50 protein-coding genes (2 of these 50 only partly in view) are annotated in these 56,805 nt (G+C 72.3%); 29 read left to right on the forward strand and 21 right to left on the reverse strand.

The window, feature by feature from the left end; all coding sequences use genetic code 11:
• The 6 genes from BM064_RS19770 to BM064_RS19795 form a co-directional block, all read left to right on the forward strand.
• A protein-coding gene (locus BM064_RS19770) for an ABC transporter substrate-binding protein (protein WP_092862619.1) crosses the window boundary here: on the forward strand, nt 1-1,201 show its 3' portion. It extends 398 nt beyond the left edge of the window; only the last 1,201 of its 1,599 coding nucleotides appear in the window; the start codon falls outside the window, past its left edge; its stop codon occupies nt 1,199-1,201.
• A gap of 131 nt (nt 1,202-1,332) precedes the next feature.
• Nucleotides 1,333-2,343, forward strand: a complete 1,011-nt coding sequence (locus tag BM064_RS19775) for an ABC transporter permease (protein ID WP_092862623.1) — start codon at nt 1,333-1,335, stop codon at nt 2,341-2,343.
• A 10-nt stretch (nt 2,344-2,353) separates the two neighbouring features.
• Nucleotides 2,354-3,250, forward strand: a complete 897-nt coding sequence (locus tag BM064_RS19780) for an ABC transporter permease (protein ID WP_092862626.1) — start codon at nt 2,354-2,356, stop codon at nt 3,248-3,250.
• A gap of 5 nt (nt 3,251-3,255) precedes the next feature.
• A complete protein-coding gene (locus tag BM064_RS19785) occupies nt 3,256-4,275 on the forward strand; it encodes an ABC transporter ATP-binding protein (protein WP_092862629.1) in 1,020 nt (339 codons plus the stop codon).
• Entirely contained in the window at nt 4,275-5,249 is a 975-nt protein-coding gene (locus tag BM064_RS19790) for an ABC transporter ATP-binding protein (RefSeq protein WP_092862631.1), read from the forward strand. Before BM064_RS19785 ends, BM064_RS19790 begins: the two co-directional genes overlap by 1 nt.
• A complete protein-coding gene (locus BM064_RS19795; protein ID WP_092862634.1) occupies nt 5,246-6,196 on the forward strand; it encodes a LysR family transcriptional regulator in 951 nt (316 codons plus the stop codon). Before BM064_RS19790 ends, BM064_RS19795 begins: the two co-directional genes overlap by 4 nt.
• 233 nt (nt 6,197-6,429) lie before the next feature.
• Here the strand turns inward: BM064_RS19795 and BM064_RS19800 are convergent, their stop codons facing one another.
• Together BM064_RS19800 and BM064_RS19805 are read right to left on the reverse strand one after the other, a co-directional pair.
• Nucleotides 6,430-7,827 (reverse strand): aspartate aminotransferase family protein, encoded by a 1,398-nt coding sequence (locus tag BM064_RS19800; protein WP_092862637.1) that lies wholly within the window; start codon nt 7,825-7,827, stop codon nt 6,430-6,432.
• A gap of 104 nt (nt 7,828-7,931) precedes the next feature.
• Nucleotides 7,932-8,666 (reverse strand): GntR family transcriptional regulator, encoded by a 735-nt coding sequence (locus BM064_RS19805; RefSeq protein WP_092862640.1) that lies wholly within the window; start codon nt 8,664-8,666, stop codon nt 7,932-7,934.
• Nucleotides 8,667-8,716: 50 nt separating this feature from the next.
• Here BM064_RS19805 and speB point away from each other — a divergent pair, with 50 nt between their 5' ends.
• From speB to BM064_RS19865, 12 genes are all read left to right on the forward strand, one after another.
• A complete protein-coding gene (gene speB / locus BM064_RS19810; RefSeq protein WP_092862643.1) occupies nt 8,717-9,691 on the forward strand; it encodes an agmatinase in 975 nt (324 codons plus the stop codon).
• 122 nt (nt 9,692-9,813) lie between these two features.
• Nucleotides 9,814-10,269, forward strand: a complete 456-nt coding sequence (locus BM064_RS19815) for a universal stress protein (RefSeq protein WP_092862646.1) — start codon at nt 9,814-9,816, stop codon at nt 10,267-10,269.
• Nucleotides 10,270-10,832: 563 nt separating this feature from the next.
• Nucleotides 10,833-11,405 (forward strand): NifU family protein, encoded by a 573-nt coding sequence (locus tag BM064_RS19820; protein WP_092862649.1) that lies wholly within the window; start codon nt 10,833-10,835, stop codon nt 11,403-11,405.
• A gap of 40 nt (nt 11,406-11,445) precedes the next feature.
• Entirely contained in the window at nt 11,446-12,153 is a 708-nt protein-coding gene (gene tsaB / locus BM064_RS28125) for a tRNA (adenosine(37)-N6)-threonylcarbamoyltransferase complex dimerization subunit type 1 TsaB (protein ID WP_342741384.1), read from the forward strand.
• Nucleotides 12,150-12,668, forward strand: coding sequence for a GNAT family N-acetyltransferase (locus tag BM064_RS28130; protein WP_177236334.1), 519 nt, complete (start codon nt 12,150-12,152; stop codon nt 12,666-12,668). The genes tsaB and BM064_RS28130 overlap by 4 nt, the downstream gene beginning before the upstream one ends.
• A gap of 203 nt (nt 12,669-12,871) precedes the next feature.
• Entirely contained in the window at nt 12,872-13,288 is a 417-nt protein-coding gene (locus tag BM064_RS19835; protein WP_092862654.1) for a Ros/MucR family transcriptional regulator, read from the forward strand.
• 168 nt (nt 13,289-13,456) lie between these two features.
• A complete protein-coding gene (gene miaB / locus BM064_RS19840; protein WP_092862657.1) occupies nt 13,457-14,761 on the forward strand; it encodes a tRNA (N6-isopentenyl adenosine(37)-C2)-methylthiotransferase MiaB in 1,305 nt (434 codons plus the stop codon).
• Between the two features lie 408 nt (nt 14,762-15,169).
• On the forward strand, nt 15,170-15,541 hold the full coding sequence (locus BM064_RS19845; RefSeq protein WP_092862660.1) for a hypothetical protein: 372 nt from the start codon (nt 15,170-15,172) through the stop codon (nt 15,539-15,541).
• A 259-nt stretch (nt 15,542-15,800) separates the two neighbouring features.
• A complete protein-coding gene (locus BM064_RS19850) occupies nt 15,801-17,096 on the forward strand; it encodes an amidohydrolase (RefSeq protein WP_092862663.1) in 1,296 nt (431 codons plus the stop codon).
• Complete coding sequence (locus BM064_RS19855) at nt 17,093-17,932, forward strand: purine-nucleoside phosphorylase (protein ID WP_092862666.1); 840 nt, start codon at nt 17,093-17,095, stop codon at nt 17,930-17,932. The genes BM064_RS19850 and BM064_RS19855 overlap by 4 nt, the downstream gene beginning before the upstream one ends.
• A gap of 167 nt (nt 17,933-18,099) precedes the next feature.
• Complete coding sequence (locus BM064_RS19860; RefSeq protein WP_092862669.1) at nt 18,100-18,870, forward strand: SDR family NAD(P)-dependent oxidoreductase; 771 nt, start codon at nt 18,100-18,102, stop codon at nt 18,868-18,870.
• A 237-nt stretch (nt 18,871-19,107) separates the two neighbouring features.
• Nucleotides 19,108-21,027: a lytic transglycosylase domain-containing protein gene (locus BM064_RS19865; protein ID WP_092862672.1), complete on the forward strand. Its 1,920-nt coding sequence runs from the start codon at nt 19,108-19,110 to the stop codon at nt 21,025-21,027.
• 391 nt (nt 21,028-21,418) lie between these two features.
• Here BM064_RS19865 and BM064_RS19870 read toward each other — a convergent pair whose 3' ends face one another.
• The 7 genes from BM064_RS19870 to BM064_RS19900 all read right to left on the reverse strand — a co-directional run bounded on the left by BM064_RS19870 (nt 21,419) and on the right by BM064_RS19900 (nt 29,508).
• The gene (locus BM064_RS19870; RefSeq protein ID WP_092862675.1) at nt 21,419-22,837 is read right to left on the reverse strand and encodes a pilus assembly protein TadG-related protein; all 1,419 of its coding nucleotides are present in this window, start codon (nt 22,835-22,837) and stop codon (nt 21,419-21,421) included.
• A gap of 11 nt (nt 22,838-22,848) precedes the next feature.
• Nucleotides 22,849-23,244, reverse strand: coding sequence for a TadE/TadG family type IV pilus assembly protein (locus BM064_RS19875; RefSeq protein ID WP_092862678.1), 396 nt, complete (start codon nt 23,242-23,244; stop codon nt 22,849-22,851).
• Nucleotides 23,245-23,564: 320 nt separating this feature from the next.
• On the reverse strand, nt 23,565-24,302 hold the full coding sequence (locus tag BM064_RS19880) for a proteasome-type protease (protein ID WP_092862680.1): 738 nt from the start codon (nt 24,300-24,302) through the stop codon (nt 23,565-23,567).
• A 103-nt stretch (nt 24,303-24,405) separates the two neighbouring features.
• Nucleotides 24,406-25,902 (reverse strand): pilus assembly protein TadG-related protein, encoded by a 1,497-nt coding sequence (locus BM064_RS19885; RefSeq protein WP_092862683.1) that lies wholly within the window; start codon nt 25,900-25,902, stop codon nt 24,406-24,408.
• A 316-nt stretch (nt 25,903-26,218) separates the two neighbouring features.
• Nucleotides 26,219-27,073: a transglutaminase domain-containing protein gene (locus tag BM064_RS19890; RefSeq protein WP_092862686.1), complete on the reverse strand. Its 855-nt coding sequence runs from the start codon at nt 27,071-27,073 to the stop codon at nt 26,219-26,221.
• Nucleotides 27,074-27,086: 13 nt separating this feature from the next.
• The gene (locus BM064_RS19895; protein ID WP_092862689.1) at nt 27,087-28,022 is read right to left on the reverse strand and encodes an alpha-E domain-containing protein; all 936 of its coding nucleotides are present in this window, start codon (nt 28,020-28,022) and stop codon (nt 27,087-27,089) included.
• 91 nt (nt 28,023-28,113) lie between these two features.
• Entirely contained in the window at nt 28,114-29,508 is a 1,395-nt protein-coding gene (locus tag BM064_RS19900) for a circularly permuted type 2 ATP-grasp protein (protein ID WP_092862989.1), read from the reverse strand.
• Between the two features lie 432 nt (nt 29,509-29,940).
• Between BM064_RS19900 and pyk the strand changes: the two genes are divergently transcribed.
• The 3 genes from pyk (at nt 29,941) to rplT (ending at nt 32,418) form a co-directional block, all read left to right on the forward strand.
• Nucleotides 29,941-31,386: a pyruvate kinase gene (pyk, locus tag BM064_RS19905; protein ID WP_092862692.1), complete on the forward strand. Its 1,446-nt coding sequence runs from the start codon at nt 29,941-29,943 to the stop codon at nt 31,384-31,386.
• A 456-nt stretch (nt 31,387-31,842) separates the two neighbouring features.
• Nucleotides 31,843-32,043, forward strand: a complete 201-nt coding sequence (rpmI, locus tag BM064_RS19910) for a 50S ribosomal protein L35 (RefSeq protein WP_092862695.1) — start codon at nt 31,843-31,845, stop codon at nt 32,041-32,043.
• A 12-nt stretch (nt 32,044-32,055) separates the two neighbouring features.
• Nucleotides 32,056-32,418 (forward strand): 50S ribosomal protein L20, encoded by a 363-nt coding sequence (rplT, locus tag BM064_RS19915; RefSeq protein ID WP_092862698.1) that lies wholly within the window; start codon nt 32,056-32,058, stop codon nt 32,416-32,418.
• 184 nt (nt 32,419-32,602) lie between these two features.
• Here the strand turns inward: rplT and BM064_RS19920 are convergent, their stop codons facing one another.
• Entirely contained in the window at nt 32,603-33,826 is a 1,224-nt protein-coding gene (locus BM064_RS19920; RefSeq protein ID WP_092862701.1) for a phospholipase D-like domain-containing protein, read from the reverse strand.
• Nucleotides 33,827-34,152: 326 nt separating this feature from the next.
• Here BM064_RS19920 and BM064_RS28135 point away from each other — a divergent pair, with 326 nt between their 5' ends.
• Both BM064_RS28135 and BM064_RS19930 read left to right on the forward strand, forming a co-directional pair.
• Nucleotides 34,153-35,430 carry a THUMP domain-containing class I SAM-dependent RNA methyltransferase gene (locus BM064_RS28135; protein ID WP_092862704.1) on the forward strand — a complete coding sequence of 426 codons (1,278 nt, stop codon included), beginning with the start codon at nt 34,153-34,155 and terminating at the stop codon, nt 35,428-35,430.
• A 122-nt stretch (nt 35,431-35,552) separates the two neighbouring features.
• The gene (locus tag BM064_RS19930) at nt 35,553-37,052 is read left to right on the forward strand and encodes an aldehyde dehydrogenase (protein WP_092862707.1); all 1,500 of its coding nucleotides are present in this window, start codon (nt 35,553-35,555) and stop codon (nt 37,050-37,052) included.
• A gap of 385 nt (nt 37,053-37,437) precedes the next feature.
• On the opposite strand, the gene BM064_RS19935 is transcribed toward BM064_RS19930, so the two are convergent.
• The 3 genes from BM064_RS19935 to hemF form a co-directional block, all read right to left on the reverse strand.
• Nucleotides 37,438-37,845 carry a metallopeptidase family protein gene (locus BM064_RS19935; RefSeq protein ID WP_245779225.1) on the reverse strand — a complete coding sequence of 136 codons (408 nt, stop codon included), beginning with the start codon at nt 37,843-37,845 and terminating at the stop codon, nt 37,438-37,440.
• 332 nt (nt 37,846-38,177) lie between these two features.
• Nucleotides 38,178-38,714: a DUF1697 domain-containing protein gene (locus BM064_RS19940; protein WP_177236335.1), complete on the reverse strand. Its 537-nt coding sequence runs from the start codon at nt 38,712-38,714 to the stop codon at nt 38,178-38,180.
• Nucleotides 38,705-39,622: an oxygen-dependent coproporphyrinogen oxidase gene (gene hemF / locus BM064_RS19945; RefSeq protein WP_245779226.1), complete on the reverse strand. Its 918-nt coding sequence runs from the start codon at nt 39,620-39,622 to the stop codon at nt 38,705-38,707. Before hemF ends, BM064_RS19940 begins: the two co-directional genes overlap by 10 nt.
• A 225-nt stretch (nt 39,623-39,847) precedes the next feature.
• Between hemF and BM064_RS19950 the strand changes: the two genes are divergently transcribed.
• Nucleotides 39,848-41,710, forward strand: coding sequence for an ABC transporter ATP-binding protein (locus BM064_RS19950; protein ID WP_092862719.1), 1,863 nt, complete (start codon nt 39,848-39,850; stop codon nt 41,708-41,710).
• Nucleotides 41,711-41,790: 80 nt separating this feature from the next.
• Here the strand turns inward: BM064_RS19950 and BM064_RS19955 are convergent, their stop codons facing one another.
• The 8 genes from BM064_RS19955 to BM064_RS19990 form a co-directional block, all read right to left on the reverse strand.
• Entirely contained in the window at nt 41,791-43,101 is a 1,311-nt protein-coding gene (locus BM064_RS19955; protein WP_092862722.1) for a TRAP transporter large permease, read from the reverse strand.
• Nucleotides 43,094-43,624, reverse strand: coding sequence for a TRAP transporter small permease (locus BM064_RS19960; protein ID WP_092862725.1), 531 nt, complete (start codon nt 43,622-43,624; stop codon nt 43,094-43,096). Before BM064_RS19960 ends, BM064_RS19955 begins: the two co-directional genes overlap by 8 nt.
• A gap of 77 nt (nt 43,625-43,701) precedes the next feature.
• Nucleotides 43,702-44,862: a C4-dicarboxylate TRAP transporter substrate-binding protein gene (locus BM064_RS19965; protein WP_092862728.1), complete on the reverse strand. Its 1,161-nt coding sequence runs from the start codon at nt 44,860-44,862 to the stop codon at nt 43,702-43,704.
• A 111-nt stretch (nt 44,863-44,973) separates the two neighbouring features.
• On the reverse strand, nt 44,974-46,128 hold the full coding sequence (locus tag BM064_RS19970) for a C4-dicarboxylate TRAP transporter substrate-binding protein (protein WP_092862815.1): 1,155 nt from the start codon (nt 46,126-46,128) through the stop codon (nt 44,974-44,976).
• 69 nt (nt 46,129-46,197) lie between these two features.
• A complete protein-coding gene (locus BM064_RS19975; RefSeq protein WP_092862818.1) occupies nt 46,198-47,358 on the reverse strand; it encodes a C4-dicarboxylate TRAP transporter substrate-binding protein in 1,161 nt (386 codons plus the stop codon).
• A gap of 169 nt (nt 47,359-47,527) precedes the next feature.
• Nucleotides 47,528-48,871, reverse strand: a complete 1,344-nt coding sequence (locus tag BM064_RS19980; RefSeq protein ID WP_092862821.1) for an acyl-CoA dehydrogenase family protein — start codon at nt 48,869-48,871, stop codon at nt 47,528-47,530.
• 17 nt (nt 48,872-48,888) lie between these two features.
• Nucleotides 48,889-49,263 carry a DUF6285 domain-containing protein gene (locus tag BM064_RS19985; protein ID WP_092862824.1) on the reverse strand — a complete coding sequence of 125 codons (375 nt, stop codon included), beginning with the start codon at nt 49,261-49,263 and terminating at the stop codon, nt 48,889-48,891.
• A complete protein-coding gene (locus BM064_RS19990; protein WP_245779227.1) occupies nt 49,263-50,294 on the reverse strand; it encodes a phosphotransferase family protein in 1,032 nt (343 codons plus the stop codon). Before BM064_RS19990 ends, BM064_RS19985 begins: the two co-directional genes overlap by 1 nt.
• Nucleotides 50,295-50,608: 314 nt before the next feature.
• Here BM064_RS19990 and BM064_RS19995 point away from each other — a divergent pair, with 314 nt between their 5' ends.
• From BM064_RS19995 to BM064_RS20015, 5 genes are all read left to right on the forward strand, one after another.
• Entirely contained in the window at nt 50,609-52,003 is a 1,395-nt protein-coding gene (locus tag BM064_RS19995) for an amidase family protein (protein ID WP_092862827.1), read from the forward strand.
• A 317-nt stretch (nt 52,004-52,320) separates the two neighbouring features.
• A complete protein-coding gene (locus BM064_RS20000; protein ID WP_092862830.1) occupies nt 52,321-53,949 on the forward strand; it encodes an AMP-binding protein in 1,629 nt (542 codons plus the stop codon).
• 86 nt (nt 53,950-54,035) lie between these two features.
• Entirely contained in the window at nt 54,036-55,550 is a 1,515-nt protein-coding gene (locus BM064_RS20005) for a flavin-containing monooxygenase (RefSeq protein WP_092862833.1), read from the forward strand.
• Entirely contained in the window at nt 55,537-56,322 is a 786-nt protein-coding gene (locus BM064_RS20010) for an SDR family NAD(P)-dependent oxidoreductase (RefSeq protein ID WP_218161085.1), read from the forward strand. Before BM064_RS20005 ends, BM064_RS20010 begins: the two co-directional genes overlap by 14 nt.
• A gap of 10 nt (nt 56,323-56,332) precedes the next feature.
• Nucleotides 56,333-56,805: the 5' portion of an enoyl-CoA hydratase/isomerase family protein gene (locus BM064_RS20015; protein WP_092862839.1), read on the forward strand. Its footprint extends 328 nt past the window's final position; the window shows 473 of its 801 coding nt (coding positions 1-473); the start codon lies at nt 56,333-56,335; its stop codon lies beyond the right edge, outside the window.

Here is a 56,805-nt window from a genome sequence, read left to right on the forward strand (position 1 = left end):
CGCCTGGATGCTCTCGGACGTGCTGAAGCCCGAGAACATCAAGGCCGTGGACGCCCACACCGTCGAATTCACGCTCGATCGTCCCTACGCGCCGTTCCTGTCGTTCCTGCCCTGGTGGTTCGTGGTGAACCCCGCCCAGGTCGAGGCGAACGTCGTCGACGGCGACTTCGGCAAGGCCTGGCTGGCGACCAACGAGGCGGGCTCGGGCCCCTACACGCTCGAGAAATTCGACCAGGGCACGGCCTACTGGCTGAAGCGCAACCCCGACTACTGGAAGGGGTTCCCCTATGAGGACGACGCGATGGGCGGGATCATCTACCGCCTGATCCGCGAGAGCTCCTCGCAGCGCGCCTCCCTGCTGAAGGGCGAGGCGGACCTGGTGACCGACCTGACGCCGGAGGAGCTCGACGCCGTCGGCGCCCGCAACGAGATCGAGATCACCTCGACCCCCGCGCTGACCTCCTTCGGGTTCAAGATGAACACCCAAGGGCAGCACATGTCGGACGTCAACCTGCGCAAGGCGGTGGCCTACGCGTTCGACTACGACAGCCTGATCAAGATCTACAACGGCCAGGCCAAGCTCCAGGACAGCCCCTTCACCGACGCCATCCGCGGCCATGTCGACGTCGAGGGCATTCCGCGCCAGGACCTCGAGAAGGCGAAAGAATATCTCGCCAAGTCCGCCTGGCCCGAGGGCGGGATCACGCTGGAATTCGTCTACGTCCAGGGTCTGGAGCAGCAGCGCCAGATGGGCCTCGCGCTCCTCGACAGCCTCAAGGCGCTGAACATCGAGCTGGAGATGGTCCCCCTGACCTGGCCCAACATGGTCGCCCGCGCCGCCGATCCCGCGCAGTCGCCCGACCTGATGTGCATCTTCGCGACCCCGGTCTCGACCGACCCCGACGCGGTGGCGATCCAGTATCACCCGTCCTCGCACGGGAAATACTACGGCTCGCACTTCCTCGACGACGCGGAGCTGAACGCGATGATCATGGAGGCCCGCAGCCTGTCGGAGTGGTCCGAGCGCGAGCCGATCTACGCGCAGATCCAGGCCCGGATCGTCGAGCTGCAGCCCGAGGTCTTCGGGATGATGCGCAACCGCTCCTTCGCCCATCGCGACTGGGTGAAGGGCTATGCCGACAGCCCGATCCGCATGACCGGCGAGGTGGACCTCTACCCGCTGCACATCCAGGCGCCCTGATCCCCCCTCGGGCGCCTGACCGGCGAAGCGGCGTCCCCCCTGACGCGTGCCGCTTCGCCCCGGCGGCGGGGCTCCCTCCCTGGCCCCGCCGCCCCATCCCTTCCCCCCGTCCGTTCCGGAGCGCCGCCTCGATGAGCCGACTGATCCTCAAGCGCCTGGCGCTGACGGCGCTGATGCTGCTGGGACTGGCCGTGGTGACCTTCACCGTCGCCAACATCGCCCCCGGCGATCCCGCGCGCCTCGCCGCCGGCCCCGACGCGACGCAGGAGATGGTCGAGCGGATCCGGGTCGAGCGGGGCCTCGACCAGCCCCTGCCCCTGCGCTTCGCCTACTACGTCTCCGACCTGCTGACCGGGGACCTGGGGACCTCCGTCTACACCGGCCGCCCGGTGGCCGAGGACATGGCGACCTTCCTGCCCGCCACGCTCGAGCTGGTGCTGTTCGCCATCACGCTCGCGATCGTCTTCGGCATTCCGCTGGGGGTGGCGGCCGCGGTGCGGCAGAACAAGGCCTCCGACCACCTGATCCGGCTGATCGCGGTCTCGGGCGTGGCGCTGCCGATGTTCTGGCTGGGCCTGATGCTGCAATGGTATCTGGCGCTGGAGCTGGACCTGTTTCCGCTGAGGGGGCGCCTGGGCGTCTTCTCCGACGTGCCGCCGACGATCACCGGCATGTATACCGTCGACGCGCTGCTCGCCGGCCGGCTCGACACCTTCGCCGAGGCGCTGAGGCACATGCTGCTGCCGGCGCTGGCGCTGTCGCTGCCCGCGCTGGCGGCGATCATCCGCGTGAACCGGGCCGAGATGCTTGAGGTGCTGGGCCGCGACTACGTGGTCAACGCCCGCGCCCAGGGGATCGGGCCCGGGCGGATCATCGGCGCCTATGCGCTGAAGAACGCGATCCTGCCGACGCTGGCGATGATCGGCCTGCGCTTCGGCTGGATGCTGGGCGGCACCGTGCTGGTCGAGGGGGTCTTCGACTTCCCCGGCATCGGCCTCTACGCCGCCAAGGCGGCCGTCTCCTCCGACTTCGAGCCGATCATGGCCGTGACCCTGGCTCTCGGCGCCGCCTTCATGCTGACCAACCTGGTCATCGACCTGCTCTACGCCGCGCTCGATCCGCGCGTGCGGGCCCAGATCTGAGGTCGCCGAGATGTCCGACGCCGCGCTCTCCGCCGCCCCCGCCGCCCGCCGCCCGATGCGCTTCCGCGAGACGCGCCGCATGGCCGCGACCTACTCCCGCTCGATCTCGGCGATGCTGGGCCTCGCGCTGGTGGTGCTGTTCCTCGCCACCGCCGCCTTCGGCCCGATGGTCGCCCCCTTCCCCGAGGACGCCGTGGGCGCGGTGAACTTCGAGGCCAAGCTCCTCCCCCCCTCGGCCGAGCACCCGTTCGGCACCGACCAGGTCGGCAACGACATCTTCTCGCGGGTCCTGTTCGGCGCGCGCACGACCCTGCAGATCGGCCTGACGGTCACCGGCATCGCCATCCTGATCGGCGTGCCGCTGGGCCTGATCGCCGGCATGACCGGCGGCTGGGTCGCCGAGACGATCATGCGCGTCACCGACATCTTCCTCTCGATCCCCGGCCTGATCCTCGCCATCGCCATCGTCGGCGCGCTGGGCCCGGGGATCCTGAACGCGATGGTGGCGCTGAGCCTCGTGTGGTGGCCCGGCTACGTGCGCCTCGTGCAGGCCAAGACCCTGTCCCTGCGCAACGAGGTCTACGTCGACGCCGCCCGCGCGCTGGGCGCGGGGCCGTTCCGCATCCTCTTCGTGCATGTCCTGCCGAACTGCCTGTCGCCCATCGTGGTGAAGGCCTCGATGGACATGGGAATGGCGATCCTCGGGGCCGCCTCGCTGGGCTTTCTCGGCCTCGGCGCGCAGCCGCCGTTCCCCGAGTGGGGGGCGATGATCGCGCAGGGACGCTCGTACCTGCCCGACTGGTGGTGGTGCGCCTTCTTCCCCGGCCTCGCGATCTACCTGACCGTGCTGGGCTTCAACCTGATGGGCGACGGCTTGCGCGACGTGCTCGACCCGCGGCAGAGGTGAGGACCATGACCGACCCGCTTCTCTCCATCCGCGGCCTCGAGCTCGCGTTCGACACGTTCGACGGCCCCTACCACGCCATCGGCGGCGTGACCCTCGACCTGCGCCCCGGCGAGGCGCTGGGGCTGGTCGGCGAGACCGGCTGCGGCAAGTCGGTCCTGACCCGCGCCGCCTTCGGCCTGCTGCCCTCGCCGCCCGCGCGGATCGTCGCCGGTTCGGTCAAGCTCGCGGGGCGCGAGCTGGTCGGCCTGCCCGAGCGCGACCTGCGCTCGATCCGCGGGGCCGAGGTCGCGATGATCTTCCAGGACCCGATGACCTACCTGAACCCGGTCTTTCGGGTCGGGACCCAGCTGGTGGACGCCATCCGCGCCCAGTCCAAGGGCAGGATCCGCAAGGCCGAGGCGAAGGACATCGCGCTGGCCATGCTCGAAAAAGTGCACCTGCCCAACCCCGAGCGGCAGTTCCGCGCCTACCCCCACGAGCTCTCCGGCGGCATGCGCCAGCGCGTGCTGATCGCCATGGCGCTGGCCGCCAAGCCCCGCCTGCTGATCGCCGACGAGCCGACCACCGCGCTCGACGTCACCATCCAGGCCCAGATCCTGCGGCTGATGGGCGAGCTGGTCGAGGACATGGGCCTGACGATGATCATGATCTCCCACGACCTCGGCGTCGTGGCGCAGGTCTGCTCGCGCGTGGCCGTCATGTACGCCGGCCAGATCGTCGAGGACGCGCCGGTGGAGCGCATCTTCGACGCTCCCTCGCACCCCTACACCCGCGGCCTCCTCAAGGCCCTGCCCCACCCGTTCAAGCCGGCCGACAGCCTCGCCTCGATCCCCGGCTCGCTGCCCGACCTGCTCCACCCGCCGACCGGCTGCCGCTTCGCCCCGCGCTGCCCCCACGCGGGCCCGGCCTGCGTGAGCGGCCCCGTGCCCTTCGCCGACCTCGCCCCCGGCCACCGCGCCGCCTGCCGCCTGCACCTGGAGGGTGGCGTTCTTGGCGGCACCGGCGCCCTAGCGGAGACCGCCTGATGCTCGAGCTCGACGACCTGCGCATCCACTTCCCCCTCGCCTCGGGCGAGGTGGTGAAGGCCGTGGACGGCGTCACCCTGAAGCTCGCGGCCGGCGAGACGGTGGGGCTGGTGGGCGAGAGCGGCTCCGGCAAGTCCACCATCGGCAAGGCGGCGCTGGGGCTGATCCCGGCCACCTCCGGCGCGATCCGGGCGGGGGGCGAGGACGTGGTGGGCGCCTCGGCGGCCACGCTCCGCCGGCTGCGCTCTCGCGCGCAGATCATCTTCCAGGACCCGCACGCCTCGCTGAACCCGCGGATGACGATCTCCCGCTCGGTGGCGGAGGGGCTGATCCTGAACACGCCCCTGCGCGGCCGCGCCCTGCGCGAGCGGGTGGCCGAGCTGCTGGCCCGCGTCGGCCTGCCGGAACAATTCCTCAACCGCTTCCCGCACGAGCTCTCCGGCGGCCAGAAGCAGCGCGCCTGCATAGCCCGCGCGCTGGCGCTGGACCCCGAGGTGCTGGTGCTGGACGAGCCGACCTCGGCGCTGGACGTCTCGGTGCAGGCGCAGATCCTGACCTTCCTCAAGGAGCTTCAGGCGGCGCGGCCGTCGATGACCTCCCTCTTCATCTCCCACAACCTCGCAGTGGTGCGTTTCCTTTGCCAGCGCGTCGCGGTGATGTATCTGGGCCGGATCGTCGAGGAGGGGCCCGTGGCCGAGGTCTTCGAAAACCCCCGTCATCCCTACACCCGCGCCCTGCTGGCCGCGGCGCCGGCGCCCGAGGCCAACCCGCGCGCCAAGGGCCCGCGCGTGGACTACGTGGAGCTGACCGGCGACATCCCCTCGCCCGTCAACACGCCCCCCGGCTGCGCCTTCCACACCCGCTGCCCCGTGGCCCGCAAGGGGATCTGCGACGTCGACCGCCCGGCGGACCTGGACGTCGGCCCCCGCCACCGCGCCGCCTGCCACTTCGCGCGGGACCTGGAGGCCGCATGAGCTTCCCGCTCGACCGTCTCGCGGTTCAGCTCGACTGGAACCTGCTGCGCACCTTCATGGTGATCGTGCAGGAGCGGTCGATCACCGGGGCGGCCCAGCGTCTGAACATCTCGCAGCCCTCGGTCTCCTCCGCCCTTCGCCGGCTGGAGGAGCGCCTCGAGCTGCGCCTGGTCGAGCGCGGCGCCGGCCAGACCTTCGTCGTCACCCGCGCCGGCGAAGCGGTCTACCGCGAGGCGCTGGAGATCTACGGCGGCGTCGTCCGCCTCAACGACGTCGGCGAGGAGGGCGGCCGGGCCCTGTCGGGCGCGGTGGTGGTGTTCCGCTCCTCCCACCTCGACATGGATTTCGCCATGCCGGTGCTGGAGTCGTTCCGCGCCCTGCACCCCGGCGTGACCCTCTCGATCCGCTCGACGCCCTGCCATGACGTGGCCCAGGGCCTGCTGCAGCGCATCGCCTCGGTCGGCTTCTGCACCCGCGTCGACCCGGTGCAGCGCCTGCGCGCCCAGCCGCTGGAGCCGCAGCGCTTCGGCATCTTCTGCGGTCCCGCGCACCCGTTGTATCGTCGCCACGAGGTCGACCCCGAGGTCCTCTCCGCCTCCGACGTCGTGGGGTTCGAGGAGGACGCCATGGCCGGCGCCCTCTCCGCCCTCACCCGCTACCGGGTGCGCCACGGCATCGGCGGGCGGATGATCGCGGCGGCGTCCGGCATCGTGGACCTGGTGGAGCTGATCGAGCACGGCGCCGCGCTCGGCTGCCTCTCCGAAGGCCACGCCGCCCGCTACGGCGCCCGCCTCTGGCGCATCCCGGTGGCGGCCCCGGCGCCGACGGTGGAGGTCTTCTCGCTGGTCGACCTCGAGCGCCACATGACCCCGGTCGAGACCGCCCTGATCGCGCACCTCGAAGAGGCGGGGCTGGCGGCCCAGCCCCGCCCGCGCTCGCAGGTCTGAGAGACCCGCTTCTCCGACGACGTATCGCGAGGGGTTAGATGCGGGCGGCCCTTCAAATACTTTCAAATATTTCAGTAAAGTAAGATCGAAATCAGGTGGGATGGCGCCCGCCCGCCCATTTCGGGCGGGCGCGCACGGTCCGGCGAGGCCGGCGCCATCTCAGCGCCCGCCCGGAACGCAAACGGCCCCGGCGAGGCGCCGGGGCCGGTCCCGATCTCAAGGCCGCGAAGCTCTCAGAGGCGCCCCTCGCGGGTCAGCTTGTCGGCGAGGTCGTCGAGCGTGGCGCGAGCCCGGGCGGCCATCTCGTCGAGCTCCTCCTCGGTCATCACGTAGGGGGGCGAGGCGATCATCGTGTCGCCCACCGCGCGCATCACCAGCCCGTGCTTGCCCACCGACAGGTCCCGCGCCATGCCGCCGACGCCGAGATCGCCGTCGAAGCGCTCGCCGGTCTCCTTGTTCTTCACCAGCTCTATGGCGCCCAGGAACCCCCTGGTGCGGGTCTCGCCCACCAGCGGGTGATCGGCGAGGCCGGCCCAGAGCTTCGCCATCCGGGGCGCCAGCACGTCGCGCACCCGCTCGACCAGCTTCTCCTCCTGCAGGATGCGCAGGGAGGCGAGGCCGGCGGCGCAGGCGGCGGGGTGACCGGAGTAGGTGTAGCCGTGGTAGAACTCGCCGGCCTTCTCCATCACCGGGCCCGCGACCTTGTCGGAGATAAAGACGCCGCCCATCGGCTGGTAGCCCGAGGTCATGCCCTTGGCGATCGGCATCAGGTCGGGGGTCACGCCATAGGTCTCGGCGCCCCACCAGCTGCCGGTGCGGCCGAAGCCGCAGATGACCTCGTCGGTGATCAGCAGGATCTCGCGCTCGTTGCAGATGCGCTGGATCTCGGGCCAGTAGCTCTCGGGCGGGATGATCACGCCGCCGGCGCCCTGGATCGGCTCGGCGATGAAGGCGCAGACGTTTTCCTCGCCCAGCTCGTCGATCTTGGCCTCCAGCTGCTTCGCGCGCAGCTTGCCGAACTCTTCCGGCGAAAGCCCCTCCGGCCGGCCCTCGCCATACCAGTAGGGCTGGTCGATATGCGCGAACCCGTTGAAGGGCAGGCCCGACTGGCCGTGCATCGCCGCCATGCCGCCCATCGACGTCGCGGTCGCGGTGGAGCCGTGGTAGCCGTTCTTCCGCCCGATGAAGATCTTCTTGGAAGGCTTGCCGAGGCAATCCCAGTAGACCCGCGCCAGCCGGAACACCGTGTCGTTCGATTCCGAGCCGGAGTTGGTGAAGAACACCCGGTTCATCTGCGGGGGCGCCACGTTCGCCAGCGCCTCGGCGAACTCGGCCGCCGCGGGGTGGGTGCACTGGAAGAAGGTGTTGTAGTAGGGCAGGTCGCGCAGCTGGCGGGCGACGGCCTCGACGATCTCCTCGCGCCCGTAGCCCACGTTCACGCACCACAGGCCGGACATGCCGTCGATGAAGCGGTTCCCGTCGGTGTCGGTCAGCCACACCCCCTGCGCCGAGGAGATCACCCGCGATCCCTTCCGGTTCAGGTCCGCCATGTCGGAGAACGGGTGCCAGTGGTGCGCGGCGTCCATCGCCTGGTAGTCGGCGGTGGAGCGGATGTTGGTCTGCTGGTTCATCGGTCCGGTTCCTGGTGGCGAGCCTCGCCCCCGCGCCCTTGCACGCCTCCCGCCCCCCGCCCCGGCGCGCAAGGGCGCGGGGGCGAGTCGGCGCGGGTCGCGCCTCAGGCCGAGTCGAGGCCCTCGTTAGACAGCATGGTCAGGCCCTGGCGCACGTCGGCGCGGATGGCGAGGCGCAGGCCCGCCTCGTCCCCCGCCGCCAGCGCCGCGATGGCCTTGGCGTGATAGTCGGCGACCCGCCCCATCCCGATCCGCGCATAAAGCGCGCGCATCGAGGGGCCGGTCTGCAGCCACACCGTCTCGGCCAGCGCGAGCATCGCAGGCGCATGCGCGCGCAGGTAGAGGGTGCGGTGGAACTCCAGGTTGCCGCGCACATAGGCGGCGGCGTCGCCGGAGGCGAGATGCTTGTCGATCTCGTCGTTCATGCGCTTGAGGCGCTCGATCAGGCTGAAATGGGCGCGGGGAAGCGCCCGCGCGGCCAGTTCGGGCTCCAGCAGCGCCCGGATCGAGGCCAGTTCCTCGATCCGCTGCGGCGTCAGAACGGGCGCGGAGACGCGGCCCGAGGCGGAGATCGCCAGCGCCCCCTCCGCCGCCAGCCGGCGCACGGCTTCGCGGGCCGGGGTCATGGACACCCCCAGCTCCCCCGCCACGCCCCGCAGGGTCAGGTGGTCGCCCGGCGCCATCTCTCCGTGCAGGATCCGGCGGCGGAGGTGCTTGTAGACCCGCTCATGGGCCGTCGCCCCGCCCTCATCCGTGATCACACGGCGGACGGAGGCGGCGTCGGGAGGGTCCTGCGGAGCCTCCGCCCGCTGGGATCGGGTTGCGTCGGCGAGGGTCATGCGGGTAATGTGATCACAAATCGACACCCTGTCAATCGAGGCCCCTCCCGATGACCGACTCCCACGATCCTCACCGCCGCGACTACGCGTTCCTGGCGCAGGATTCGAAGGCCGTGACCCATGACGAGCCGATGTGGTCCGGCGCGCTCAGCTTCTGCCGCCGCCGCTACGGGCGGGACCTGGCGGGCGCCGACGTGGCGGTGGTGGGCGTGCCCTACGACCAGTCGGTGACCAACCGCCCCGGCACGCGCTTCGGCCCCCGCGCGGTGCGGGCGGCCTCGGCCCAGCTCGGGTGGAGCCGCGCCTGGCCCTCGCCCTTCGACCCGTTCGAGGCGCTGGACGTGATCGACTGGGGCGACGTGCTGATCCCCCACGGCCACCCCACCCAGGTGCCGGCGGCGATCGAGGCGGCCATGGCCCATATCCTCGACGCCGGCGTCACGCCGCTGGCGATCGGGGGCGACCACTTCACCACCTACCCGGCGATGAAGGCGCTGGCGGCGAAGCTCGGCCAGCCGCTGGCGATGGTGCAGTTCGACGCCCACACCGACACCTGGGAGGCGCCGGGCGACTGGATCGACCACGGCACCATGTTCGCCCGCGGCGTCTCGGAAGGCGTCATCGACCCCGCGAAGTCCATCCAGGTCGGCATCCGCACCACCAACGACGATCCCATGGGCATCGAGGTCTGGGACGCGATCAGGTGCCATGAGCAGGGCGTCGCCGCGACCGTCGACGCGATCCGCAAACGGGTGGGGGAGGCGCCGGTCTACGTGACCTTCGACATCGACTGCCTCGACCCCGCCTTCGCGCCGGGGACCGGCACGCCGGTGTGCGGGGGGCTCGCTTCGTGGCAGGCGCTGGCGATGCTGCGCGGGCTCGCGGGGCTCGACGTGCGAGGGATGGACGTGGTCGAGGTCTCGCCCGCCTACGACGTGGGAGAGATCACCGCGCTCGCCGGCGCCACCATCGCCCTGCAGCTCCTGTGCCTGCACGCCCTGCGCCCGGGCGGCCCGGCGACCTGAGCGACGGCGGGCGGGGGGCCCTCGCGCCCCCCGCCTGCAACCGGCGCTTGAACCCCGGCGGCATCGGCGCGAGGATGCGCCCTCCCGCCGCGGCGCGCCGCGGCCCTGCGGAGCCTGTCGCCTTGCGGAAATTCCTGGTGGTCGTCGACGAGACGCCCGAGTGCATGAACGCCATCCGCTTCGCCGCCCGCCGCGCCAAGAAGACCGGCGGCGGGCTGCAGATGCTGTTCGTGATCCGCCCCGAGGAGTTCCAGCACTGGCTGGGCGTCGGCGACCTGATGCGCCACGAGGCGCGCGAGGCCGCCGAGAAGCGCTTCCACGAGGTCGCGGGCCCCGTGCAGGAGAACGTCGGCATCGTGCCTGAGTTCGTGATCCGCGAGGGCGAGGCCGTCGAGCAGGTGCTCGCCCAGATCAAGGAGGACCCCGAGGTCGGCGTCCTGGTCCTCGGCGCCGGCGTCGACAACGGCCCCGGCCCGCTGGTGAGCTACCTGGTGGGCAAGATGGCGGGCTCGATGCCGGTCCCGGTGACGGTGGTCCCGGGCGCCCTGTCGCGCGAGCAGGTCATCGCCCTCTGCTGACCCCGGGCGCGGCCGCCCTGCCCCGCAGCCGCCCCGCGCCGTCCCCCGCATGGATCGCGCGCCCCCCCGGCCCCACGGGCGCCCCGGGCTTGACCCGGGGCCTCTCGCCGCTCGCCCCGAACGCCCCCCGGCAAGGCGGTCCCTGCCCGCCGCCCCATGCCCTGCGACGCCTGCCCCGCGCCCCGCCTGACCGTTCCAGGAGCGTCGCCCGCCCCAGGCCCAAGCCCGCCCGCAGGGCGCCTCCGGGCCCGGGACTCCGACGCGAGGCGCACGCGCGACCTCGGCGGAAGGCCGAAGTCCCCGGCCCGGAGGCGCCCTGCGGGCGGGCTTGGCCGGGCGGCGTCCGGGGCCGGGGCCGGGGGCCGGGACGACGGCCGCGGGGCTTCCGCTCGCCGCGCGGGCGCCGTATGCAGCCGGCACGGCGGCTTCCCAGCCGCGCCGCGGGCCCGCGCCTGCCGCGCATCGCCAGGCCCGGCGCCGGCCCCGACGCGCGACCGAAGTTTGGAACGATTCTTGTTTTCCGCGCCCGATGGGTCCATATCGGGCGGGATGAGGAGGCCGCCATGTTCATCCAGACCGAATCCACGCCGAACCCCGCGACGCTGAAGTTCCTGCCCGGACAGACCGTGATGCAGGCCGGCTCCGCGGACTTCCCCGCCAGGGAGGCCGCCGGCGCCTCGCCGCTGGCCGAGCGCATCTTCACGGTCGAGGGCGTCGAGGGCGTGTTCCTCGGCCCCGACTTCATCACCGTCACCAAGGCCGAGGGCCGCGACTGGGCGCATCTGAAGCCCGGCGTCCTCGGCGCGATCCTCGAGCACTACCAGTCCGGCGCCCCCGTGCTGGCCGCCGACGCCGCCGCCCAGCAGACCGGCCATGCCGAGCACTCGGGCCCCGACGGCGAGATCGTGGTGCAGATCAAGGAGCTGCTCGACACCCGCGTGCGCCCCGCGGTCGCCCAGGACGGCGGCGACATCACCTTCCACGGCTTCGACCGCGGCGTGGTCTACCTGCACATGCAGGGCGCCTGCGCGGGCTGCCCGTCGTCCACGATGACGCTGAAGATGGGCATCGAGAACCTGCTGCGCCACTACATCCCCGAAGTGACCGAGGTGCGCCCTGTCGGCCTCCAGTTCTGACGCCGGGCCCGGCGGGACCCTCCTCGGCCCTATCCTCGGGATCGACGCCTCGGCCGCGCAATGCGCGGCCGCGGTCGTCTCGGGCGGGCGCGTGCTCGCGGCCCGGGCCGAGCCGATGACCAAGGGCCAGGCCGAGCGGCTCGCCCCGCTGATCGAGGAGGTGCTGGCGCAGGCCCGCCTCGCGCCGCGCGACCTCGCCGCGGTGGCGGTGTGCACCGGCCCCGGCAACTTCACCGGCGTGCGCATCGGCGTCGCCGCCGCCCGCGGGCTGGCGCTGGCGATCGGCCGCCCGGCGCTCGGCGCCCCCCGCCTGCAGGCCCTGGCCGAGGCCGCGGGCCGCGCCGGCGCGCAGGGCCCGGTGCTGGCGCTCGCCGCCGCCCGGCGCGACGAGCGCCACGCCCAGCTCTTCGACCTGGTCCCCGACGACGAGGGCCGCCCCATGGCGATGCCCTTCGGCGAGGCGATCCAGGCCCCGATCGCCGAGATCCCCGACGCCTTCGCCGACGTCCCCGTGGCCTGCGTGCGCGGCCCCGGCGCGGGCGAGATCGCCGCCGCCCTCGACGCCGTGGCGCTGGACGAGGGCGACCTGCCCGACGCCGCCGACGTGGCGCGCATCGCGGCCCGCGCGCTCGCCGCCCTGCCGCCGGGCGCGCGGCCCGAGCGCCCGGCCCCGATCTATCCCCGCCCGCCCGAGGCCGATCCGCCCTCGGAGGCGCCGCCGCCGCTGCTGGACGGCGCGCCCGGGTGAGCGCGCCCGCGCCGGGCGCCCTGCCCGAGCTCGCCGCCCGCCTCGCCGCCGATCCCGCGCTGGCCGCCGCCGCGGCGCAAGTCCACGCCGCCGCCTTCGACGGCACGGTCCCCGGCCGCCCCTGGTCGGCGGCCGAGATCGCCGGATTCGCCGCCGTGCCCGGCGCGCTCGCCCTGCTGACCCCCGACGCGCTGCTGCTGGGCCGCGTGGCGGGACCGGAGGCCGAACTCGTCGCCCTCGCCACCCGTCCCTCGGCCCGCCGACGGGGCCTGGGACGCGCGCTGACGGAGCGGTTCGTCGCGCTCGCCGCCGCGGCGGGGGCCGAGGAGGCCTTTCTCGAAGTCGCCGCCACCAACGCCCCGGCGCAGGCGCTTTACGCTGCGCTCGGCTGGCGTCCGGTGGGGCGCCGGCGCGGCTATTACCGCGACGTCAAAGGAAACCGTATCGATGCGGTGGCGATGCGGCTCCGACCAATCGCGGTCGAGGCGCGGACCTCGGGCGACGGCGCCGCGTAATCGCCGGAATTCGATGCAGACGAACACCGGCCGATTGGACCCCGGTTCGCGAATATGTCAGTCCGATATGAATTGACGCGGCAGTAGTGAAGTCTTAAGACCTCGAAACGTTCTTATCCGGACCGGGGCGGTTCGCTTGCCGCCGCCGAAGCCACGAAAAAGGGCCGTCCGCGGTTCACGTGGCTGTCACAATGAGAGGTAACATGTCGGACACCGCGCTTATCGCAAAATCGGAACTGCTCGCTCTGACGGCGGACATCGTGTCGTCGCACGTGTCGAACAACCCGGTTTCGCCGCAGGACCTGACGGGCGTCATCGAGTCCGTCTTCGCCAAGCTCTCGGAACTCGCCGAGGACAAGCCGGAGCCGCAGGAAGAGCTGATTCCCGCCGTTCCGGTGAAGAAGTCGGTGACCGACGACTACATCATCTGCCTCGAGGACGGGAAGAAGCTGAAGATGCTCAAGCGGCATCTGAAGACCGCCTACGACATGACGCCCGAGGAGTATCGCGCGAAGTGGGGCCTCTCGGCCGACTACCCGATGGTCGCCCCCGCCTACGCGCGCAAGCGCCAGGAGCTCGCCAAGCAGATCGGCCTCGGCCGCAAGCCCAAGGCGAAGTGATCCCCCTCCCCCGCCGCCCGGTTGCACGGGCGCGGAGAGGGCGCTAAGGCAATCCGCGGCGCGCGGGGGCATCCCCCGCGCGCCGCGATGCATTTCCGGCCCCCGCGGCCGGGCGACCGGCGGACCGCGCGGCGGCCGCGTGCGAAGACCCTCGGCCCGGAGGCCCCCATGGCCAAGAAGCTGTTCGTGAAGACCTACGGCTGCCAGATGAACGTCTACGACTCCGAGCGCATGCACGGCGTCATGGCGGCCGAGGGCTACGAGCCGACCGACCGGGCGGAGGAGGCGGACCTGATCCTCCTCAACACCTGCCACATCCGCGAGAAGGCGGCCGAGAAGGTCTATTCCGAGCTGGGCCGCCTGAAACCCCTCAAGGAGGCGCGCCCGGACCTCAAGATCGGCGTCGCCGGCTGCGTCGCCCAGGCCGAGGGCGAGGAGATCCTGCGCCGCCAGCCCGCCGTCGACTTCGCCGTCGGCCCGCAGGCCTACCACCGCCTGCCCGCGCTGGTCGCGAACGGCGGCGTCGACACCGAGTTCCCGCTCGAGGACAAGTTCCTCCGCATGCCGGCCGCGCCCCGCAGGCGGGCCCCGACGGCCTTCCTGACCGTGCAGGAGGGCTGCGACAAGTTCTGCGCCTTCTGCGTGGTCCCCTACACCCGCGGGGCCGAGGTCTCGCGCCCCGCCGCCCGCCTGCTGGGCGAGGCCCGGGCGCTCGCCGAGCAGGGCGTGCGCGAGATCACCCTGCTGGGCCAGAACGTCAACGCCTACCACGGCGAGGGGCCAGACGGGGGCGACTGGACGCTCGCCCGCCTGCTGCGCGAGATCGCGGGGATCGAGGGGATCGAGCGGCTGCGCTACACGACCTCCCATCCCAACGACATGTCCGACGACCTGATCGCCGCCCATGGCGAGCTGGAAAAACTGATGCCCTACCTGCACCTGCCGGTGCAGTCGGGCTCGGACCGGGTGCTGAAGGCGATGAACCGCCGCCACCGGGCGGACGACTACCTGGCGCTCATCGAGCGGATCCGCGCCGCCCGCCCCGACATCGCCCTGTCGGGCGACTTCATCGTCGGCTTCCCCGGCGAGACCGAAGCCGAATTCGCCCAGACCCTCGCGCTCGCGGAGGCGGTCGGCTACGGATCGGCCTTCACCTTCAAGTATTCCTCCCGCCCCGGCACACCCGCGGCCGGCGTCGGCGAGCAGGTCCCCGAGCCGGTGAAGGACGAGCGTCTCGCCCGCCTGAACGCGGTGATCTCGCGCGACCAGAAGGCGTTCCAGACCTCGATGGTCGGGCGGCGCCTGCCGGTGCTGGTCGAGAAGGCCGGGCGGCTGGACGGGCAGATGGTGGGCAAGAGCCCCTGGCTGCACGCGGTCCACTTCCTCGCCCCGGCCGAAACCGCGGGACAGGTGGTGATGGTCGACGTGGTGGAAAGCGGGCCGAACTCGCTGTCGGGGCGGCTCGCGGCCTGAACGCGTGGCGCCTGGGGGCGGCTGCGGAAGACGCTCCCGACTCACCCAAGAACAGGGCCCGCGCCTGTCCTCCGGAGCCGTCTCTCGCTTCTGATGCCTGAGCGACTCGGCCGGAGGGGTCAAGGACGAGCCGCGCAAGCGCGGTCGCTTCGCGATCCTTGACCCCTCCGGCCGAGTCGCTCCGATCGGCATCAGCGAGAGACGGCTCCGGAGAACAGGCGCTCGGCAAGGGCCGCCGGCCGCGCGCCGGGGGCCCGGGGCGGGCGGCGCGCGGGCCGGCGGGCGCCTATCCTTTCGGGTAGGCGCGCCATGCGTTCGAGCGCGCCGGGCGCCCGGTCGCGCGCTCGGATCGCGCGGCGAAAGATGGCATCAACTCTTCAGCGAATTGATGCCGACCAGGAGCCCGCCATGACCACCCCCGACGCCGTTCTCGCCGACGCCCTGCCCTCGCTGCCCGCCGCGACGCTGGAGCGGCTGGCGCTGGCGGTCTCGACCCGCCTGCGGGGGCGGCTGGCGGCGGCCGAGCGGCGGCTGGCGGACGCGGGCCTGACCCTCGACGCCCGCCGGCTGCTGGAGGACCAGGCGCGCGAGCTGGAGTGGACGCTGACCCGCATCGACCTGCATGTGGCGATCGCCCGGGACCGGCGGGGCCTGTCGGTCGATCTCGACCCCGCCCTCCACGCCCTGCTGACCGCCGGCGGCAAGCTGGCGGCCTTCCCCGGCGCCCGCGCCGTCGCGCCCACGGTCCGCGCCGTCGCCGAGGCCGCCACCGCGGCCTGAGCCCCTCGCGGCCGGATCGCGCCGCCCTCGCGTCGATCCGGCCGCCGCGCGGGGCGCGGAGCCCGCCTCCGCCCCGCCCGGCCCCCGCGTCTCTCGCCCGACGCGCGGCCGCTCCCTGGCCCGTCCCTCCCCCGCCCGACCTGCCTTCGGGCGCGCGGAGCGGCGGGCCCTTTTTCCCCGCCCCCCGCCGCCGCGGCGCGGGTTTCCATCGCCCGGCTTTCCTCCTAGGCTCCGCCGCGCCGCAGCCGCCGGAGGGCCCATGACCGACCTAGTCGTCCGCAACGCCGTGATCCTGACCGCGGACCCTGCGGGAACCGTGATCGAGGGCGGGATCGCCGTCGAGAACGGCCGCATCACCGCCCTCGGCCAGGTCCCCGACCGCGCCCAGGAGGTGTTGGACGCCCAGGGCGGCCTGGTGATGCCGGGCCTGGTGAACACCCACTGCCACGCCGCCGACTGCCTGTTCCGCGGCCTGGTCGAGAACCTGCCGCTCGAGCCCTGGCTGCAGACCGTGTGGAAGGCCGAAGGCGCGATCCTCGACGCCGACACCTGCCGCCTCGGCGCGCGCCTGGGCTACGCCGAGCTGCTGCTCTCGGGCTGCACCTCGGTGATGGACATGTTCTGGCACCCCGAGAGCTCGGCCGCCGCGGGCGCCGAGCTGGGTCTGCGCGTCTCCACCGGCGGGCTGTTCTTCGACTTCCCCGGCATGGACGGCAAGACCGCGGACGACCGCCCGCGCGACGCCGAGGCGTTCTTCGAGGCCCACCCCCGGACCGACCGCCTGCTGCCCGGGACCTTCCCCCATGGCGCCTACACCGTCGGCCCCGAGAACCTGAAGCTGGCGAAGGCCATGGCCGACGCCCGCGGCGCCCTGTTCTCGGTCCACTGCGCCGAGACCGCGGTCGAGCAGGCGACGGTGCGCGACAGCTACGGGACCTCGGTGGTCCGGCACATGGACGCGCTGGGGATCCTGGACCCGCGCACGGTGCTGGCCCATTGCGTGCATTGCGACGACGAGGAGCTCGACATCCTCGCGCGCACGGGGGCGGTGGTGGCGCACAACCCGGTCTCGAACCTCAAGCTCGCCTCCGGCTTCGCGCGCATCCCCGAGATGCTGGAGCGCGGCGTCCACGTGACGCTGGGCACCGACGGGGCGATCTCGGGCAACGACATCGACATGTGGCAGGCGCTGCGGCTGGCCGCGACCCTGCACAAGGCGGCCTCGGGGCGGGCGGACGCGGTGACCACCCGCCAGGCGCTGGAGATGGCCACGATCAACGGCGCGAAGGCGCTGGGGATCGGGGGGCTCGCCGGCTCGCTGGAGGTCGGCAAGGCCGCGGACTTCCAGGTGCTCGACGTCTCGCGCCCCCATGCGGTGCCGATGTTCGACCCGATGACGCACGCGGTCTATTCCGCCTCCCGCTCCGACGTGGTGCATGTCTTCGTCGACGGCGAGTGGCGGGTGCGCGAGCGCGAGCTGGTGGTCTTCGACATGCGCGAGACCCTCGACGAGGTCCGCGCCCTGGTTCCCGCCATCAAGGCCTCGATCGCATGACCCCTTCCGCTCCCGCCCTCGCCCCCCGCCTCGCCGCCGCCGTCGAGGCGGCGACCCCGCGCCTCGGCGAAGCGCCCGAGATCGCGATGATCCTCGGCTCCGGCCTCGGCCAGCTCGCCGACGCGGTGGAGGGGGCGACGCATATCCCCTACGCCGAGATCCCCGGCTTCCCGATCTCCACCGCCCCCAGCCATGCCGGGCGTTTCGTGATCGGGCGGCTGTTCGGGCGGCGCGCGGCGCTGATGCAGGGGCGCGTGCACCTCTACGAGGGGTGGAGCGCCCAGGACGTGGCGCTGCCCGTGTGGTTGATGGCGGCGATGGGGGCGAAGACGCTGGTGGTGACCAACGCCGCCGGCGCGCTGAACCCCGCGCTGAAGCCCGGCGTTCCGATGCTGATCGAGGATCACCTGAACCTCACCGGGCAGAACCCGCTGATCGGCCCCAACGACGACGCGCTCGGCCCCCGCTTCCCCGACATGAGCCGCGCCTATGCGCCGGAGCTGCGCGAGCTCGCCCGCGACGCGGCGATGAAGATCGGCGAGGATCTGCCCGCCGGCATCTACGCCGGCATCACCGGCCCCTCGCTGGAAACCTCGGCCGAGCGGCGCTGGCTGCGCGCCTCGGGCGGCGACGCGGTGGGCATGTCGACGGTGCTGGAGGTGATCGCGGCGAACCACGCCGGCATGAAGGTGCTGGGCCTCTCGGCGATCACCAACGCCGCCGACGGCGGCCCCGAGCAGCAGCCCGACACCATCGAGGAGGTGCTGGAGAACGCCGCCCGCGCCGGCGCCCGCATCGCCCGCCTGGTCGAGGCCCTGGCCCCCGACCTGCCCTGACGCCGGCGGGTCCCGGGCCCCTGCCCGGGGATCCCTGCCCCAGGCGCCCTGTCCGCGCCCCTCGCGTTTTCCGGGCCCGTCCGGGCAGCCCTATCACGCGCACGCTTGATTTCCGCCGCCCGCCGGGGCGACCATCGCGACGCCCCCCGCCGAGACCGGAGGTCGCCATGACCGACCGCCCATCCGCCCCGCCCGTCGCCTCGCTTCTCGACCTGACCGGACGCCGGGCGCTCGTCACCGGCGCCTCCGGCGGCCTCGGCGCGGCGCTGGCCGCGCGGCTCGCCGAGGCGGGGGCGGAGGTGGTGCTCCAGGCCCATGCCAACCACTCCGCCGCCGAGGCGCTGGCCGCGCGCCTGCGCGAGGCGGGACGCGCGGCGCGGGCGGTGCGCGCCGACCTCTCGGACCCCGCGCGGATCCCGACGCTGGTGGGCGGGGCCGGGCCGCTCGACCTGCTGGTGCATGCCGCGGCCCGCCAGGACCTCGCCCCCCTCTCCGACGCCGCGGCGTGGGAGGCGGTGATGGCCGTCAACCTCTCCGCCGCCCGCGCCCTGCTCGCCGCCTTCGCGGCCCAGGCGGAGGCGCCGGAGGGGCGCGCGGCCCTGCTGGTGTCCTCGATCGAGGGGGCGCGCGCGGCGCCCGGGCACGGGGCCTACGCCGCCTCCAAGGCGGGGCTCGAGATGCTGGCGAAGGCCGCGGCGCTGGAGTTCGCGCCGATGCGGGTCAACGCGCTGGCCCCCGGCCTGATCGACCGCCCCGGGCTGGAGGCTCGGTGGCCCGAAGGGCTGGCGCGCTGGCGCGCGGCGGCCCCGCTCGGGCGCCCCGGCGCGCCGGAGGAGGTGGCTGACGCGGCGCTGTTCCTGCTGTCGGACGCCGCGCGCTTCGTCACCGGCGCGACGCTGACCGTCGACGGCGGCGTCTCGGCCGGGCCGGGCTGGTAGCGGGCCGCGTCCGGAGACGGGGACGCCGTCCCACCCAGCGAATTCGTGAACCGTTCGGCGCCGTGCGGCCGCGCGGGGGCCCAAGTCCCCGTTCGCGCCCGCCGCGCCGCGTGCTATGATTCACTCCGAAACCGGCCAGCCGGCGCAGACCGGCGGCCCGAGGCGAAAGGCGTTGCGATGACCCCCCTTCGGCGTTCCCGCCGACCCGCCGGGCTTGCCCTGGCGACGGCGCTGCTTTTGAGCTCCACCGCGCTTCCCGCGCTGGCCTTCCCGCAACGCTCCGAGGGCGCGCGCTTCGTCCCCGTGGCCGAGGCGGTGCGCGCCGACCAGTGGGCGGCGGCCTTCCAGTACGCCGAGGCGACCCGCGACCCGGCCGCCATGGACTATGTCCGCTGGCGCTGGCTGTCGGCCGGCGAGGGCGGCTTCTTCGACGCGCGCGACTTCCTCGCCCGCAACCCCGACTGGCCGCAGACCGACATGATCCGCCGCGAGGCGGAGCGGAAGATGCCCCTCAACCTGCGCCCCTCGGAGGTGACGGCCTTCTTCGCGGGCCAGACCCCGCTGACCGGCTCCGGCGCCCTGGCGCTGGCCCAGGCGCAGCTCGCCGACGGCCAGACCCAGGCCGCGCGCGACACCGCCGTCTACGCCTGGCGCGAGAAGTCGCTGACCCCGGACGAGGAATCGCGCCTGCTGGCGAACTGGGGCGGCGTGCTCGCCCCTTATCATGTCGAGCGGCTCGACATGCTGCTGTGGCGCGGCCTGACCGGCGAGGCGGAGCGGATGCTCGGCCGCGTCGACGCCGCCCACCAGGCGCTGGCGCGCGCGCGCATCTCGCTGCGCCGCGGCGACCCGGGCGTCGACACGCTCGTCGCCCGGGTGCCGGCGGCGCTGGCCGGCGACGCCGGCCTCGCCTACGAGCGCTTCCGCTGGCGCGAGAAGCACGGCCTGCGCGACAGCGCCGAGCAGATGATGCGCGAGCGCTCGACCTCCGCCGCCGCCCTGGGCCGGCCCTCGGCCTGGGCCGACGAGCGCATCGACATGGTGCGCGAGGACCAGCGCGCCGGGCGCTACCGGCAGGCCTACCTGCTCGCCGCCCAGCACCACCTGAGCCCGTCCGACGGCTACGACTACAACGAGCTGGAGTGGCTCGCCGGCTGGATCGCGGTGCGCTGGCTGAACGATCCCGCCGCCGCCCAGGCCCATTTCGCCCGCTTCCTCGAGACGGTGGACACCCCCATCAGCCTCGGCCGCGGCTGGTACTGGATGGGCCGCGCGCGGGAGGCGGCGGGCGACGCCGCGGGCGCCAAGCGGGCCTATCTCGAGGGCGCCCGCTGGCAGACCAGCTTCTACGGCCAGCTCGCCGCCGAGCGGGCGGGGGCCGACGCCGACGCCTCGCTCTCGGGCGTCGACGCGCCGACCGACTGGCGCAACGCCGCGGCGATCGAGTCGAACCAGGTCCGCGCCGGCGTGCTGCTGCACTGGGCGGGCGAGCGGGGGCGCAGCCACTGGCTGCTGACCAACGCCGCCGCCGAGGCGCGCAACCCCCGCGACCAGGCCGCCATCGCCCACCTGGCGCTGGAGCTCGACCGGCCCGAGATCGCCGTGCGCGCCGCCAAGATGGCGGCGAACGGGGGCATCGTGCTGCCCACGCCCTACTACCCGGTGGTCGACCTCGCCGACGCCTCCGGCCCGGTGCCCCCGGCGCTGGCGCTGGCGATCGCGCGCCAGGAAAGCGAGATGAACCCCGAGGCGATCTCCCACGCCGGCGCGCGCGGGCTGATGCAGCTGATGCCGGGCACGGCGAAGCTGGTCGCCGGGCGCCTGGGGATGCCCTACGACCTGAACCGGCTGACCGCGGACTGGCGCTACAACGCCCGGCTCGGCACCGACTACCTCGCCGGGCTGATCGACGACTTCGGCTCCTGGCCGCTGGCGGCGGCGGGCTACAACGCCGGCCCCAACCGCGTGCGCCAGTGGATCGCGGCCTTCGGCGACCCCCGCTCGGGCCGCATGGACATGGTCGACTGGATCGAGACGATCCCCTTCGACGAGACCCGCAACTACGTCCAGCGGGTGATGGAAGGGGTGCATGTCTACGAGGCCCGCCTCTCCGGCCGCGCCCAGGCGCCCGAGCTGACCGCCCTGCTCCAGCGCTGAAGCCCCGCCGCCGCGCGCCGAGCCGCGCGGCGGACGCCCCGCCCGCGCGCCCTGCAAAGGGCGGCGGGACCGCTCAGGCGCTCCCGTCCCCCAGGGTCCGCTTAGGCGCTCCCATCCTCCAGGGTCCGCTCAGGCGCTCCTGTCCCCCAGGGTCCGCTCAGGCGCTCCTGTCCCCCAGGGTCCGCTCAGGCGCTCCCCGCCCCCACGACGCCCCCCGCAAAAGAAAGCCGCGCCTCCCCGGAAGGAGGCGCGGCTCCGGCTGCGACCGGAAACTCGCGTCGGGGTTCGGGCGGTCCTCCCGCCCCGGGGCCCCGCGAGGGGGACGGTCGGGCGGGGCGATGCGGCCGCGCAGCGGACGCGAGGGCCGCCCGGCCCCCCGCCCTGCCGCGGGTCACTGCACCAGGGCGCCGCCCAGGATCACCCGCTCCTCGCCGTTCAGCGAGACGGTGGGGATGAAGGCCTCCAGCTCCGTGCCGCAGCCCGCGATCTGCGCGTTGCCGCCGATGTGCACGGTCGAGGAGGCCTCGACGTAGATCCCGCCCGAGGACTTGAACGACCCGCCCGGGTGGAACTGCGGCGCCGCGCCGATGAAGCCGTAGGTCCAGTCCAGCGGGCTCGACCCGCCCAGCGAGATCCGCTCCTTGGAGAACATGTAGACGTCGAACTCGCCGTCGTCGCAGTAGTGGTCCGGTTCCCCGTAGGAGGCGGAGCCCGAGAAGTTGAGCTGCCCCTCGCCGAAGAAGAACACGTCGTTGAAGTGCAGCCGCGGCCCGCCGCCCATGCCGATCTGGCCCTTGGCGATCACCGCGATGTTCTGGGCGTCGACCTTGCCGGCCATCTGCATGCCGTGGTTGACCATGTAGATCGTGTAGGGCTCGAAGTCGCCCGGCTGCACGGTCCACCACCACTGGTCGACCTGCACCACCTTCGCCGCGCCCGTCGCCGGGTTCTTCACGAAGTCCGGCAACAGGTCGCCCGAATAGGTCGAGACCCCGGAGGTGTAGAGCGCCGCCCACAGGTCGTCGAACATCGTGTTCAGGATCGGCAGCACCAGCGGCTCGATATGCACGGGCTCGGTCACCTTCACCTCGGCCTCGCCCGCGGGGCTGTCGACGTCCACGTCGCCGATGGTGATGTTCTCGGGATAGAAGGAGGAGATGCGCACGTCGTCGGTGAAGTAGGACGAGCCGCCGAAGTGCACCGAGACCTCGCCATGCACGCAGACCCCGTCGGTCAGCGTGTTGTTGCCGCCCATCTGGAAGTCCTGGGTCGAGATCAGGATCGCGCCGGGGCACAGGCTCTGCGAGCCCGAGCCGACGCCCGAGCGCACCCGAGCGGTGGAGGCGGCGGAGATGTGCCAGCCGTCCTTGCCCATCAGCCCGACCAAGAAGGTCGGCACGTCGAGGCCCGCGCCCGCGCCCCGCGCCGCGGTCACCCGGACCGCATCGTAGGGCGTGTCGCCGGGCACGAAGCTGTTGGTCTCCGCGTCCCAGGCGCCGAGCTGCACCATGCTGGGCAGGATCACCGTGCCGTTGCCCTCGACCGGCATGTTCACCGCCGAGAGGGCGATCGCCGCCGTGCGCGCGGCGTCGCCGTCGGGCAGCTCGCGCACCGCGGCCAGCGCCGAGGCGTCGGCGGTGGCCTGCAGCAGCGCCCGGATCCGGTAGGCGTTGGAGACGTCGAGCGTGAAGCCCGAGATCACCATCATCATGGTCATCCAGAAGATCGACCAGACCGAGGCCGATCCGCTTTCGTCCTCGGCGAGGCGCCGCGCGCGCCCGCGAAAGGTGAGCAGGGCGAGCCGGGTCATCGATCCGGCCCTCAGCTCGACGCGCTCGCCGCGGCCTCGTCGACCATGGTGATCGAGGCGGACAGCGAATTGTCGCCGGTCAGGAAGAAGCTGAAGATCACGACTTCGCTGAACGGCAGGGAGACCGAGGCGTTCACATAGCCGCCGTTGATCGAGACGGCGGCGGCGCCGGCGGAGTCGGGGGCGAACTGGCTGCGCACGAAGGCCTCGGCCTCGGCCTCGGTCGCGATGCCGAGCGAGGCGGTGCGCGCCATGTCGATGAGCTGGGTCTGCTTGTGCATGAGGAGGGCCGCGTCGGTGGCGACGCCGAAGATCATGAAGAAGATCGGCAGCCAGAGGGCGAATTCGACCGTGGTCGACCCCTCGCGGTCCTGCAGCAGCGCGCGGATGCGCTTGAACACACTCATGATGTCCCTCCGGACAACGCTTACGCTCTACCCGGCCGAGGGCATACGCGGTCATCTACGCACTGTCTGACCGTTCCCCTCGAGCCGGTCCGTCGGTCCCGTCGCGTCCACGAAACAGTTCATGAACAGGACGAAGACTCGCCGACCGACATTCATATTAGACTTTTTCCCGCAGGCAGCAAGGCTCCGCGTGGTTAATCGATGACGCACCTTGTGCGCAGCGCGATTCTGGAAACAGTCGTGCACCTATCGTATCCGAACGGCCCAAGGCAGCCGTTTCGTTCAGTCGACGTTAACGTAACGTTCATTTGAGCGACATCTTACAATACGATTTCGGGCACGCTGCTGAACGCGGCCTTCAGGGAATCGGACCAGGCGCCCGAGACCTTCTGGAACTCCGGGTCGTCCTGCTCCATCCGCCGGCGGACCGAGAATCGGAGCTCCCCCGCCGGCAGCACCGCGAGATCCAGCGGCATGCCCACCGACAGGTTCGAGCGCAGGGTCGAATCCATCGACACGAAGGCCGCCTTCAGCGCCTGGGGCATCGGCGTCTCGGGGGTGATCACCCGGTCGAGGATCGGCTTGCCGTACTTGTGCTCGCCGATCTGGAAGAAGGCGGTGTCCTCGGTCGCCTCGATGAAGTTGCCCGCCTCGTAGATCAGGAACAGCCGCGGCCGCCCGCCCTTGCGCTGGCCGCCCAGGATCAGCGTGGCCCCGGCCCGGGCGCCGGTCTCCTCGAGCTGCTCGCGATAGCGCTTCTGCTGCGCGGCCATGGCGTCGCCGACGAGCTGGGCGGCGCGGAACATGGTCGAACAGGTGAGCAGGCTCTCGACGTCCTCGCCGGCCTCGGCCCTGGCGCAGGCCTCGTTCAGCGCGGTGACCACGCCCTGGGTGATCGAGAGGTTGCCCGCCGTCATCAGGCACAGCGCCCGCTCGCCCGGCCGCTCCCAAGTGAACATCTTCCCGAAGCGGGAGATGTTGTCCAAGCCCGCGTTGGTGCGCGTGTCCGACAGCATCACCAGCCCGGCGTTCAGCCGCAGCCCCACGCAATAGGTCATCTCGGGCTCCTCCGGCCGTGCGCGCCGCGCGCGGGGGGTCGATAGACGAAGGCGCGCGCCATGTCACGCGAGTCGGCCCGCCCGGCGGGCCTGCGGCCGGGCGCTACTGCACCAGCGTGCCGCCGGCGACCGCGGGCAGGCCTTCCTCGATCACCACCTGCTCGTAGTGGCCGCTCAGCGCCTCGGGGCAGCCGGCGATGTCGATGTTCCCGCCGAGCTGGATGGTCGCGTCCGCCTCCAGGTAGAGGCCGCCCGCGCTCTTCATCGCGCCGCCCGGGGCGATCGAGGGGGCCGCGGCCATCAGCCCGTAGACCCACGACGAGCCGCCCCAGCCGCCCAGCGAGATCGAGTCGGTCGAGAACAGATAGGCGTCGTAGACCCCCGCCTCGCACCAGGTCTCCGGGTCGCCGTAGCCGATGTCGCCCGAGAAGTTCAGCATCCCGCTGCCGAAGAAGAAGACCTTGTCGAACTGCAGCGACGGCCCGCCGCCCACGCCGATCTGGCCGCGCGCGATGATCGCCACGTTCTGCGCGTCGACCCCGCCGGCGAGCTGCATGCCGTGGTTGACCATGTAGATCGTGTAGGGCTTCAGGTCCCCCGGCTGCACCGTCCACCACCACTGGTTCACCCGCTGGATCCGGGCCAGGCCGGTGGCGGGGTCCTTCACGAAGTCCGGCAGCAGGTCGCCCCCGTAGGAGGAGACCGAGCTCGCATAAAGCGTGTCCCACAGCGCATCGAACATCGCCGGAAGCTGGGGCGTGATCACGGGCGAGAGGCTCTGCTCGGCGATCACCTCCTCGCGCGGGGCCGAACCGGCGACGACGTGGCCGATGTAGATCGTGTCCGCGTCCGCGGCCGAGACCCGCGCCCCCGGCTCGAAGCGGTCGCCGCCGCCGAAATGCACGCCGGTCTCGCCGTGCACGCAGGTTCCCTCGCGCAGCTCGTTGGAGCCGCCGGCCTGGATCGAGTCCCCGCTCAGGATCAGCGCCCCCGGGCAGAGGTTGGTCATCTGCCCCGAGCCGCTGGAGCGCGCCCGCGCCGTGGAGGAGGCCGCCACGTGCCAGTCGTCGCGGCCGATCAGGCCGACGAGGAAGGTGGGCACCGGCAGGCCCCCGTCGCCGCCGCGCGCCGCGGTCACGCGCACGGCGTCGGCGGCGGGATGGCCCACGACGAAGCGGCCGGTCTCGCCGCGCCAGCTGCCGATCTCGACCATCGGGCCGCGGATCACCTCGCCGTGCTCGTCCGGGGGCATGTTGATGCGCGCCAGCGCCAGCGCCGCGTCGCGGGCCGCGTCCTCGTCGGGCAGCGCCCGCACCGCCGCCAGCGCCGAGGCGTCGGCGGTGGCCTGCAGCAGGGCGCGGATCCGGTAGGCGTTGGCGACGTCGAGGGTGAAGCCCGAGACGATCATCATCATCATCGTCCAGAACAGCGCCCAGACGCTCGCCGCCCCGCGCTCGTCGCGGGCCAGCCGGCGCAGGCGCCGGGCGAGGCCGCGCGCGGGCCGCGCGCCGGGGGTCCGGCCCCGCGACGACGAATGCGGCCGCGCCGCGCCGACGCGGGCGCCTGCGCCCGCACCGCGGGCGACGCTCCTGAATGACATCACCGTAACCCCGATCGGGAGACCTGCCGCCGACGGCGGGCGGACCGGCGGCGCCGAGGCCGGCCGTTCCCCAACGACCGATCCCCGTCCTGCTGCGTCCCGCGCCCGACCGGCGGCGAACCCAGGTCTCCGCCCTGCGCTCTGACGCCGACGTTAACCTTGAATTCATCTTCAAACAACACTTCCGGTCGGCGTCACGGCATCGCGGCGCCCCGGGGGGACGCGCCGCGGCCGGGATGCGGGGCCGGACGGATCTCGGCGGGCGGGACCGGGCGGCGGGCGCCCGGCTGCGGCCGGGCTCCCTCCGCCGGCGGCCTCACTGCTGCTGGGTCTGGACCTGGGCGGCGGGGGAGATGCGCACCTCCGCCTCCAGCGTCTCCTCGACCGCGCCGGTGATCGAGCCGCGGATCGGAGCGGCGTCGCGCGCGTCGAGCCCGCCCACCAGCCGCACGTAGCGCTCGGTCGGGCAGACCTGGTTGGCGGCGTCGAAGCCGACCCAGCCGAAGCCCTCGACGAAGGCCTCGGCCCAGGCGTGGGTCTCGTGGATCTCTCCGTCCTCGCCGGCGCCGACGAACTCCTCGGTGGCGAGCAGGTAGCCCGAGACGTAGCGCGCCGGGATGCCCAGCGATCGGGCGGCGGAGATGAAGACGTGGGCATGGTCCTGGCAGACCCCCGCCCCCATCGCCAGCGCCCGGGCGGCGGAGGTGTCGGCGTCGGTGGCGCCGGGCTTGTAGTCGACCGCCTCGCGCACCGCCGCGCTCAGCGCGTGCAGGGTGGCCAGCGTGCCGTCGTCGCCGGCCGTGGCCGCGGCCTCGGCGGCCAGCTCGCAGATCGCGTCGTCGGCCCGGGTCAGCTCGGTCTCGCGCAGGAACACGCCCGAGGCGCGCTGCCGGCCGAGGCCGCGGACCACGCCCGCGCTCTCGGTCGTCTCGACCACGCCTTCGGCCACGATCTCGACCCCCGCGACCGGCCCGCCCGAGTGCCACTGCCCGGTCTGGTCGCCGAAATCGTCGGTCAGCAGCGGGCTCACCGGCGCGCCGTTGACCGAGATCTTCCACTCGAGCGTCTTCTGCCCCTCGAATTCCGACGGCCACAGCCGCAGGCGCAGCGCCAGCTTCAGGGCCTCGGGCTCGAAGGCGTAGACCGTCTTGTGACGGATGCTCAGGCGCATGCGCCCTCTCCCTTCAGAAATGGTAGGCGCGGCTGATCTCGCCCGACAGGCGGGCGTTGACGCCCAGCGCCTCGGAGACGAACTCGTGCAGCCCCTGCTGGAACACCTCGCCCATGGCGACCCCCTCCAGCCGGTCCATCATGGCCCGGGCGGTGTCGTGGCAGGCGTGGCGGTCGCCGTATTCCCGCTCCAGGCTGTTCAGCCCGGACAGGATCTGGCGGTAGCAGTAGCTCAGCGAGCGCGGGAACTTGCGGTTCAGCAGCAGGAAGTCGGTGATCTGCCAGGGCGCGTAGTCGCCGCGGTAGACATGGTGGAAGGCCCGCGTGGCGGAGGTCGCGTGCAGCACCGAGGTCCACTGGTGGTGGTCCCGGCCGCCGCCGACCACGTCGGTCTCGGGCAGCAGCACGAAATACTTCACGTCCAGCAGGCGCAGGGTCATGTCGGCGCGCTCGACGCAGCCGCCGATGCGCATGAAGTCCCAGCCGTCGTTGCGCAGCATCGAGGTCTGGGCCGCCCCGCGCAGCAGGTTCGCCCGCCGCTTGGTCCAGTCCAGCAGCTCCGGCAGCTCGCGCCGCAGCGAGGCGGCGGTGTCGTCCACCCCCTCCAGCCTGCGCCAGCCGTCGTTGAGCGATTCCCACATCTCGCGGGTCAGCGCGGTGCGCACCGCCTTGGCGTTGGCCCGCGCCTGCGCGAGGCAGGAGCGGATCGAGTTGGGGTTTTCGGGATCCAGCACCAGCGCGCGCGCCGCCTGCACCTCCGAGATCCGCTCGCCGGGCCCGAACAGGTCCGAGCAGCCGCAGGAGGCGACGACCGAGCGCCACTCGTCCCGCTCCCCCGCGCCGGGCAGCATCGCCATGCGCTGCCCCATCTCCATCAGGCGGGCGACGGATTCCGCGCGCTCGATGTAGCGCGACATCCAGTAGAGGTTCTCGGCCGTCCGGCTCAGCATCTCGACATCCCCTCGCCGCTGGCGGCGATCGTTCCCGCGCCGCTTGCGGCGATCGTTCCCGCGCCGCTCCCGGCGTGCGTTCCGGTTCCCGTCATTCGCTCAGCACCCAGGTGTCCTTGACCCCTCCGCCCTGGGAGGAGTTGACCACCAGCGAGCCCTCGCGCAGCGCCACGCGCGTCAGCCCGCCCGGCACCAGCCGCATCTGCTGGCCCACCAGGCAGTAGGGCCGGAAGTCGACATGGCGCGGCGACACGCCCCCCGGGGCCAGCGTCGGCGTGGCCGAGAGGTCCAGCGTCGGCTGGGCGATGAAGTCGGAGGGGTCGGCCTCGATGCGCTTGGCGTAGGCCTCGCGCTCCTCCTTGGTGGCCTTGGGCCCGATCAGCATCCCGTAGCCGCCCGAGCCGTGCACTTCCTTGACCACCAGCTCGTCGAGATGCTCCAGCACGTACTTGCAGCTGTCCGCCTCGGCGCAGCGCCAGGTGGGCACGTTCTCGAGGATCGGGGTCTCGTTGAGGTAGAAGCGGATCATGTCGGGGACGAAGGTGTAGACCGCCTTGTCGTCCGCCACGCCTGCGCCCGGCGCCGAGCACAGCGTCACCCCGCCCGCGCGGTAGGCGTCGAAGATGCCGGGCACGCCCAGCAGGCTGTCCGGCCGGAAGCTGAGCGGGTCGATGTAGTCGTCGTCGATGCGCCGGTAGATCACGTCGACCCGGGTCGGGCCGCGGGTGGTGCGCATCCACACCTTGCCGTCGTCCACGAACAGGTCCTGCGGCTCCACCAGCTCGACCCCCATCAGGTCGGCGAGGAAGGAGTGCTCGTAATAGGCCGAGTTCAGCGGCCCCGGCGTCATCACCACGCAGTTGGGATCGCCCTTGCAGGCCGGCGGCGCGACCTCCTCCAGCGTCTTGCGCAGCTCGTCGGGATAGTCGTCCACCGGCTCGACGAGGCCCCCGTCGAAGAGCTCGGGGAACATGCGCATCATGATCTCCCGGTTCTCCAGCATGTAGGAGACGCCGGACGGCGTGCGGCAGTTGTCCTCCAGCACCTGGAACGAGCTCGGGCCCGTGCGCACGATGTCGATGCCCACGATGTGGGAATAGACCTTCCCCGGCGGCTCGACGCCCATCATCTCGGGCAGGAAGGCCTTGTTGCGGTAGACGAGCTGCGCGGGCACCACGCCCGCGCGCAGGATCTCGCCACGGTGGTAGACGTCGTAGAGGAAGGCGTTCAGCGCGCGGGCCCGCTGACGGATGCCCCGGTCCAGCCGGCGCCACTCGGCGGCGGCGAAGACGCGGGGGATCAGATCGAAGGGGATCAGGCGTTCCGGATCGCCGCCCTCTCCGTAGACCGCGAAGGTGATGCCGATGCGGCGGAAGATGGCCTCGGCCTCCTCCGATCGGCGGTGGAGAAGCTCGACCCCGGTGGCCTCGAGCCATTTCGCGACGTCCTCGTAAGGTTCGCGAAGCTTGCCGTCCGATCCGGACATCTCGTTGAACACGGTCCGTCCCCTGCCGTTTGCCTAAAGCCTTAACACGGAGCCAATCAGAGACGCGGAAGCAGGCAAGGTCAAGGGCGCCCCGATCCCGCCCCCGCGCCCCCGGCGCGGCGCGCCGCCGCAAGCCGCCCCCGCCGGGCCGCGCCCCGCCGCCGCCGGGGCGGCCCGCGGGGCGCCGGCGCGGGGCGCCCGGTCCGCCGTCGCCCCCGGCGGCACGATTCCTGCTGCGGCACGATTCCTGCTAGGGTCCGGGGCGACGGCCTGCCTCCGGTTTCACCTGCCGGCGGCCGGTATGCGTCGATTTCGCCCAGCCTGCCCGGCGACAATCGTTCACGCCGGGTCTATAGGAGGGGCCCCGAACGCTCCGCGCCCTCCCGGACCCGCCGGACGGGCGCGCCCGAACCCACCGCGATGGGAGCCATCATGCGCCGCCTCCGCAACGTCAAGATCGTCGCCACGCTTGGCCCCGCCTCCTCCGACCGGACCGTGATCCGCGCCCTGGTCGAGGCCGGGGCGGACGTGTTCCGCCTGAACATGTCCCACGGCAGCCAGGAGGAGATCGCCGCGCGCCACCGCATCATCCGCGAGGTGGAGCATCAGACCGGCCGCCCGATCGGCATCCTCGCCGACCTGCAGGGGCCCAAGCTGCGCGTCTCCCGCTTCAAGGACGGCAAGGCCGAGCTGCAGGACGGCCAGAAATACCGCATCGAGCTGGGCAAGGAGCTCGGCGACGCCGAGCGCGCCTTCCTCCCCCATCCCGAGATCTTCAAGGCGCTCAAGCCCGGCTCGCGCCTGCTGATCAACGACGGCCAGATCCGCCTGCGGGTCGAGCAGTGCGACGCGAAATCCGCCGACGCCATCGTCGAGGTCGGCGGCACGATCTCCGACCGCAAGGGCGTGAACGTGCCCGACGTGGTGCTGCCGATCCCCGCCCTGACCGCCAAGGACAAGGACGACCTCGAGTTCGTGTGCAACCTGGGCGTCGACTGGCTGGCGATGAGCTTCGTGCAGCGCGCCGACGACGTGGCCGAGGGCCAGCGCCTGGCCGCCGGGCGCGCCGCCGTGCTCGCCAAGATCGAGAAGCCGGCGGCGGTGGACGACATCGACTCGATCCTCGCCGAGGCCGACGGGATCATGGTCGCGCGCGGCGACCTGGGCGTCGAGATGCCGGTCCACAAGGTGCCCGTGATCCAGCGCCGCCTGATCACCACCGCCCAGCACGCGGGCAAGCCGGTGATCGTGGCGACCCAGATGCTCGAGAGCATGATCAACGCCCCCGTGCCCACGCGGGCCGAGGTCTCGGACGTCGCCACCGCCATCTACGACGGCGCCGACGCGGTGATGCTCTCCGCCGAATCCGCCGCCGGCGACTATCCGGTCGAGGCGGTCGCCACGATGAACTCGGTCGCCGAGGAGGTCGAGCGCGACCCCCATTTCCGCGTGCGGATGGAGGCGCTGCGCCCCGCCGCCCGTCCCCGCGTCGCCGACGCGATCGCGGCGGCCGCGCGCGAGGTGGCCGAGACCACGGACATCAAGGCCATCGCCTGCTTCACCCACGGCGGCACCACCGCCCAGCTGGTGGCCCGCGAGCGGCCCCGCGTCCCGATCCTGGCCCTGACCCCCTCCACCCGCTCCGCCCGCCGCATGGCGCTGGTGTGGGGCATGCACTGCATCCTCACCCACGAGGTGGAGCGCTTCAAGCTGGCGGTGGTCTCCGCCGCCCGCGCCGCCCGCGACCACGGCTTCGCCACCGAGCAGGACCGCATCGTGGTCGTCGCCGGCATCCCCTTCAACGTCGCCGGCACCACCAACATCCTGCGCGTCGCCCCCGTCGACGAGCGCCTGATCTACGAGGGCGAGCCCGAGTAACCCTCCCCCTCCTCCCGAGGGCGCGGCCCCCGCGCCCTCGCTCCCCGATCCCTCCCCCACGCCCGCCCCACGCCCCCGCGCCGCAAGCGCCTCCGAGAGCGCCTGTTCTCCGGAGCCGTCCATCGCGGATGCCGATCAGAGCGAGTCGCCCCCGGGGGTCAAGGATCGCGCAGCGACCCCGCGAAGCGGGGCTTGTCCTTGACCCCCGGGGGCGACTCGCTCAGGCATCGGAGGCGATGGACGGCTCCGGAGGACAGGCGCGGGCGTATTGTTCTCGGGTGAGTCAGGAGCCCGCCGGAGGCTCCCCCGCCGCCCCCGCTTGACTCCCGCCCCCGCATCCGCCATAGCCCGCCCTCCTGAGACGGGAGGGCCGGCCGGTACGGGCTGCCGCGTCCTTCCAGAACAGCCTCCGCCGGGATCGCCCGGGCCGGGGGCGCCCCTTTCGAGGAGCCGAAAATGCCCAAGATGAAGACCAAGGCCTCTGCCAAGAAGCGCTTCAAGGTGAGCGGTTCGGGCAAGGTCATCGCCGCCCAGGCCGGCAAGCGCCATGGCATGATCAAGCGCTCGACCAAGTTCATCCGCAACGCGCGCGGCACCACGGTGCTGTCCGATGCGGACGCCAAGATCGTGAAGCTGTACCTGCCCTACGCGCGCTGAGGAGTCTGAGGGATGTCCCGAGTCAAACGCGGCGTCACCGCCCACGCCCGCCACAAGAAGGTCCTCGACGAGGTCAAGGGCCACTCCGGCCGTCGGAAGAACGTCTTCCGCATCGCCAAGCAGTCGCGCGACAAGGCGCAGGAATACGCCACCCGCGACCGCAAGCGCCGGAAGCGCACGTTCCGCGCCCTGTGGATCCAGCGCATCAACGCCGGCGTCCGCGCGATCGACGCCGACCTGACCTATTCGCGCTTCATCAACGGCCTGGCCCTGTCGGGCATCGAGGTGGACCGCAAGGTGCTCTCCGATCTCGCCATCCGCGAGCCGGAGGCCTTCGCCGCCATCGTCGCCAAGGCCAAGGCCGCCCTGGCCTGACCGCCGGCGCGACCGTCTGAATTCGACGCCCCGCGGGACCTCCCCGCGGGGCGTTCTCGTTCGCCCGCCGGACAGGGCGCTCCGGCCCGCCGCTCCCCCCGGGGCGCAGCCCGTCGACGGGGACGCAGGGCGGGGCGGCCGCGGCCGCGCAGCGGACGCGCCGGGCCGCCCGCGTCCGCGGGCCTCAGGTCTCGGTGCGCAGGGGCGCCGCCGCCTTCTCCGCCGCCCGCCGCAGCAACGAGCGCCGCCGCCAGCGCCGCAGGTCGACGGGCAGGCAGCGCCCCTTGTCCTCCTCGAAATGGGCGTCGAGCCGCGCCGTCATCTCCGCGTCCAGCAGGTTCAGCGACAGCTCGTGATCCTTCAGCCGCGAGCGCTGGTTGAAGTTCGCCGAGCCGATCGAGGCCAGCCGCCCGTCCACCGTGATCAGCTTGGCGTGCAGCATCGTGGGCTGGAAGCGCATCAGGTTCACGCCGGCGCGCATCAGGTCCGACCAGAACTCCGAGCCCGCCAGCTCCGACAGGCGCTTGTCGATGATCGGGCCGGGCATCATCACCTCGACCTCCACGCCCCGCTCGGCCGCCTCGATCAGCAGCCGCGCCATGGTCGCGTCGGGCGAGAAATAGGGGGTGCAGATCCGCAGCCGCCGCCGCGCCAGCCGGATCAGGGCGTTGTGCAGCCGGGCGATGGAGTTCATCCCCACCGAGGCCCCCGCCGGCACCACCTGCACCAGCGCGCCCCCGGCCGCGTCCACTCCCGGCCGCGCGCGGGAGGGCGTGGGCGCCACCGAGAACAGCGGCCCCAGGTCGCCGCCCGCCTCCATCCAGTCCTCGTAGAAGGCCGCCCGCAGGCCGGCCACCGCCGGACCCCGGATCCGGAAATGGGTGTCGCGCCAATGCTCGGGCGCCTCGGCGTCGCCCTCCCATTCCGAGGCGATGCCGACCCCGCCCGCGAAGCCCACGCGCCCGTCGACGATCAGCACCTTGCGATGGGTGCGATGGGCGCTGCGCCACAGCCGCCAGGTGGTCAGGGGGCGGAACCAGCGCACCTGGACGCCGGCCTCCTCCATCATCCGCAGGTGCTCGCGGTCCATCGGCCGGGCCCCGAATCCGTCGAGCACCACCAGCACCTCGACCCCGGCGCGCGCCCGCTCGGCGAGCGCCTCGGCGAAGCGGTCGGCGATCTCGCCGGTCCAGTAGACGAAGGTCAGGAACTCGATCCGCCGCCGGGCCTGGGCGATGCCCTCCAGCATGGCGGGGAAGATCTCCACCCCGTTGCGCAGCACGTCGATGCGCGCGCCATGGCTGAAGGGGGCGCCCACCGCGCTCTCCAGCGCCAGCGCCAGCCGCCGGGCGGCGGGATCGTGCAGGGCGTGGGCGGGGCGCGACAGATTGGGCAGGTCCTGGGGCATGACGCTCGGTTCTGGCTGCGGAGAGGCGAAGACGTAGCATGGAAACCCGCCCCGAAGCGCGGATCGACGCAGATGTGGCGGCCGCGATGGGCGATGCCGCGGCCGGCTCTTGGCGAGACCGTGGCGGCCCCCCGCCCCCCCTGCCCCGCCCTCTCCCCTGGCGCGCCCTCCCCGCCGCCGCGCCCCGCGCCCGGGGACGACGCCGTCGACGGGGACGCAGGGCGGGGCGGCCGCGGCCGCGCAGCGGACGCGCCGGGCCGCCCGCGTCCCCGGCCAGACGGCGCAGGGACTCGCCCCCCGCCCCGCTTCGCGCTAGGGGGAGCGTCATGAGCACGCCCCCCGCCGACCCGATGGACATCTTCCTCGCCGCCCCCCCGGGGCTCGAGCCCGCCCTGCTGGCCGAGGCGAAGGCCGCGGGCTTCGCCGCCCCCCGCGCCGTCCCCGGCGGGGTCGAGACCTCCGGCCCCTGGTCCGAGGCCTGGCGCGCCAACCTGGTCCTGCGCGGCGCCTCGCGCGTGCTGGTGCGGGTGGCGAGCTTCCGCGCCCTGCACCTCGCCCAGCTCGACAAGCGGTCGCGAAAACTCGACTGGGCCGCGATCCTGCGCCCCGACCAGCCGGTCCGCGTCGAGGCGACCTGCCGCAAGTCGCGCATCTACCACGCCGGCGCCGCCGCCCAGCGCATCGCGCGCGCCATCGAGGAGGAGCTCGGCGCCCCCGCCGCCTTCGTCGGCGGCCACGGCGGCGAAGCCGCCATCCGTAACGCCGCCGGCGAAGCCGCCATCCGCAACGCAGCCGGCGAAGCCGCCATCCGCAACGCCGCCGGCGACGGAACCGCCCGCGAGGCCTCCGGCGAGACCTTGGACGCGGACGGCCCCGCCCCCCTGCGCGTCATGGCCCGCATCGACAACGACCTCGTCACGATCAGCCTCGACGCCTCGGGCGAGCCCCTCCACCGCCGCGGCCACAAGCCCGCCGTCGCCAAGGCCCCGATGCGCGAGACGCTGGCCGCGCTCTTCCTCCACGACTGCGGCTACGACGGGTCCGAGCCCCTGCTCGACCCGATGTGCGGCTCCGGCACCTTCGTGCTCGAGGCCGCCGAGCTCGCCGCCGGCCTCGCCCCCGGCCGCAGCCGCCCCTTCGCCTTCGAGCGTCTCGCCAGCTTCGACCCCGCCGCCTGGGCCGGGATGAAGCGCGCCGCCGCCCCCTCCCCGGCCCCCGTGCCCGAGCGCCGCTTCCACGGCTCCGACCGCGACGACGGCGCGATCCGCGCCGCGACCGCCAACGCCGAGCGCGCGGGCCTCGGCGACTGGACCGAGTTCCGCCGCCTCGCCGTCTCCGACCTCGAGCGCCCCGCGGGCCCGCCCGGCCTGGTGATGGTCAACCCGCCCTACGGCGCGCGCATCGGCGACAAGGGCCCGCTGAAGGGCCTGCACGCCGCCCTGGGCCGCACGCTTCTGGAGCGCTTCTCCGGCTGGCGCGTGGGCCTCGTGACCTCCGAGGCCGACCTCGCCCGCGCCACCGGCCTGCCGTTCCTGCCCCCCGGCCCGCCGGTCCCCCACGGCGGCCTCAAGGTGCGCCTGCACCGCACCGCGCCCCTGCCCTGAGCTCGGGCGCCGACGCGGGCCCGCGCGCCCTGCGCCGGCCGGTCGAGCGGCTTGCGTCGGCTCCTCTCCCGGCGCAGTCTCCGCCCCGAAATCCGGCCAACGGACCCTTCGGGAGGAGCCCCATGAACCAGCACGCCCCCGCGCAGAGCGCCCTCGTCACCTATCGCCACTTCATCGACGGGGCCGAGGTCGACCCCGCCGGCGGCGAATGGCTCGACAGCTCCGACCCCTACCGCGACGCGGTCTGGGCCAGGATCCCCCGCGGCACGGCCGCCGACGTGGACCTCGCCGTGAAGGCCGCCAGGCGCGCGATGGAGGAGGGCCCCTGGGCCACGATGTCCCCCTCCGCCCGCGGCAAGCTGATGCGCAGGCTGGGCGACCTCGTCGCGCAGAACGCCCGGGCGCTGGCCGAGGTCGAGGTCCGCGACAACGGCAAGCTGATGTCCGAGATGCTGGGCCAGCTCAACTACCACCCCGAGTGGTGGTATTATTACGCGGGCCTCGCCGACAAGATCGAGGGCGGCGTGGTCCCGATCGACAAGCCCGGCCACTTCGCCTTCACCGACCACGAGCCGGTGGGCGTGGTGGGCTGCCTGACCGCCTGGAACTCCCCCCTGCTCTTCGTGGCCTGGAAATGCGCCGCCGCCATCGCCGCCGGCTGCGCGGTGGTGGTGAAGCCCTCCGAGTTCGCCTCCGCCTCCACCCTCGAATTCGCCAGGCTCACCAAGGAGGCCGGCTTCCCCGACGGCGTCTTCAACGTGGTCACGGGGCTCGGCGCCGAATGCGGCGCGGCCCTGGTCGACCACCCCGACGTCGCGAAGATCACCTTCACCGGCTCCGACGCCACCGGCCGGCTGATCTACTCGCAGGCCGCGAAATCGATGAAGCGGGTGAGCCTCGAGCTCGGCGGCAAGTCCCCCAACATCATCTTCGAGGATGCCAACATCGACGCCGCCGTCGCCGGCGCCGTCTCGGGCATCTTCGCGGCCACCGGCCAGACCTGCATCGCGGGCTCCCGCCTGCTGGTGCAGAACTCGATCAAGGCCGAGGTGACCGCGAAGCTCGTGGAGATGGCGCGCTCGGCCAAGATCGGCGACCCGATGGCGCCCGAGACCAACATCGGCCCCGTCACCACGCCCCCCCAGCACGCCAAGATCCTCGACTACATCGAGGTGGCGAAGGCCGAGGGCGCCACGCTGATCGCCGGCGGCGCGGCCTCGGACGCCGGGCGCTGGTTCGTGCAGCCCACGATCTTCGCCGACGTGACCAACGACATGCGCATCGCGCAGGAGGAGGTCTTCGGCCCGGTCCTCTCGATCATCGGCTTCGACGACGAGGCGGAGGCCGTGCGCATCGGCAACGACGTGATCTACGGCCTCGCCGCGGGCGTGTGGACCCGCGACATCGGCCGCGCCCACCGGATGGCGAAGGCGCTGAAGGCCGGCACGGTCTGGATCAACACCTACCGCGCGATCAGCTACATGATGCCCTTCGGCGGCATGAAGCACTCCGGCCTCGGCCGCGAGAGCGGCATCGACGCGATCAAGGAATACCTCGAGACCAAGGCCGTCTGGATCTCCACCTCCGACGCCGCCCCCGGCAACCCGTTCGTGATGCGCTGACCCCGGGCCGCGGGCCCTCGGCCCGCCCTGCCCATCCCGCGCCCCGGCCCGCCGCAAGCGCGCCGGGGCGCGACGCCGGCCATGCCTCGCCAAGCGCCTGTTCTCCGGAGCCGTCCGTCGCGGATGCCGATCAGAGCGAGTCGCCCCCGGGGGTCAAGGATCGCGCAGCGACCCCGCGAAGCGGGGCTCGTCCTTGACCCCCGGGGGCGACTCGCTCAGGCATCAGACGCGATGGACGGCTCCGGAGGACAGGCGCGTGGCTTGTTCTTGGGTGAGTCAGGAGCCCGCCGGAGGCTCCTCCATCCGCCCGTTCTTCCTATCGCCCGAGACGGGCGCCCCGCAGCCAAGCCCGCCCGCAGGGCGCCTGCAGACCGCTCGCCCGCCTTCAGTCCCACCACCGGTCGATCGTCGCGATGCGCTCGTCCGACCAGCCGAAGTGGTGGGCCAGCTCGTGCACCAGCACATGGGCGACCAGCGCCTCCAGCGTCACGTCCCCGCGGTCGATCCATTCGTCGAGGATCGGCCGGCGGTAGAGCCACACCGTGTCCGGCGGCCCCGGCAGGTCGTCGTGGCGCCGCTCGGTCAGGGCGACGCCGTCGTAAAGGCCGGTCAGCTCGAACGGATCCTCGATGCCGAGGTCGTCGAGCACCTCCTGCGAGGCGAAGTCCTCGACGCGCAGCAGGAACGGCCCCGCCGCCTGCAGCGCCCAGTCGGGCAGCGCCGCGACCGCCGCCTCGGCCAGGCGCTGCACGTCCTCGAGCGAGGGCGCGAGGCCCGTCTGCGCGCCGCTCACCGGCCCCGCCTCCCGGCCCGTGCCGCGCCCGCGCGCGCCTTGCCTGCGGCCTTCGCCCTGGCGGCCATCGCCTCCTCCGTCTTCGGCTTGCATCTCCCGCGCACTCGGCGACGGATGGCGGACGAGGTCAAGGGGCGGGCCCGCGGCCCCGGGCTGCGCATCGCGCAGCCGCCCCGACCCTCCGGCCTCCGGCCCGCCCCGGGGCGCCGGCGAAGGCCCGTCGCCGCGGCGGGGCGGAGGCGGGCGTCGCGTCCTCAGGCTTCCGGGGCCTCTCCCGCCTCCATGCGCTGGCCTGCGAGCCCAGGGCCGCGGTCCCGCCTCGCCGGACGCCCTCAGCCCTCGCGGGCGAGGTCCAGCAGCCGGGCCAGCACGCTCGCCTTGCGGGCGGTGGCGGGCACGCCCAGCGCCGCCTCGGCGCCGGGCGCGAATTTCGAGCGGCCGACGCCCGCGGGCGCGTGCAGCGCCAGCCAGCGCCCCTCCAGCCGCCAGGCCTCGCCGGGGGCGGCCAGCGCCGCCAGCCGCTCCAGCCTCGGCGCAGGGGGCGGGGCGGCGGTCACCCAGACATGGGTCTCCTCCCGCGGCCAGCCGGGGGGGAGCGCGTCGAGGATCGCGGCCAGGGTCCCGACCTCCAGCGCCATGGCGGCGGGGGCGAAGCCCGCGCGCGCCGCCACGGCGGCGCAGACGCGCTCGGCGAGCGGTCCGGCCGCCGTCTCCTCGTGGTCGAAGACCGCGTTGCCGGACTGGATCAGGGTGCGCGGGTTGCGCGCGCCGCTCTCGACGAGGGCTGCGCGCAGCTCGGCCATGGGCAGCCGGCCATGGCCGCCGACATTGACCCCGCGCAGCAGCAGGACCCAGCGGGTCAGGGCCACTTCGCCTCGGGGGGCATCGACATCAGCACCGCCTCGATGTTGTGCCCCGTCTCCAGCCCGAAGCGGGTGCCGCGGTCCCACACGAGGTTGAACTCGGCGTAGCGGCCGCGGCGGATCAGCTGGTGCTCGCGGTCCTCGGGGGTCCAGGGCTCGGCCCGGCGCCGCTCGGTGATCGGCAGGAAGGCGTCGAGGAAAGCCCGCCCCACGTCCTGCGTGAAGGCGAAATCCGCCTCCCAGTCGCCGGTGCACAGGTCGTCGTAGAAGATCCCGCCCACGCCCCGCGGCTCGCGCCGGTGGCGGTTGAAGAAATACTCGTCCGCCCAGGCCTTGAAGCGGGGGTAATAGGCCGGGTCGTGCCGGTCGCAGGCGGCCTTCAGCACGCCGTGGAAGAAGGCGGTGTCCGCCGCCACCTCCCGCATGGGATTGAGGTCGGAGCCGCCCCCGAACCACCAGGCCGTCGGGGTCCAGAACATCCGCGTGTTCATGTGCACCGCCGGACATTTCGGCGAGCGCATGTGCGCCACCAGGCTGACGCCCGAGGCCCAGAACCGCGGATCCTCGGCCAGCCCCGGGATCTCGCGCCGCGCGCTGAGGCTGCGCTGGGCCTGCTCGCCCAGCCGCCCGTGCACGGCCGAGACGTTGACCCCCACCTTCTCGAAGAGCCGCCCCCCGCGCATCACCGACATCAGCCCGCCGCCGCCCTCGGATCCGTCCTCGGATTCGCGCCGCGTCTCGGTGCGCTCGAACCGGCCGGGGGGCAGGTGCGAATGCGGGCCGTCGGGGAACGCCTCGGCCTGCGCGTCCTCCAGCGCCTCGAAGGCGGCGCAGATGCGGTCGCGCAGGGCGGCGAACCAGTCGGCCGCGCGTGTCTTTTCGGCCTCGCCGACCGGCTGAATCGTCAGGGTCACGAAACGTCCTCCCGTTTGTCGTTGATCCATTACGTTTCCTCGCTAGCTTCGCGCAACCTCGCCGAGGCCCCGCGATTCCTGCGGGGCGTGCCGGCGCGGTCGGCGGCGCGGCATCCTCTCCCCCTTCTCGGCCCCTTGCGGGCGCCGGCCCCGTCCCTGCGGCCTTTCCCGGTCCGTTCCCCCATCCCGCGCGCCCGGCGCGCGAAACCCGTTTCGGAGAGCCCGATGCTCCCCCTCTACCGTCGCCTCCGCGACCTCGCGGACCCATTCGTCGCCTACGAGGCGAAGACCCCGCCCGACCGCTACTGGCCCTTCATGTGGTCGATGCTCTCGCCCCTGAAGCGCCCGATGCTGGCGGCGGGAGGCTTGGGCGTGTGCGTCGCGATCATCGAGACCTCGCTGATCTGGTACGCGGGCCGGCTGGTGGACATGCTGGCCCAGGTCGGCGCCGAACAGGGGGCCGAGGCGCTGTGGTCCGCCCGCGGGCTGGAGCTGGCCTTCGTCGCCCTGCTGATCGTCACCGTGCGCCCGCTCGCCATCGGGGCGCAGATGGCCACGCTCGACATGCTGGTGGGGGTGAACGCGCTGGCGCTGGTGCGCTGGCGGGCGCATCGCCACGTGCTGGGCCAGTCGGCGAGCTTCTTCCAGAACGACTTCGCCGGGCGCATCGCCAACCGCATCGTGCAGACCGCTCCCGCGGTGGAGGAAAGCGCCTTCGGCGCGCTGGAGGGGATCGTCTACTTCTGCTCCTACGTGATCGGCGCGCTGCTGGTGCTCGGCCAGGCGGACGCGCGGCTGGCGATCCCGATCCTGATCTGGCTGGTGGTCTACGCCACGATCCTGCGCATCCTCGTCCCCCGCATGTCCCATGCGGCGGAGGAGAGCTCGAAGGGCCGCTCGGCGCTGACCGGCAAGATCGTGGACGCCTACACCAACATCCAGACCGTGAAGCTCTTCGCCCACGGCAAGCGGGAGCTCGACCTCGCCCGCGAGGCGATCGAGGACCTGCGCGAGCGCGACGGGCGCGAGATGGCGCTGATGTCGATCATGTCCTTCTCGCTGGCCCTGACCGGGGGCGTGCTGATCGTGGGCGCGCTGGGCACGGCGGTCTGGCTGTGGTCGATCGGCGAGACGACGCTGGGCGCGGTCTCGGCGGCCTCGGCGCTGGTGCTGCGGCTGAACGCCATGATGGGCTGGATCATGTGGGTCACCTCCCAGCTCTTCCGCTTCGCCGGCACCATCGCCGAGGGGATGATCACCATCTCCAGGCCCCACGAGATCGTGGACGTCCCCGACGCCTCCGAGCTGGTCCTGCCTGAGGGCGAGATCCGCTTCGAGGGCCTGCGCCACCGCTACGGGCGCCAGGCGGGGGGCCTCGACGGCATCGACCTGACCCTCCGCCCGGGCGAGCGGGTGGGGCTGGTCGGCCGCTCGGGCGCGGGCAAGTCCTCGCTGGTCAACCTGCTGCTGCGCTTCCACGACGTGGAGGAGGGGCGGATCCTGCTCGACGGCCAGGACGTGGCCCTGGTCACGCAGGATTCCTTGCGCAACGCCATCGGCATGGTCACCCAGGACACCTCGCTCCTGCACCGCTCGGTGCGCGAGAACATCCTCTACGGCCGCCCCGACGCGTCGGAGGCGGAGATGCACGCCGCCGCCGCGCGCGTCTCGGCCCACGAGTTCATCCTCGGCCTCGAGGACTCGGCCGGCCGGCGCGGCTACGACGCCCATGTGGGCGAGCGGGGGGTGAAGCTCTCGGGCGGCCAGCGGCAGCGGATCGCGCTGGCCCGCGTGGTGCTCAAGGACGCGCCGATCCTGGTGCTGGACGAGGCGACCTCGGCGCTCGACTCCGAGGCCGAGGCCGCGATCCAGGAGGCGATGGAGGAGCTGATGCAGGGCAAGACGGTGATCGCCATCGCCCACCGCCTGTCCACCATCGCCTCGATGGACCGGATCGTGGTGCTGGACGCGGGCCGCATCGCCGAGCAGGGCACGCATGGGGCGCTGCTCGCCCGCGGCGGCCTCTACGCCGGCTTCTGGGCGCGGCAGTCGGGCGGCTTCCTGGGCGAGGACGCGGCCGCCGAATAGGCCCCGCGCAGGGCCGGAACGAAAACCGCCCGCCCCGGGGGACCGGGGCGGGCGGCGTCGTTTCAGGCGGGCGGGGAAGATCAGTTCCCCATCATCTCCGGCAGGAACAGGATCACGTCCGGGAACACCGCCAGGATGGCGAGCACGAACAGGTCCATCACCAGGAACCAGAACACGCCGCGGAAGATCTGCGTCGTGGAGACGAGGTTGCCGACCACGCCCTTGATGACGAACACGTTCATGCCGATGGGCGGCGTGATCATGCCGATCTCGAGCAGCTTGCACAGCACCACGCCGAACCACACCAGGCTCCACCCCGCGTCGCCCACGATCGGCAGCACGATCGGCAGGGTCAGCAGCATCGCGCCCAGCGGCTCGAGGAACATGCCCATCAGCAGGTAGATGAGCACGATGCCCAGCAGCAGCATCGCCGGCGAGGCGCCGATGGTCAGCACCGACTCCGAGATGTAGTCGCCCGCCCCCGAGAGGGTCAGGAACCGGGTCAGCAGCGTCGCGCCGATGGCGATCACGATCAGGGCGGCGGTGGCGGTCACCGTCTCCTCGCCGGCCTTGCGGAACCGGCCCCAGCTCAGCTCGCCCTGCAGCGCGGCGACGATGCAGGCCAGGAACGCGCCGATGGCGCCGGCCTCGGTCGGGGTGAACACGCCGCCGAACAGGCCGCCGAAGATGCCCAGCATCACCAGCAGGATCGGCCAGGTGTCCTTGAGCGCGGCCAGCTTCTCCGACATCGGCTCGGCGCCAGTGTAGGGGGGGGCCAGGTTGGGGTTCAGCTTCACCCGCACCAGCACCACGATGACGTAGCCGATGCCCGAGATGATGCCCGCCGAGATGCCGCCCAGGAACAGCTCCGAGATCGGCTGCTGGGAGATCACGCCGTAAAGGATCAGGATGATCGAGGGCGGGATCAGCGCGCCGATGGTGCCCGCGACGGCGACCGTGCCCGTGGCGAGCTCGGCGTCGTACTTCTGCTTCATCATCTCCGGGACGGCGATGCGCCCCATCGCGGCCGAACAGGCGATGGACGAGCCCGAGACGGCCGCGAAGCCGGCCGAGCCGAAGATCGCCGCGATGGCGAGCCCGCCCGGCAGCGCCGCGGTCCAGACCTTGGCCGCGTGGAACATGCCCCTTGTGAGGTTGGTGTGATAGCAGATGAACCCGAGCATCAGGAACATCGGCACCGAGCTCAGCACCCAGTTGGCCGCGAACTGGTAGGGCATCACCGCGAGCGCGCCCCAGGCGACGCGCCAGCTCATCAGATACCAAAGGCCCCCGAAGCTGACCGCGATCAGCGAGAAGCCGATGGGCACCCGCAGCGCGATCAGGAAGAACAGGATCCCGAGGCCGGCGAGGCCGATTTCGACGTCACTCATTGAAAGCCTCCGGGTCGTGCTGGGCGATGACGAAGGGGCGCCCGACGATCAGGCAGATCAGTTTCCAGGCGGAGGCGAGCACCATCAGCCCGCAGCCCAGCGGAACCGCGAAATAGCTGGGCCAGATCGGGATCGTCACGATCCCCTGCTGCAGGGCCGCGCCGGACTCGAACTTGTCGACCGCCTCGCCCCAGCCGCGCACGGTCAGCAGCCCGAAGGCCACCACCGCGATCAGGCTCGCCAGCCCCGCCAGCGAGGGCTGCATCCCCTTGGGCAGCAGGTCCGAGACCACCTCGACCGAGATGTTCGCGTCCCGCGCCTCGGAGACCGCCAGCGATCCGAAGGCCAGGATCACCATGTAGTAGTTCGACACGACGGTGATGGTGCCTTCCACCGGCATGTTGAACAGGAACCGCCCCAGCACATCGCACACGATGTGCACCATCATCAGCACGACGCAGGCGAGGCCCGTCAGCCCCGCCAGCGATACAAGCTTCGTCAGGATCCATTCGATCCGCTTCATCGGCTACCCCGCCGTCCTAGGTTGAAATGAAAGGGGCCGCCCGCCGGTCCGCTCCCCCGGCGCGCGGCCCCGCGTGCTCACTGGCCGTAGGTGGCCACGTCGATCTTCGAGTGCAGGTTGTCCCAGTAGATCCGACGAAGCTGCGCCTCGGTCTCCACGCCCGCGGTCAGCCCGGACCACTTGGCCATCAGCTCGCGCAGCTTGGCGAGCTTGGCCTCGGCGTCCTTCAGCCCGAAGCGTTCGGCATAGGTCGCGCCCAGCGCCTCGGCGTCGGCCTGGATCCAGGCCTTGGTCTTCTCGACCAGCTCGGCGGAGGGCTCGTGGATCGCGACGCCCTTCTCCCGGGCCATGGCCATGTTCGCGTTCCCGACCTCGTAGTAGCTGTAGACGCCCTGGGCCGAGAGCGCGGCGGAGGCCTTGAGCAGGGCCACCTTGTTGGCCTCGCTCATCTCCCCCCAGCGCTCGCGGTTCATTTGGGCGACGCCCGAGACGAACGAGCCGCCGGGCACGCCCGGGGTCATGTCGGTGACCACGTCGATGAAGCCGAAGTTGGTCAGCTCGGGGGCCGAGGCCGCCACGCAGTCGACCACGCCCTGGCTCAGGCCCTCGAAGGTCTCGTTGATCGACATCGAGACGGCGGTCGCCCCCATCGCGGTCGCCCAGCGCGCCCAGAAGGCCCCGCCGGCGCGCACGCGCAGGCCCTGCAGATCCTCGACCGAGGAGACGGGCCGGGTGCACTGGAGGAAATAGGACTGCGAGCCGGAGCCGGTCAGGTAGACATGGTTCTGCGCCTCCAGCTCGGCCTGGCAGTCGGGGCAGTCGAAGAAGATGTATTCCATCAGCGCGCCGTTGTAGGCCATCACGTTGCGCGCCGGGTCCCCGTCCTCGAGCTCGGCCAGCGAGGCGAGCTCGGTGGCGTAGTTCATCTCCGGGAACTCGGTGATGAAATAGGGGGTCAGGACCGTGGTCAGGTCCGCCACGCCGTCGCGCACGCCCGAGGTGGACTCGAGGAAGTTCAGCAGCGACAGCGGATAGACCTTCACCTGCAGGTCGCCGCCGGATTCCTCGGCGGCCACGTCCGCGAAATGCTGGGTGGACGCCTCGGCCGACGAGCCCGGCGGCCAGCCGATGGCGAAACGAAGGTTCTCCGCCGCGAGCGCCGGCGTCGCCGCCAGCGCCGAGACGGATGCGGAAATCGCGAAGGCCGCGGCGCCCGCGGCCGGCTTCAAATGAAACATCGCTGGTACTCCCTGGTATGGCGTCCGCCTGCGCGGATTCTGTCTTGGCCGGGTCAGGCGGTCTTTCGCTGGAGGCCGGGCGACGCGCGCGCCGCCCGGCCCCTGACGGCGTCACATGCCGTAGGTCTTCACGTCGAGCTTGGAGTAGACGTTCTCCCACAGCACCTGCGCGAGCGCGTCGCGGTCGTCGATGCCCTCCATGCGCGGCATCCACTCGTCGACCAGCTTGCGCAGGTTCTCGAGCTTGCCCTTGGCGTTCTCGATGCCGAAGCGCTCCTCGTAGGAGGCGGCCAGCGCGTCGAGATCGGCGGCGATCCATTCCCGGCTGCGGGCCAGCAGGTCGTCGTCGGCCTGGTGGATCGCGATGCCCCGGGCGGGGGCCTTCTCCTCGACGTTCTCCCGGCCGTCATGGAAATAGGCCATGATGCCGTCGCCCGAGATCGCGGCGGCGGCGTGCAGGACGTGGCCGCGCTGCTCCTCCGACAGCGACGTCCAGGTGTCGAGGTTGATGTCGGCGATGGCGAAGGCGAAGGACGAGCCCGGAACGCCCACGGTGACGTCCGAGATCACGTCGATGAAGCCGAACTGGGTCATGTCGCCGGGGTTCGAGGCGGTGCAGTCCAGGATGCCCTGGTTGAGCCCCTCGAAGGTCTCGTTGATCGACAGCGACACCGGCGAGGCGCCCATGCCCGTCAGCCAGCGCGACCACCACGCGCCGCCGGCGCGCACGCGCAGGCCCTGGAGGTCCTCGTAGCTGGACACCGGCTTCATGCACTGCAGCACGTAGGACGAGGTCCCCAGGCCCGCCAGGAACACCTGGTTCTGGGCCTTGGCCTCGGCCTGGCACTCGGGGCAGTGCATGGCGACGTATTCGATCATCGCGCCCAGGTAGGCGAGCGTCGCCTGCTGGCGGTCGCCCTCCAGCAGCTCGGACATCGAGGCGGCCTCGGCGATGAGGTTCGTCTCGGGGTATTCCGACAGGAAGTAGGGCCACAGCACGGTGGCGATGTCGGCGATGCCGTCGCGGATGCCGTTGTTGGACTCGAGCAGGTTGAGCAGCGACAGCGGATAGACCTTCACGGTCGTCTCGCCGTTCGAATACTCCTCGAGCTTGTCCTTGAAGTGGTTGGCCGCCTTGTCGCCCAGCGAGTTGGGCGGCGAGCCGACGGCGAAGCGCAGCTCGACGGCGGCGGAGGGCGCGGCGGCCCCCAGCAGGACGGAGAGCGCGAAGGCCCCCAGCGCGGAGGCCTTGATGGCCTTTTTCATGGTCGTTCCTCCCGTGGTGGAGCGCCCCGCCCGCTTCTTGGCGTCGGGCGGGGCGCGGGGTTCATCGGCTCACTGGCCGTAGGAGGCCAGGTCCAGCTTGGACTGGATCTCGGCGAAGTAGAGGTCGGCCAGGGCCTCCTTGTCGGAGATGTCCTTGGTCAGGCCGTCCCACTTCTCGATCAGCTCCTTCATCTTGGCGACCTTGGCCTCGCCGTCGGTCAGGCCGAACTTCTCGGTGTAGTTGGCCACCGCGGTCGAGGCGTCGGCCTCGGTGTGGGCGCGGCTTTTGGCCATCAGCTCGGGGCCGGCCTGCTTGACCGGGATGCCGCGCTTCTCGGCCTCGGCGATGCCGTTCTGCGACTCCTGGATGTAGACGTAGGTGATCGTCGCGGCGAGCGCGGCGCCGGCCTTCAGAAGGGCGGTCTTCTCGCTCTCGGACGCGTCGAGCCAGACGTCCTTGTTGATCACCGCGGTGGCCGAGGGGAACTGCGAGCCCGGCGCGCCGGTGGTCACCCACTTGGCGACGTCGATGAAGCCGAAGTTGAAGAGCTCGGGGTTCGACGAGGCCGAGCAGTCGAGCACGCCCTGGTTGAGGCCCTCGAAGGTCTCGTTGATCGACATCGACACCGGGGTCGCGCCCATCGCCGAGGCCCAGCGCGCCCACCAGGCGCCGCCGGCGCGGATCCGCGCGCCCTGAAGCTGCTCGAGGGTGTTGACCTCCTTGTTGCAGATCAGGTGGTAGCGGGTCGAGGAGCCGCCGCCCAGGAACACGGAGTTGTTCTTGGAGAACTCGCCCATGCACTCGGGGCAGTTGAGCATCGCCCATTCCATGTAGGCGCCGGCGTAGACGATGCCCACGCGGTCGCCGTCCTCGACCACCAGGTCGGTCAGCGCGGCGAGCTCGGTGCCGAAGTTGGACACCGGGAAGTCGGACAGGAAGTAGGGCAGCAGGATCGTGGTCAGGTCCGCGATGCCGTCGCGCACGCCGGTCGTCGACTCGAGGAAGTTGAGCAGCGACAGCGGGTAGACCTTCGCGGTCAGCTCGCCGCCGGTCTCGGCCGCCAGCGTCTCGCCGAAGACGGCGAAGGAATTCGAGGTGTTGGTGTTCGGCGGCCAGCCGATGGCGAAGCGCAGCTCCTCGGCCGAGGCCGTGGTGGGCAGCGCGGTCGAGGCCAGAGCCGTGGCCGCGGCGCCGGCGAGGCCGGCGAACTGAGTGGTGCGTCGGGTCATGAAAATCCTCCCTGTCGACGTCGTTCCGGACGGCGCCGCCGCCCGGTCTCCCCAGACCCCGTCGGGGGTCCCCCTGCCCCCGGCCGGGGCGCGCTCCTGCGCGCCGGCCGGGGACGGATTCCTGACCTCCGCCGCCGCTCTCCCTGCGGAGCAGGGCCGGCGGAGGCGCTCACTCGGCCGCGTGGGCCCGGGTCTCGATGTAGGCCGCCTGGCTGCGGGGCGTCGGCGCGGGGATCTTGCCCTTGCGCGGCCCGATGTAGCCGAAGAGGTAGGCGGCCACCTTGCGCATCTGGATCTCTTCCGAGCCCTCGGTGATCCGGTAGCGGCGGTGGTGGCGATAGATGTGCTCGAACGGCTTGTGGCGGCTGTAGCCGATGCCGCCGTGGACCTGCATGGCGCGGTCGGCGGCCTCGCAGCACAGCCGGTTCGCGTAGTAGTTGCACATGGAAACCTTGTCCGACATGGTCTTCTCGACCTCCGGATGGGGCATCTGGTCCATTTCCCACGCCGTCTTGCGGATCAGCTGGCGCAGCATCTCGGCCTGGGTGGCGAGCTCCACCAGCGGGAACTGGATCCCCTGGTTGCGCGCCAGCTCCTGCCCGAAGGGCTTGCGGTGGCGGGCGTAGCGCACCGACTCCTCGATGCAGTAGACCGCCGCGCCCAGCGAGCTCGCCGCCTGGCGGATCCGGTTCTCGTGCACGAAGGCCTGGGCGAGGGCGAGGCCGTTCTCGGGCGGGCCGAACATCGCCTCCTCGGGCACCCACAGGTCGTTGATCGACAGGCGCGGGTGGTCGGTGGGCATGTTGAAGGTCCACAGGAACTCTTCGTTGCGGATGCCCTCGAGCGAGGTGTCGACCAGGAACGCCGTCAGCCCCTTGGCGTCGCCCGGGTTCCCCTCGCGCCGGGTGAACAGGATCACGTGGGTCGCCTCGTGCATCCCGGTGATCCACTGCTTCTCGCCGTCGATCCGGTAGCCCTTCTTGCCGTTGCGCTCCTCGGGGACGGCGCGGGTCTCCATGTGGGTGGCGTCCGAGCCGTGGCCCGCCTCGGTCAGGCCGAAGGCCAGCCGATAGGTGCCGTCGAGCACGCCGTTGATGAACTTCTCCTTCTGCTCCGGCGTGCCGAAGTCGCGGAGCATGATGATCGTGGGGAAGTTGCCGACCACCGAATGCTCGGTCTGCAGGTCGTTGAACAGCCCCAGGCCCTTGGAGGCCAGGTGCTCGCGGATCACCGCCATCGCGAGGTTCGAGCCCTCGTCCCCGCCGAACTCCTTGGGCAGGCAGAAGCGGTAGAAGCCGGCCTCGTCGGCCAGCTTCTTGGCCTTGCGCATCAGCGCTTCCCACTCGGGGCGCGGCAGGCCGCCGTTGTCGAAGTCGGTGCGCGCCCACTCGCGGCGGTGGTCGAAGAACCGCTCGTTGTCGTCCTGGGCCTGCAGCGGCTTGATCTTCTCGTCGATGAACGCGTCGAGGCGCGCGATATAGTCCTGCAGCTCCTGGGGTACCGAGAAATCCATGACGTCTCCTCCGGGGGTCAGCCTTCCGCCGCGCGGGCGCGGCGGTAGGGGGCGAACCGGGGCTGGTCTACCGCCAGCTTGTCCATCGTGGTTCGCCACAGATGGTCCGCGAGTCCGGGGGTGGTCAGATCCATCTCCCCCTCGCGCACCTTGGCGGCCAGGTCGGCCGTAAGTTCGTCCAGGTCGCCGTCGCGGCCCAGCAGGGCCGCGAGGCGCTCGCGCTCGGCCTCGCGCTCGGCGGCGGCCATGATCTGGCGGCGCACCATCTCCACCGCGTTGGCGGCGACGCGGGCGTCGAAGCTTTCGCGGGGCGGCAGGTTCGGCGCGGCCTCCTCCTTGAGGAAGCGCGCGACGGCGCCGAGCAGGTCCTCGGCGGCGGGATACTCGCGCATCAGATCTCCCTCCCGGTCAGGTCGGCGAGCAGCAGCAGCTCGATCTCCGAGGCGCGGCGCGCGATCACGTGGCGCTCGACGGACGCGTCGGCGCCGGCGCGGATCCAGCCGCCCATCCACTCGATGATCACGCCCCAGCGCAGGTTGCCCGCGACTTCCCACCAGCGGGCGGCGTGGCGGTCGACCCAGCCGCCGCCGGCGGCCTCGTAGGCCTCCCACAGCTCTTCGCGGGGCCCCATGCCGCCCACGGGCTGCTCGCCCCCGAAGCGCCAGGACCCGACGCAGAGCCAGGCGAGATCGGCGTGGGGGTCGCCGATATGGCAGCCCTCCCAGTCGAGCACGGCGTTCACGCCGGTCTCGTCCATCATCAGGTTGCCCAGCCGGAAATCCCCGTGGCAGAGGCGCAGCGGCGGCGTCTCGGGCATGTTCTGGGCGAGCCAGCGCAGCGCCAGCTCGAAGACCGGGCGGTCCTGGCCGAACTCGGCATGGTCGTCGACCATCTTCTTCAGCGTGCTCTCTGCCGTGCGCGTCTCGAGCTTGAGGTCCCCCGGCTCGATCGCGTGGATGGCCGCGAGGATGCGCCCGCACTGGGGGGCGAACTTCTCGCGCGCGGTCTCCAGCTCCGGAGCCTTGAGGATCTTGGGGCCGATGGTCTCGCCCTCGACCCGGGTCATGATGAAGCCCTCGCCCGCGCCCTCGTCGGGGGCCAGCACGTGCAGCACGCGCGGCTCGGGCACGCCGCGGGCGGCGGCGAGGCGGATCATCGCAGCCTCGGTCGCCAGCGGCAGGTCCTCCTTGCCGGGGCGGGCCTGGTCGGGGCGCCGGCGCAGGATCAGGTCGCGGGGCTGGGGGCCGGTCAGGCGGAAGGCCCAGGTCTCCTGGCTGGCGCCGCCCGAGAGCCGCACCAGGTCCGCGACGCCGGTCGCGCCCGTGGCGAGGCGGGGGGCGAGGCGCGACAGCGCCTCCGCCAGCGTCCGCTCCGGCGAGGTCTCGGCCGGGGCGACGCCGGTCGCGCCGGACGCGGCGCTCACCGCTGCCGGCGCGCGGCGGTCCGCGCGCGTCTGGTCGCCGAAACGGCCATGAAACTCCTCCCATTGTCCGGGGCTGGACGCCCCTGTTCGTGGTTGTTTTCGCCGCTCGTCAAGGAGCTGGCCGGCAACTTAACTAACCAATTAATCAGGCGCCGTAAACCCGGTTCGACGCCCCCGGCGCCGGCTTCGCGCAGCCCCCGCGGCGCGGTTCGCCGCAGGCGTCGCGGCCCGGGACGATTGACCTTCGGCGCGGGCGGCAGGACGGTGTGCCGGGCCCGCGCCGGACCGGGCCGAAAGAAGGGGACGAGCGGAAAATGACGGAGCTTTGGCAGGCCTCGGCGACCACGATCGCGGCGCGGGTGAGGGCGCGCGACACCTCGGCGCGCGAGGAGTGCGAGGCCGCGATCGCGCGGATGCAGGCGGTGAACCCCGCGATCAACGCGGTGGTCGACGAGACCGCCGAGCAGGCGCTCGCCGAGGCCGATTCCATCGACGCCGCGCTCGCGCGCGGCGAGCCGGCGGGCCCGCTGGCGGGCGTGCCCTCGACGGTGAAGATCAACATCGACTACGCCGGGCGGGCGACGACCAACGGGCTCAGGACCCAGGCCGACCTGATCGCGCCGCAGGACAGCCCGGTGGTGACCAACCTGCGCCGGGCGGGCGCGGTGGTGATCGGGCGGACCAACACGCCCGCCTTCTCGCTGCGCTGGTTCTGCCGCAACTCGCTGCACGGGCAGACGCTGAACCCCCATGACGCCTCGATCACGCCGGGCGGCTCGTCGGGCGGGGCGGGGTCGGCGGTGGCGGCCGGGATCGGGGCGGTGGCCCATGGCACCGACATCGCCGGCTCGATCCGCTATCCGGCCTACGTGAACGGCGTCCACGGCCTGCGCCCCACCACGGGCCGCGTGGCGGCGGCCAACCTCTCGGGCGCGGACCGGACCATGGGCGCGCAGCTCACCGCCGTCTCGGGCCCGCTCGCGCGCTCCATCGCCGATCTGCGCGTGTCGCTCGCGGCGATGGCGATGGGGGACCTGCGCGATCCCTGGCACATGCCGGTCCCGCTCGACGGGCCGCCGGTCGCGCGCAAGGCGGCGCTCGCCCCCGCGCCCGACGGGATGAAGGTCGCCCCCGAGGTGCAGGCGGCGGTGATCTCGGCCGCCGCGGCGCTCGCCGAGGCCGGCGTCGAGGTCGAGGAGGTCCCCCTGCCCCCGCTGCGCGAGACCGCGCGGCTGAACATCGAGCTGTGGATGGCCGATTTCGGCGTCGCCGGCGGCCCGAAGCTCGCGGCCGAGGGCGACCCGGATTCGATCTTCGTGGCCGAGCAGATGATGCGCATCGCCGGCCCGAACGCCGACGCGATGAAAGCCCTGCAGCGCCGGCTGGGCCTGCTGCGCGAGTGGCAGCTGTTCCTCGCCGAGTGGCCGATCGTGCTGCTGCCGGTCTCGGGCGAGGCGCCCTTCGCCAACAACTCCGACGTCGCGAGCGCGGCGGATTTCGACCGGATCTACGAGGCGCAGATGCTCCAAGTCGGCCTGCCCTCGCTGGGCCTGCCGGCGCTGACGGTCGCCACCGGAACCCCGGGCAAGCCGATGGGCGTTCAGCTCCTCGGCCCGCGGTTCCGCGAGGACCTGCTGCTCGACGCCGGCGCGATCATCGAGGCCGCCCACCCCCCCATCCGCCCCGTCGACCCCTTCGTCGTCGGCTGAGCCCCCCCACCCGCCGGGCGCCCCGCGCGCCCGGCGGACAAATCACATCGACTGATTTAATCTGTCCCAAATTGGGACGCAGGCCGACGGCGGCGCAGCGGGTGCGCCCTGCGCCCCGGGCGCAGGGCCGCCCGCAGGGGCCTTCCGGCCTGCGGCGCCTGTCGGCCGACAGGTTGAAAAGCGACGCTGCGTCGCCCCGCCCCAGCGCGCCTCCCGGCTTGCGTCGCGGCGCCGGAGGGTTCAACCATGCAGTTAACAAGGACCCGGGACGACCTCAGAGAGGTGGAAACGACTCGCCGGGCCGGGAGGAGACCGCCATGCCCACGCCCCACCGCGACGCGCGGACCCAGATCGTCAATCCCTTCGCCGGACGCGACGTCAACTGGCTGCTGGACTACCGCGCCGAGACGCGCGGCGCCCATCCCTTCCTGGTGTGGGAGCCCTTCGACGGCCCCCGCCGCGCCTGGACCTACGCCGAGTTCCGCCGCGACGTCCTGCGCCTCGCCGCCGGCCTGCACGCGCGCGGGATCCGGGCGGGCGAGGCGGTGATCGTCCACCTCGACAACTCGCCGGAGATGGAGCTCGCCTGGTTCGCCTGCCAGCGCATCGGGGCGATCGTGGTGACGACCAACACCCGCTCCTCGGCCGACGAGCTGGAGTATTTCGCCGACAACTCCGGCGCCGTGGCCGCCATCACCCAGCCGGAGCTGGCCGAGCTGGTGGCGGGCGCCTGCCGGCATGTGCGCTGGGTGGCGGTGACCGAGAGCCTGGTCGGCGGCGCCCCCGCCGAGGGCGCGCTGAAGCCGCAGGCCGAGGCGGCGTTCTCCTCCCTGATGGGCGATCCCGACGCCCTGCCCGGCCTCGCGTCCGATCCCTGGCGGCTGGGGTCGGTGCAGTATACCTCTGGGACCACCTCGCGGCCCAAGGGGGTGCTGTGGACCCATGGCAACGCGCTGTGGGGGGGGCGCTGCTCGGCCTTCAACGAAGGGCTGAACGCCGACGACGTGCACCTGGTGATGATGCCGACGTTCCACACCAACGCGCGGACCTATTCCATCCTGCCCAGCATGTGGGCGGGGGGCACGGTGGTGATGATGCCGAAGTTCTCGGCCTCGCGCTTCTGGGACGTGGTGAACCGGAACGGCGTCACCTGGTGCTCGATGATCCCGTTCTTCCTCAAGGCGGTGCAGCAGCAGGGGCCGGCGCCGAAACACTCGATCCGCATGTTCGGGATGGCGGCGAACGAGACCCCGTTCGATCAGTTCTACCGGGTCCGCTCGATGGGCTGGTGGGGGATGACCGAGACGATCTCCCACGGGATCGTGGGGGACAGCAAGCAGGCCAACAAGCCGATGACCACCGGCCGGCCCGGGCCGGGCTACGACATCCGCATCCTCGACGACGCGGGGCGGATGGTGGAGCCGGGGCAGACCGGGCACCTGCAGTGCCGCGGCTGGCAGGGGATCCAGATGTTCCTGGAGTACCTCGGCAACCGCGAGGCGACCGAAAGCAGTTTCGTCGAGGACGGCTGGTTCGTGACCGGCGACCGGGTGACGCTGGGCGAGGACGGCTGGATCACCTTCGCCGACCGCGACAAGGACATGCTGAAGGTCGGCGGCGAGAACGTCGCCGCCTCCGAGATCGAGCGGGTGATCGCCCTGGTGCCCGGCGTCTACGAGGGCGCGATCGTGGCCAAGAAGCACCCGATGCTCGACGAGGCGCCGGTCGCCTTCGTGATCCCCGCGCCGGGGCTGGACGCGGAGGCGCGCGCCGCCCTGCCCGCGGCGGTGATCGCCGAATGCCGCGCGAAGCTCGCGGATTTCAAGGTCCCCCACGACGTGCATGTGGTGGACGAGATGCCCCGCTCCACCCTCGAGAAGGTCCACAAGGCCAAGCTGCGCGAGCGGCTGGCCCAGATGGCCAGGCAGACCGAGGCGGCCGGCTGACGGCCCCCTCGCACGGAACCGCCCCCCGCGACCGGAACCGCCCCGCAGCGCCCGACAGAAGGCGGCAGGGGCCTGGGAGAGAGACCATGAACATTGCATCCAGCCCCCTCGAGGCCGCGCAGGCCCGGACCTTCGACGACGGCGACCATTTCGACGTGCTGATCGTCGGCGCCGGGATCTCCGGCATCGACGCGGCCTATCACCTGCAGCAGGACCATCCCGACCGCAGCTTCGCGATGATCGAGCGGCAGGCGGAGTTCGGCGGCACCTGGCGCACGCACAGGTATCCCGGCATCCGCTCGGACAGCGACCTGCACACCTTCGGCTTCTCGTGGAAGCCGTGGAAGAAGAAGGCCATCGCCGAGGCGCAGCTGATCCTCGACTACCTCGATCAGGCGATGGAGGAGCAGGACCTGCACCGGCGCGTGCGCTACGGGCACGAGGTGGTCTCGGCCGACTGGTCCTCGGACGACGCGCGCTGGACGCTGCATCTGCGCCGGCTGGCGGACGGGGCGGACCTGCGCGTGACCTGCAACTTCCTGTGGATGTGCCAGGGCTATTACGAGCACCGCGAGGGCTACACCCCCCGGTGGCCCGGCATGGACGACTTCAAGGGCGAGATCCTGCACCCCCAGACCTGGCCCGAGGACCAGGACCTGGAGGGCAAGAAGGTGGTGGTGATCGGCTCGGGCGCCACGGCCGCCACGCTGATCCCCGCCATCGCGGGCAAATGCGCCAAGGCCGTGATGCTGCAACGCTCGCCGACCTGGTTCGCGCCGCGCCCGACCCATGACGAGTTCCAGGCGACGCTCGCCTCACTGGGGCTGCCCGACGATCAGTACCACGACATCATGCGCCGCAAGGTCCTGAAGATGCAGGAGGACATCATCCGCCGCAGCTTCGAGGAGCCCGAAGCGCTGGGCGAGGAGCTGCTGGGCGCCGCGCGCGCCTATCTGGGCCCCGACTATCCGCTGGAGCGCGACTTCCGCCCCTCCTACCGCCCCTGGCGCCAGCGCCTGGCGCTGATCCCCGACGGCGACATGTTCCAGGCGATCCGCCGAGGCGAGGCCGAGGTGGTCACCGCGAAGATCGAGCGCTTCGAGGCGGACGGCATCCGGCTCGACGACGGCCGCCTGCTGGAGGCCGACGTGATCGTCACCGCCACCGGCTTCAACCTGCTGCCGCTGGGCGGCGTGCGCTTCGCCGTCGACGGCGAGGGCGTCTCGCTGCCCGAGCAGTGGCTGAACCGCGGGATCATGATCACGGGCCTGCCGAACCTCGCCTGGACCTTCGGCTACCTGCGCACCTCGTGGACCATGCGCGCGGACCTGGTGGCGGCCTTCGTCAGCCGCCTGCTGCGCCACATGGACGAGAAGGGCGTGCGCTCGGTCACGCCCACGCTTCGCGAGGAGGACCGGCAGATGGAGCCGCGTCCCTGGATCGACCCCGAGAACTTCAACGCCGGCTACATCATGCGCGGCCATGCGCTGATGCCCCGGCAGGGGGACCGGGGGCCCTGGGTGAACTCCCAGGACTACTACGAAGAGCGGGAGAGCCTTCCCGCCGCCGACCTGGAGGATGGAACGCTTGTCTACCGCTGATTATCCGCTGCCCAACGCCTCGACCGACCTGACGGGGAAGGTGGCGCTGGTCACCGGCGCCTCGTCGGGCCTGGGGCTTCGCTTCGCCAGGGTCCTGGCCTCGCAGGGGGCCAGGGTGGCGCTCGCCGCCCGCCGCACCGACCGGCTGGAGGCCCTGGCCGACGAGATCCGCGCCGCCGGGGGCGAGGCCGCGGCCTTCGCCCTGGACGTGACGGATGCGGCCCGGATCGAGGCGGTGGTCGGCGAGGTCGAGGCGGCGCTCGGCCCCGTCGACATCCTGGTCAACAACGCCGGCATCCCCGACGCGATGCGCGCCCACAAGATGCCGCTGGAGTTGGTGGACCGGCTGCTGGCGATCAACGTGCGCGCGCCGTGGCTGCTGTCCTGCGCCGTCGCCCGCCGCCTGATCGCGCTGGAGCGCACGGGCGGGCGGATCGTCAACATCTCCTCCGCCGCGGCCTTCAAGTATCGCGGCGAGGGGGCGGCGCTCTACGCCGTCTCCAAGTCCGCCGTGGCGCGGATGACCGAGACGCTGGCGACCGAGTGGGCCCGCTACGGGATCAACGTCAACGCCATCGCGCCGGGGGCGTTCTCGTCCGAGATGATGGACGGGATGCTGGAGCGGATGGGCGACATCACCCAGGGCTATCCCCGCAAGCGGCTGGGCGACCCGGCGCAGCTCGATTCCACGCTGCTGTTCCTCTGCGCCCCCGCCTCGGACTTCGTGACCGGGACCGTGGTGCGCGTGGACGACGTTCAGGCCGGGCGCTGAGGAGACCCCCATGGACTACACCGCCATCACCGTCGAGAAGCGCGGCGCCGCCGACTGGCTGACCCTCAACCGCCCCGAGGCGCTGAACACCATCAACGTGGCCATGGTCGAGGAGCTCGACCACTACTTCGGCGCGCTTCGCAACGACCGCGACACCCGCGTCGTGGTCATGCGCGGCGCCGGCCGCGCCTTCTGCGCCGGCCTCGACATCAAGGAGCGCGACCGCCGCGGCAACGAGGGCGTGCCCTTCGGCGGCGGCTGGGACTTCCAGGGCTTCCTCGCCGAGGTCTACATCAAGATGCGCCGCTGCCCGCAGCCGATCGTGTCGCTGATCCAGGGGCCCGCCTGCGGGGGCGGCTTCGCCTTCGCGCTCGCCTCCGACATCCGCATCGCGGGCGAGAGCGCCAGGATGAACTGCGCCTTCATCAAGATCGGCCTGTCGAGCTGCGACATGGGGGTCAGCTACTTCCTGCCCCGCCTGGT

The organism is Albimonas pacifica, assembly GCF_900113695.1.
Lineage (GTDB): Bacteria > Pseudomonadota > Alphaproteobacteria > Rhodobacterales > Rhodobacteraceae > Albimonas > Albimonas pacifica.

Bases quoted from the DNA above. Each gene is read 5' to 3' on its own strand.
- rpmI (WP_092862695.1), top strand. From the start codon at position 31,843: ATGCCCAAGATGAAGACCAAGGCCTCTGCCAAGAAGCGCTTCAAGGTG.
- BM064_RS19795 (WP_092862634.1), top strand. From the start codon at position 5,246: ATGAGCTTCCCGCTCGACCGTCTCGCGGTTCAGCTCGACTGGAACCTG.
- rplT (WP_092862698.1), top strand. From the start codon at position 32,056: ATGTCCCGAGTCAAACGCGGCGTCACCGCCCACGCCCGCCACAAGAAG.
- BM064_RS19820 (WP_092862649.1), top strand. From the start codon at position 10,833: ATGTTCATCCAGACCGAATCCACGCCGAACCCCGCGACGCTGAAGTTC.
- BM064_RS19870 (WP_092862675.1), bottom strand. From the start codon at position 22,837: ATGACCCGGCTCGCCCTGCTCACCTTTCGCGGGCGCGCGCGGCGCCTC.
- BM064_RS19835 (WP_092862654.1), top strand. From the start codon at position 12,872: ATGTCGGACACCGCGCTTATCGCAAAATCGGAACTGCTCGCTCTGACG.
- BM064_RS19845 (WP_092862660.1), top strand. From the start codon at position 15,170: ATGACCACCCCCGACGCCGTTCTCGCCGACGCCCTGCCCTCGCTGCCC.
- BM064_RS19855 (WP_092862666.1), top strand. From the start codon at position 17,093: ATGACCCCTTCCGCTCCCGCCCTCGCCCCCCGCCTCGCCGCCGCCGTC.
- BM064_RS19930 (WP_092862707.1), top strand. From the start codon at position 35,553: ATGAACCAGCACGCCCCCGCGCAGAGCGCCCTCGTCACCTATCGCCAC.
- speB (WP_092862643.1), top strand. From the start codon at position 8,717: ATGACCGACTCCCACGATCCTCACCGCCGCGACTACGCGTTCCTGGCG.
- BM064_RS19850 (WP_092862663.1), top strand. From the start codon at position 15,801: ATGACCGACCTAGTCGTCCGCAACGCCGTGATCCTGACCGCGGACCCT.
- BM064_RS19790 (WP_092862631.1), top strand. From the start codon at position 4,275: ATGCTCGAGCTCGACGACCTGCGCATCCACTTCCCCCTCGCCTCGGGC.
- pyk (WP_092862692.1), top strand. From the start codon at position 29,941: ATGCGCCGCCTCCGCAACGTCAAGATCGTCGCCACGCTTGGCCCCGCC.
- BM064_RS19785 (WP_092862629.1), top strand. From the start codon at position 3,256: ATGACCGACCCGCTTCTCTCCATCCGCGGCCTCGAGCTCGCGTTCGAC.
- BM064_RS19975 (WP_092862818.1), bottom strand. From the start codon at position 47,358: ATGACCCGACGCACCACTCAGTTCGCCGGCCTCGCCGGCGCCGCGGCC.
- BM064_RS19890 (WP_092862686.1), bottom strand. From the start codon at position 27,073: ATGCGCCTGAGCATCCGTCACAAGACGGTCTACGCCTTCGAGCCCGAG.
- BM064_RS19955 (WP_092862722.1), bottom strand. From the start codon at position 43,101: ATGAGTGACGTCGAAATCGGCCTCGCCGGCCTCGGGATCCTGTTCTTC.
- BM064_RS19985 (WP_092862824.1), bottom strand. From the start codon at position 49,263: ATGCGCGAGTATCCCGCCGCCGAGGACCTGCTCGGCGCCGTCGCGCGC.
- BM064_RS19775 (WP_092862623.1), top strand. From the start codon at position 1,333: ATGAGCCGACTGATCCTCAAGCGCCTGGCGCTGACGGCGCTGATGCTG.
- BM064_RS19900 (WP_092862989.1), bottom strand. From the start codon at position 29,508: ATGTCCGGATCGGACGGCAAGCTTCGCGAACCTTACGAGGACGTCGCG.
- BM064_RS19895 (WP_092862689.1), bottom strand. From the start codon at position 28,022: ATGCTGAGCCGGACGGCCGAGAACCTCTACTGGATGTCGCGCTACATC.
- BM064_RS19880 (WP_092862680.1), bottom strand. From the start codon at position 24,302: ATGACCTATTGCGTGGGGCTGCGGCTGAACGCCGGGCTGGTGATGCTG.
- BM064_RS19875 (WP_092862678.1), bottom strand. From the start codon at position 23,244: ATGAGTGTGTTCAAGCGCATCCGCGCGCTGCTGCAGGACCGCGAGGGG.
- BM064_RS19980 (WP_092862821.1), bottom strand. From the start codon at position 48,871: ATGGATTTCTCGGTACCCCAGGAGCTGCAGGACTATATCGCGCGCCTC.
- BM064_RS19800 (WP_092862637.1), bottom strand. From the start codon at position 7,827: ATGAACCAGCAGACCAACATCCGCTCCACCGCCGACTACCAGGCGATG.
- BM064_RS19970 (WP_092862815.1), bottom strand. From the start codon at position 46,128: ATGAAAAAGGCCATCAAGGCCTCCGCGCTGGGGGCCTTCGCGCTCTCC.
- BM064_RS19780 (WP_092862626.1), top strand. From the start codon at position 2,354: ATGTCCGACGCCGCGCTCTCCGCCGCCCCCGCCGCCCGCCGCCCGATG.
- BM064_RS19805 (WP_092862640.1), bottom strand. From the start codon at position 8,666: ATGACCCTCGCCGACGCAACCCGATCCCAGCGGGCGGAGGCTCCGCAG.
- BM064_RS28135 (WP_092862704.1), top strand. From the start codon at position 34,153: ATGAGCACGCCCCCCGCCGACCCGATGGACATCTTCCTCGCCGCCCCC.
- miaB (WP_092862657.1), top strand. From the start codon at position 13,457: ATGGCCAAGAAGCTGTTCGTGAAGACCTACGGCTGCCAGATGAACGTC.
- BM064_RS19960 (WP_092862725.1), bottom strand. From the start codon at position 43,624: ATGAAGCGGATCGAATGGATCCTGACGAAGCTTGTATCGCTGGCGGGG.
- BM064_RS19885 (WP_092862683.1), bottom strand. From the start codon at position 25,902: ATGTCATTCAGGAGCGTCGCCCGCGGTGCGGGCGCAGGCGCCCGCGTC.
- BM064_RS19965 (WP_092862728.1), bottom strand. From the start codon at position 44,862: ATGTTTCATTTGAAGCCGGCCGCGGGCGCCGCGGCCTTCGCGATTTCC.
- BM064_RS19920 (WP_092862701.1), bottom strand. From the start codon at position 33,826: ATGCCCCAGGACCTGCCCAATCTGTCGCGCCCCGCCCACGCCCTGCAC.
- BM064_RS19995 (WP_092862827.1), top strand. From the start codon at position 50,609: ATGACGGAGCTTTGGCAGGCCTCGGCGACCACGATCGCGGCGCGGGTG.
- BM064_RS20000 (WP_092862830.1), top strand. From the start codon at position 52,321: ATGCCCACGCCCCACCGCGACGCGCGGACCCAGATCGTCAATCCCTTC.
- BM064_RS19860 (WP_092862669.1), top strand. From the start codon at position 18,100: ATGACCGACCGCCCATCCGCCCCGCCCGTCGCCTCGCTTCTCGACCTG.
- BM064_RS19950 (WP_092862719.1), top strand. From the start codon at position 39,848: ATGCTCCCCCTCTACCGTCGCCTCCGCGACCTCGCGGACCCATTCGTC.
- BM064_RS20005 (WP_092862833.1), top strand. From the start codon at position 54,036: ATGAACATTGCATCCAGCCCCCTCGAGGCCGCGCAGGCCCGGACCTTC.